General features: G+C 47.1%; 35 protein-coding genes (1 of these 35 only partly in view). 22 read left to right on the top strand and 13 right to left on the bottom strand.

The window, feature by feature from the left end:
- The 5 genes from BMW71_RS11980 to BMW71_RS11960 form a co-directional block, all read left to right on the top strand.
- Nucleotides 1-654: fibrobacter succinogenes major paralogous domain-containing protein (locus BMW71_RS11980; RefSeq protein WP_218145585.1), on the top strand; the 654-nt coding region annotated here is incomplete at its 5' end.
- A gap of 275 nt (nt 655-929) precedes the next feature.
- A complete protein-coding gene (locus tag BMW71_RS11975; protein WP_143057613.1) occupies nt 930-1,292 on the top strand; it encodes a hypothetical protein in 363 nt (120 codons plus the stop codon).
- A gap of 31 nt (nt 1,293-1,323) precedes the next feature.
- Nucleotides 1,324-1,653, top strand: a complete 330-nt coding sequence (locus tag BMW71_RS11970) for a hypothetical protein (protein WP_092174057.1) — start codon at nt 1,324-1,326, stop codon at nt 1,651-1,653.
- Between the two features lie 14 nt (nt 1,654-1,667).
- The gene (locus tag BMW71_RS11965; protein ID WP_143057612.1) at nt 1,668-1,901 is read left to right on the top strand and encodes a fibrobacter succinogenes major paralogous domain-containing protein; all 234 of its coding nucleotides are present in this window, start codon (nt 1,668-1,670) and stop codon (nt 1,899-1,901) included.
- 11 nt (nt 1,902-1,912) lie between these two features.
- Nucleotides 1,913-3,310: a peroxiredoxin family protein gene (locus tag BMW71_RS11960; RefSeq protein WP_092174052.1), complete on the top strand. Its 1,398-nt coding sequence runs from the start codon at nt 1,913-1,915 to the stop codon at nt 3,308-3,310.
- A gap of 887 nt (nt 3,311-4,197) precedes the next feature.
- Here BMW71_RS11960 and BMW71_RS11955 read toward each other — a convergent pair.
- The gene (locus tag BMW71_RS11955) at nt 4,198-5,034 is read right to left on the bottom strand and encodes a tyrosine-type recombinase/integrase (RefSeq protein WP_092174049.1); all 837 of its coding nucleotides are present in this window, start codon (nt 5,032-5,034) and stop codon (nt 4,198-4,200) included.
- A 1,494-nt stretch (nt 5,035-6,528) separates the two neighbouring features.
- Between BMW71_RS11955 and BMW71_RS11950 the strand changes: the two genes are divergently transcribed.
- From BMW71_RS11950 to BMW71_RS11940, 3 genes are all read left to right on the top strand, one after another.
- Nucleotides 6,529-7,569: a TIGR03032 family protein gene (locus BMW71_RS11950; RefSeq protein WP_218145584.1), complete on the top strand. Its 1,041-nt coding sequence runs from the start codon at nt 6,529-6,531 to the stop codon at nt 7,567-7,569.
- Between the two features lie 21 nt (nt 7,570-7,590).
- Nucleotides 7,591-10,437, top strand: coding sequence for a putative Ig domain-containing protein (locus BMW71_RS11945; RefSeq protein WP_092174047.1), 2,847 nt, complete (start codon nt 7,591-7,593; stop codon nt 10,435-10,437).
- A gap of 175 nt (nt 10,438-10,612) precedes the next feature.
- The gene (locus BMW71_RS11940) at nt 10,613-11,101 is read left to right on the top strand and encodes a hypothetical protein (protein WP_092174044.1); all 489 of its coding nucleotides are present in this window, start codon (nt 10,613-10,615) and stop codon (nt 11,099-11,101) included.
- Nucleotides 11,102-11,266: 165 nt separating this feature from the next.
- Here BMW71_RS11940 and BMW71_RS11935 read toward each other — a convergent pair whose 3' ends face one another.
- Nucleotides 11,267-13,660, bottom strand: coding sequence for an endonuclease MutS2 (locus BMW71_RS11935; protein WP_092174041.1), 2,394 nt, complete (start codon nt 13,658-13,660; stop codon nt 11,267-11,269).
- 3 nt (nt 13,661-13,663) lie between these two features.
- A complete protein-coding gene (locus BMW71_RS11930; protein ID WP_317041143.1) occupies nt 13,664-13,999 on the bottom strand; it encodes a DUF4296 domain-containing protein in 336 nt (111 codons plus the stop codon).
- 106 nt (nt 14,000-14,105) lie between these two features.
- On the opposite strand from BMW71_RS11930, the gene BMW71_RS11925 reads away from it, so the two are divergent.
- Genes BMW71_RS11925 through BMW71_RS11915 form a run of 3 tightly spaced genes read left to right on the top strand, consistent with a single transcriptional unit; the run spans nt 14,106 to nt 16,915 of the window.
- Entirely contained in the window at nt 14,106-14,984 is an 879-nt protein-coding gene (locus tag BMW71_RS11925) for a DUF58 domain-containing protein (RefSeq protein ID WP_092174036.1), read from the top strand.
- Nucleotides 14,977-15,882 carry a hypothetical protein gene (locus tag BMW71_RS11920; RefSeq protein ID WP_092174034.1) on the top strand — a complete coding sequence of 302 codons (906 nt, stop codon included), beginning with the start codon at nt 14,977-14,979 and terminating at the stop codon, nt 15,880-15,882. The genes BMW71_RS11925 and BMW71_RS11920 overlap by 8 nt, the downstream gene beginning before the upstream one ends.
- Entirely contained in the window at nt 15,875-16,915 is a 1,041-nt protein-coding gene (locus BMW71_RS11915; protein WP_092174032.1) for a vWA domain-containing protein, read from the top strand. The genes BMW71_RS11920 and BMW71_RS11915 overlap by 8 nt, the downstream gene beginning before the upstream one ends.
- 74 nt (nt 16,916-16,989) lie before the next feature.
- On the opposite strand, the gene BMW71_RS11910 is transcribed toward BMW71_RS11915, so the two are convergent.
- The 4 genes from BMW71_RS11910 to BMW71_RS11895 form a co-directional block, all read right to left on the bottom strand.
- On the bottom strand, nt 16,990-18,411 hold the full coding sequence (locus BMW71_RS11910; protein WP_092174029.1) for a Gfo/Idh/MocA family protein: 1,422 nt from the start codon (nt 18,409-18,411) through the stop codon (nt 16,990-16,992).
- A gap of 104 nt (nt 18,412-18,515) precedes the next feature.
- Nucleotides 18,516-19,442, bottom strand: coding sequence for an amidohydrolase family protein (locus BMW71_RS11905; RefSeq protein WP_092174026.1), 927 nt, complete (start codon nt 19,440-19,442; stop codon nt 18,516-18,518).
- Between the two features lie 15 nt (nt 19,443-19,457).
- A complete protein-coding gene (locus BMW71_RS11900) occupies nt 19,458-20,828 on the bottom strand; it encodes a TrpB-like pyridoxal phosphate-dependent enzyme (RefSeq protein ID WP_092174024.1) in 1,371 nt (456 codons plus the stop codon).
- 20 nt (nt 20,829-20,848) lie between these two features.
- Nucleotides 20,849-24,190, bottom strand: a complete 3,342-nt coding sequence (locus BMW71_RS11895) for a VCBS repeat-containing protein (protein WP_244891159.1) — start codon at nt 24,188-24,190, stop codon at nt 20,849-20,851.
- Nucleotides 24,191-24,405: 215 nt separating this feature from the next.
- On the opposite strand from BMW71_RS11895, the gene BMW71_RS11890 reads away from it, so the two are divergent.
- The gene (locus BMW71_RS11890) at nt 24,406-25,920 is read left to right on the top strand and encodes a hypothetical protein (protein ID WP_092174868.1); all 1,515 of its coding nucleotides are present in this window, start codon (nt 24,406-24,408) and stop codon (nt 25,918-25,920) included.
- A gap of 51 nt (nt 25,921-25,971) precedes the next feature.
- Here BMW71_RS11890 and BMW71_RS11885 read toward each other — a convergent pair whose 3' ends face one another.
- The 3 genes from BMW71_RS11885 to BMW71_RS11875 form a co-directional block, all read right to left on the bottom strand.
- Complete coding sequence (locus BMW71_RS11885; protein ID WP_092174021.1) at nt 25,972-27,576, bottom strand: SusD/RagB family nutrient-binding outer membrane lipoprotein; 1,605 nt, start codon at nt 27,574-27,576, stop codon at nt 25,972-25,974.
- A 20-nt stretch (nt 27,577-27,596) separates the two neighbouring features.
- A complete protein-coding gene (locus BMW71_RS11880) occupies nt 27,597-30,821 on the bottom strand; it encodes a SusC/RagA family TonB-linked outer membrane protein (protein ID WP_092174018.1) in 3,225 nt (1,074 codons plus the stop codon).
- Between the two features lie 501 nt (nt 30,822-31,322).
- Nucleotides 31,323-31,940, bottom strand: coding sequence for a DUF6992 family protein (locus BMW71_RS11875; RefSeq protein WP_177179626.1), 618 nt, complete (start codon nt 31,938-31,940; stop codon nt 31,323-31,325).
- A 117-nt stretch (nt 31,941-32,057) separates the two neighbouring features.
- Between BMW71_RS11875 and BMW71_RS11870 the strand changes: the two genes are divergently transcribed.
- The 5 genes from BMW71_RS11870 (at nt 32,058) to BMW71_RS11850 (ending at nt 36,283) form a co-directional block, all read left to right on the top strand.
- Nucleotides 32,058-32,741, top strand: coding sequence for a YggS family pyridoxal phosphate-dependent enzyme (locus BMW71_RS11870; RefSeq protein ID WP_092174013.1), 684 nt, complete (start codon nt 32,058-32,060; stop codon nt 32,739-32,741).
- 11 nt (nt 32,742-32,752) lie between these two features.
- Nucleotides 32,753-33,136, top strand: a complete 384-nt coding sequence (locus BMW71_RS11865) for a DUF423 domain-containing protein (protein WP_092174011.1) — start codon at nt 32,753-32,755, stop codon at nt 33,134-33,136.
- Nucleotides 33,137-33,142: 6 nt separating this feature from the next.
- The gene (locus tag BMW71_RS11860; RefSeq protein WP_092174008.1) at nt 33,143-34,432 is read left to right on the top strand and encodes a D-alanyl-D-alanine carboxypeptidase/D-alanyl-D-alanine-endopeptidase; all 1,290 of its coding nucleotides are present in this window, start codon (nt 33,143-33,145) and stop codon (nt 34,430-34,432) included.
- A gap of 8 nt (nt 34,433-34,440) precedes the next feature.
- Nucleotides 34,441-35,487, top strand: coding sequence for a S66 peptidase family protein (locus BMW71_RS11855; RefSeq protein WP_092174006.1), 1,047 nt, complete (start codon nt 34,441-34,443; stop codon nt 35,485-35,487).
- 106 nt (nt 35,488-35,593) lie between these two features.
- The gene (locus BMW71_RS11850) at nt 35,594-36,283 is read left to right on the top strand and encodes an SGNH/GDSL hydrolase family protein (RefSeq protein ID WP_177179625.1); all 690 of its coding nucleotides are present in this window, start codon (nt 35,594-35,596) and stop codon (nt 36,281-36,283) included.
- A gap of 34 nt (nt 36,284-36,317) precedes the next feature.
- Here BMW71_RS11850 and BMW71_RS11845 read toward each other — a convergent pair whose 3' ends face one another.
- Together BMW71_RS11845 and BMW71_RS11840 are read right to left on the bottom strand one after the other, a co-directional pair.
- Nucleotides 36,318-36,719, bottom strand: coding sequence for a DUF1573 domain-containing protein (locus BMW71_RS11845; protein ID WP_092174001.1), 402 nt, complete (start codon nt 36,717-36,719; stop codon nt 36,318-36,320).
- A gap of 48 nt (nt 36,720-36,767) precedes the next feature.
- Nucleotides 36,768-38,222, bottom strand: a complete 1,455-nt coding sequence (locus BMW71_RS11840; protein ID WP_092174866.1) for an ATP-dependent DNA helicase — start codon at nt 38,220-38,222, stop codon at nt 36,768-36,770.
- On the opposite strand from BMW71_RS11840, the gene BMW71_RS11835 reads away from it, so the two are divergent.
- The 4 genes from BMW71_RS11835 to coaD are packed head-to-tail and all read left to right on the top strand — an operon-like array spanning nt 38,212 to nt 40,658.
- Entirely contained in the window at nt 38,212-38,715 is a 504-nt protein-coding gene (locus tag BMW71_RS11835) for an NUDIX domain-containing protein (protein ID WP_092173998.1), read from the top strand. The two genes, BMW71_RS11840 and BMW71_RS11835, sit on opposite strands and share 11 nt — an antisense overlap.
- A 58-nt stretch (nt 38,716-38,773) precedes the next feature.
- Nucleotides 38,774-39,355, top strand: a complete 582-nt coding sequence (locus BMW71_RS11830; RefSeq protein WP_092173995.1) for a hypothetical protein — start codon at nt 38,774-38,776, stop codon at nt 39,353-39,355.
- A gap of 2 nt (nt 39,356-39,357) precedes the next feature.
- Nucleotides 39,358-40,197 (top strand): DUF3822 family protein, encoded by an 840-nt coding sequence (locus tag BMW71_RS11825; RefSeq protein ID WP_161993911.1) that lies wholly within the window; start codon nt 39,358-39,360, stop codon nt 40,195-40,197.
- 5 nt (nt 40,198-40,202) lie between these two features.
- Nucleotides 40,203-40,658, top strand: a complete 456-nt coding sequence (gene coaD / locus BMW71_RS11820) for a pantetheine-phosphate adenylyltransferase (RefSeq protein ID WP_092173990.1) — start codon at nt 40,203-40,205, stop codon at nt 40,656-40,658.
- Here coaD and BMW71_RS11815 read toward each other — a convergent pair.
- Nucleotides 40,646-41,335, bottom strand: a complete 690-nt coding sequence (locus BMW71_RS11815) for an NUDIX hydrolase (protein WP_092174863.1) — start codon at nt 41,333-41,335, stop codon at nt 40,646-40,648. The genes coaD and BMW71_RS11815 overlap by 13 nt on opposite strands.
- A gap of 83 nt (nt 41,336-41,418) precedes the next feature.
- Between BMW71_RS11815 and pyrE the strand changes: the two genes are divergently transcribed.
- Nucleotides 41,419-41,874 carry the 5' portion of an orotate phosphoribosyltransferase gene (gene pyrE / locus BMW71_RS11810; RefSeq protein ID WP_092173987.1) on the top strand. 189 nt of this gene lie beyond the right edge of the window, so only the first 456 of its 645 coding nucleotides appear in the window; it begins with the start codon at nt 41,419-41,421; its stop codon lies off the right edge, out of view.

The raw sequence follows: 41,874 nt of genomic DNA, 5'->3' as shown, positions 1-41,874 counted from the left end.
TTTACCGTTACTGCCACCAATAGTGTTGGTACAAGTGCAGCAAGTGCAGCTTCCAATTCAGTAACGCCAACCTCTACACTTGCAGCGGGCGAAGTTTATAACCCAACCACCGGCAAAATATGGATGGACCGCAACCTTGGTGCTACACAGGTAGCTACCAGCAGTACCGATGCAGCTTCTTATGGAGATTTATATCAGTGGGGCAGGGGAACAGATGGGCACCAAATCCGCACCTCAGCCACCACCACTACCCGGAGCAGCACCGACCAACCTGGAAATGGTAACTTTATATTAGCACGCTTTTTTGATTGGCGCAGCCCTCAAAACACCAATTTATGGCAGGGTGTTAGTGGGATAAACAACCCTTGCCCAAGTGGTTACCGTTTACCTACAGAAACGGAATTAGATGCTGAACGTGCAAGCTGGAGTAGTCCAAACGCTGCAGGTGCCTTTGCCTCCCCGCTAAAATTGCCCATGGCGGGCCGCCGCAGCTTCAGCCTTGGTTCGCTCGGCGATGTCGGTACCAGCGGCAAATATTGGAGCAGTACGGTTAGCGGCACCCTTTCGCGCAACCTCTCATTCACTAACAGTGCTGCCAGCATGTACACCAACTTCCGAACATACGGCTACTCTGTTCGTTGCCTTAAGGATTGATACTTTGAGTAGCGAAGCGATTTGTCACTTTTGACACGTTAACTCCCTGTCCCGCAGGGCAGGGAGTTTTTAATACTGCGTAGCGGTCGATTATTAAAAAAAGCATTCTAATGACTACTGTAGAGAAAATATCTTCGGCAATACGCAATAAATACTTCACCCTATTTAAGGAGGGGCTTTTTTATAAGTGTTATAACCAAGATGCGATGGTGTTTGTAAAAAGGGTGAAAAATTTTAAGGTAAGTTCAAAATACGTAAAAAGTGTGGGATAAGGTGTGTATAGTGTTGGTTTTCCTGTTGGTGAAGTTGAAAAAGGCAAGTTGACTTTGGATTTTATTTCAGAAAAAATTGCAGCAAAAAGTTTTGAAATAAAAGATACAGATGTAGTTTTTTTGCTCAACGATGGTAGTTTGAAAAACGATTATAAAGAATGGATTGATACCATACAAGAAGAGGAAATTATTAAAGGTGCGCAAGAGTCTTCCTCTCTGTATAAGCCACCGCTAGATACGATCACGATTATTTCAATGATAAAAAACTATGATATCGCAAACAGTACGCCTATGCAAAGTATTGGTTTTATACAGGAGTTAAAATTTAAAGTACAATGGATTGAGAAAAACAATGGAAACATTTGAATAACTTTTATATCAGTTACATTTATCTTATTTGAAAGCCCGCAAAAACAAACGCAATACGCACAATCAATTGGCATTTGAACTCAACCAAGAAACGACTTTACATCAACTGGCAAAAACTATCTTTGAGAGAAAATACACGCCTAAACCTTGTATTGCTTTTATCATTCAAAAACCTGTAGTGCGTGAGATATTTGCAGCTGATTTCACAGACAGAGTAATCCATCATTTCATTTACCGTTGCATTTATCCTATTATTGATAGCAAACTAATTCACGATACCTACAGCTGCAGAGTTGGCAAAGTATATCGTCCGCTTTTTCAAAAAGCGTGGATACAGGAGCAATCAGTTGTAAAATAATTTTTTATTTTACGATGTGTAAAAGATATGTTTTATTGCCCATGGCGGGCAACCGCAACAACAGCAATGGTTCGCTCAACAATGTCGGTACCAACGGCAACTATTGGAGCAGTACGGTTAGCAGCACCAATTCGCGCAACCTCAAATTCAATCGCAGCAATGCCAACATGAACACCAACAACCGAGCAAACGGAAACGCTGTTCGTTGCCTTAAGGATTATTGCATGTTGAAGCTACAACCTTTTTAAAATTTATTAAAATGATAAAAACAATTACAACCATACTACTAATTCTGTTTTACAATGCTTTCTTAAATGCCCAAAGTATAACAGGTAATTTATCTCAATTAATAAATCAGCCGATAAAACTAGAAGGCTTCAACGGTCTCAAAACCTATCCAATTTCAACATCAACCATCGATGAAAGAGGCAATTTTAAACTCACCTATTCTAAAGCCGATTATGGAGTCGGTTACCTAATGTCTGCTGATGAAAAACCATTGTTTGTAATTCTAAGCGGAGAGGATATTGAAGTAGTTGGAGCGTCTTTGATTACTATAGAAACACTAAAAATAACCAAAGGTCAAGAAAATAAATGGTTTGAGCAATACGCCAAAGAGCATCCCAAAAGAGAACAAGCGTTGAGTGCTTGGGTGTACCTTGAGAAAATTTATACGTTAGATTCTTTATTTTCAGTTCAAGAAACGGCCAACAAAGCCATTCAAGCCGAAAAGCAGCGCATTAAAAATGAAGACCAAAGTTTTTTAAATCAACTACCAAAAGGCAGCTACATCAGTTGGTTTTTGCCTACGCGTAAATTAGTAAGTTCTGTATCAACGGTTGCGCAATACCGCCCTGAGGAAATACCTTCCACGATTGCGGCCTTCAGAGCTTTGGATTACACGGATCAACGCTTGTACAAAAGTGGGTTTTTCAAAGACGCCATTGAAAGTCATTTTTGGTTACTTGAGAATAGTGGTCGGTCATTAGATTCTGTGTTTATTGAAATGAAAATATCTATCGACAGAATGATTGAAAACCTATTGGTAGACGAGAAAAAATTGAATGAAATTTGCGAATATTTATTTAATCAATTAGAAAAACGCAGCTTGTTCAATGCCTCCGAATATCTGGCAATACAACTGCTGAACCAAAAGAGTTGCACCATTACTAATAATTTTGCCGCCAATCTGGAAAGTTACCGGGCCATGAAAAAGGGTAACATAGCACCTGATATTGATTTCAATAAAGACATTATTGCACCCGGCTATGAAGCTACTAAACAACCCAAAAAACTTTCCAATTTAACAGGCAAAAACACCGTAGTTGTTTTTGGTGCAAGTTGGTGTCCGCAATGCCCACAAGAACTTTCAAAAATTTCTGGGCTTTACAAAAAATGGAAAGAACAAGGCGTTGAAGTTGTATTTGTATCGCTTGACGAAGATGAGAAAATATTTAAAAGCTTTGCCAGTGTGTTTCCTTTTATTAGCATCTGCGATTACCAAAAATGGGACAGCCCATTAGTAAAATCTTATCACGTATTTGCCACACCAACCATTTATCTGCTCAATGAAAAACGGGAAATTTTGCTTCGACCAAATTCGGTAGATCAATTGGACTCATGGGTGGACTGGTATTTGGTGCAAGGGAATAAATAAAATGGCACCAACGAAACGCTAATCGAGTAGCCCGACCTGAGCTAAATAGCTCAGGTTGAGGCGCTCACTATTTATCCCGAGTATCGGGACCACCGTATCCCAATACTCGGGACAGGCTGTACGGGTCTTCCCGATAAAAGATCGGGACAGGCTGCACCTCCCCTGCATCCTCGCTCTTCGCTAAAATGATCCATTGGGATCATTTCTTTACGCTCAGTCCCAGTTCGTACAGCATCGGAATATTGCTCTTTACACCAACATTCCCTTTCCGCTACTTCTAAAATAAGGCTGTGCAAAGGCTCCTTATTGAATTTTCCCTTCACCATACGTTCAGTCCCCGTCCGACTGGTCATCCGGGCGGGCTTCGCTACCCAGTGAGACCTCTGTAGCTCTTACAGCTCGTTTCCGGCAACTACTATGACCTACCGTTGGCACGGCACAGGTCGGCTGACTTCTTGGCTCATAGAAACCGAATCTATTCCAAGATCTCCCCAGAGCCTGTCCCGTGTTTACGGGATAAAGGCAGTAGTTGGTTATTTAAAAGTGAGTACATTTAATAAACATATCAGCGGTTTGACAGTAAAGTGCGTTGAAATGCCCAACGCCTCATACACCAACCGATATCGGAAATAGCTGTATGATCAAAACATATCAACAAGCACTAATAAATCCCGGTAAATTGGTACCGTTGCTCTGGTTGGTATAAGCAAAAATGTATTTGATCCCGCTACTCGGTAGACAATCCCATGATATAAATGCGACTGGATCCTAAATTCGATAAAATCATCGGTCAGGTGAGGCAAAAAGATTTTCCAGGACAGGTGCCAATCGTCGCGTTACTTCCGAAGCTTGAAACCGATCCAGGATTCGCCTCCCCGGTGAATGGCTCACAAGTGATCCAACGGGCTTTTTATGGTGCCCTTTGTTACCCTGGATAGCTGGGTGTAGCGCAGCGTGGATTTGATCGAATAGTGTCCCAAAAGTTCTTGAATAAAACGAATTTCCGTTCCACTTTCAAAAAGGTGGATCGCAAAGCTTTGGCGCAAGGTGCGTGGTGATACGACCTTTTTAACACCCGCCCGTTTCGCGGCTTCTTTCACAAGTGCCTGTACACTGCTTGATGAGTACTGGGTATTTTTTAACCCCTCGAATAGGTATTTTTCCGGCTGGCAATCTGCTAAATATTTTATTACATCTTTGGATAAGCTTCCTGAGAGCATAACGCTTCGATCTTTTCGTCCTTTCGAGTTTTGCACATGAATTAGGCTATTTTGGAAATCAATACTATCGGGCCTCAGGTGCAGCACTTCGTTTAGTCTCAGTCCCGCACCGTAAAGCAGTTTTATAATGCAGCGGTGCTTAAGGTTTTCGGTAACAGCGAGCATTTTTTTTATTTCCCGCTGACTAATATATTGAGGGACGGAAGCATTTTTACTGCTTGGATATAGAAATGATAAATCCAGTACTCGGTTGTACGTCAGGTCGTAGAATTTTACGATAGTACCAAGAAGTTGCTTCCGGTAGGAATCACTTATATTATCTGTTTTCAGCAGATGCTCGACAAAACTCCCAATATCTTTTTCGGAAATCGTTTCAAGATCAGATCCATCAAAAGCTCTTAGAAACTTAGCAAGGCAGTTTCCGTACGTTTTGATGGAGTTTGGTGAGTAGCGCTGTGCGAAAAGCTTCTGCTTGAATAATTGCGTAAGTTCGGGAAATCCCATTGTAGGCAGGGTTTGTTCAAATCTAGTACCAACTCAACCTCAATGTAAGTTACTGTTTATCAATAATTAATAAAAATAAAAAAAATTTATTTTATCTATTTTGGTATTATATTTATAAAGTAGTGTAGTCGTTAAAGCTGCTTTGTTACCGCAGCACCAGGCTTGCTACTCATTTACCAACGGAGCCAATTACCGGCTATACAATTGTTTGTTTAGCAGAACTCGTTGTGTTCGTTTCCAAAAAGATATGCAAAAAATCCGGCCATAAAGAAAATTGGAGATCGTCAGGCGATTCTAAAAAAGAGATTACCGCACGTAACATCCCCGAAGGTTGTTTTCCTCCGATCAAAAAATAATGCTACACGTAAAAGGTCGAAAAATTGATGGGTTGGAATGATTTGCCAAACGGTAATTCTTCTCCGGGAAAAAAATCAAACGCTGCCACCGGATGACGCAACGAACCTATCAGCGGATTCGATCAAATCGAGAATAAACTACTGGAGATAAGGCCGAAATATTCATCCGGCTGATTTTTTGGTTTCAAATTCCAAGTGTACCTGCATTCCAAATAGGTAGACGCAAAATCGATGGGAAATTTGAGAAAAAAAATAGTTCAGCCGCCTTCTTTCGGTTTTTGAGCGTCTACTCCGAAAGGAATCACAGGTATCTCTCTGACCGCATACCCGTCAGCAAGTGGCAGAGATGTTCCCGATAGCAGCGCCTACACACAATTTTTTGACTTGATCGGGCCTTAAAAGCGAGGCAGGCAAAGCTGTATACCCGCAGCTCTGGTTGATCGAACCCTCAGCAGCACAAATGGATAAATGTGTGAGAAATCCGCGAAAGTCTCAGCGAAACTAAAATCGGCCAACCACTGCCCGATCAGCTACATTTTTTTTCGTATCGAATCCATTCTTCTGGCTTTCAGCCAATTCACCTTTACGCAACGATTGGGCATAGTAACGAATCAATCGGCTAGCTTCACGAATTTGTGGGGGTTTAACTGGTTAGAAAAAGGCATATTGTAGTAAGATAATGGAAAGGCATTTAATGGCTTGATCCATGGAAACGAGCCAAGGTATTTGAATAAGATGAAGACGTAGTGTTCGGACTAGTTTCCTCCGATGATGGCGCGTGTTGTGGAGAACCCCAACTAACGGTACTACTTCTCCATACCACTGAAAGCACATTGGGTATATTCAACTTTTTTTTGAATTTGAACGGCATTTATTTTGCCGTTTTTCAACCGAAAAAAGGAGAAAACCATTCACTATTCAAAAAGATGGATATACCCAAGTTACTAGTGAGGAAACGTACCACAACGTATTTTAGATAACAAGAATTATCGTTTTAGGTCCTTGTAATTAATCCTATCCGGTTTCTTCTTTTAAGTGAAACGCTGAGATATAAACGATAGGAAAATCTGTTGCCAATCATTGATTACTATCAAATTGATAGAATGGCACTACAAATAAAACCTTATAATTTATTCGAGTGATTTTAAATAAAAAATACAGCCTTCAATTCTCAGCATCGAGAAGTTTTCCCCAATGGTTGATTTCCCAGAATGCTAGTATTGCGTTTACAACGTATCAAGTGGGAAAAATTTTCACATTGGGCACAGATGATACCGGAAAAATAAGTATTAGTGAACGGACTTTTAATCGCTGTATGGGTATTGGAGGAGATTCTCAAACGTTTTGGATGAGTTCAATGTACCAATTATGGCGATTTGAAAACACGTTACTACCTGGTCAGTCTTTCCAGGGGTATGACAGAGTATATATACCGCGGATGGCGTACACCACAGGTGATTTAGATATACATGATGTAGCAATAGATGAAAATGGAAAGCCAATTTTTGTAAACACTTTATTTAATTGCTTAGCTACAGTAAGCGATAGTCACAGTTTCAAACCTGTTTGGAAACCGTGGTTCATATCTGAACTAGTACCGGAGGACCGATGCCATCTTAATGGGCTGGCAATGAAGAACGGCAAAGCCGGCTATGTAACAGCGGTTAGTATAAGCGACGTTCCCGGAGGTTGGAGGGATACACGTTCCAACGGAGGGATACTCGTGGATGTGCAGTCCAACGATGTCGTCTGCGAACGACTTTCTATGCCCCACTCTCCACGACTATACCAGAATAAGCTCTGGCTTCTTGAGGCTGGTTCTGGCTACTTCGGCTATGTGGACATGAAAAGTGGAGCGTTTGTTCGGGTTAGCTTTTGTCCTGGCTTTTTACGAGGCTTAGCATTTATAGGGAAATACGCGTTGATTGGCATTTCCAACGCAAGAAAAAACAACACCTTTCAAGGCTTGGAATTTCAGAAAAACCTTGAGAAAAAAAAAGAGGAAGCTTGGTGTGGAATTTGGGTCATTAATCTTCACACTGGAAATACCGAGCATTGGGTCAAAATAGACGGCATGATCGAGGAACTGTATGATGTCCTCGTCTTGAAAGCGACTAGACGCCCTTTGTTGATCGGAACAAAAAAGGAAGACATAAAGAAAATGGTATCTATAGAATAAGGCTAAAAAAACGCAGGAATCATGAGGATAAAACGGACAAAATTTCAAATCTGGCAGAAAACGCAACGTAAATACCGCAACTTACAGTACCGCCTATCAGCTTCCACCGCGGCCGTTGCGAATAAACGACTTAACAGAAAACTGATACATCTGGGAAATCGATTGAATAACTTGAACCGCAAATGGAAGTTAGGTATTGCTACATCTTTAATCACCTGTTGGTTAGCTTTTAACCCATTGAAATCCTCCCTTGCCCAGAACCTTCCAGCGGAGCTGGATTTATCAACTTTTGTGAATGGAACCAACGGCATTGTAATCAAAAGTGATGAACCCAAAGACGGTTTTGGATTTTCAATTAGCTCCAAAGGAGACTTTAATGGGGATGGATTTAATGATTTGGTGGTGAGTGCTCCTTTAACCCAAGAAATCGTTACCGTAGATTCTCAATATGATTACAGGGGGAAGGTTTCTGTGATTTTTGGCAAAGATTCTTTCTCTGGTCGAGAATTAGAACTTAGTTCATTGGACGAGTCAGATGGCTTTAGTGTCGATGGAATAAATTCATTTTCAGTCCTAGGGAGGAGGGTAGATTTTATTGGGGATATCAACAGCGATGGATTTGATGACATCATTATGTCGTCCTATGACAATAGGGAGGAAAATAATTCACTGAATTCATGGGACGAGGGCGAGGCTTATGTCATTTTTGGAACAGATCAAATGATGCCGAGTAATTTTGATTTAAGCACGCTTGACGGCTCAAATGGATTTCGAATAGTAAGGAGAGAAAATACACAGGACTTTGCACTCCATCTCACAGGATTGGGGGATGTAAATGGTGACGGTATCGACGATTTCGCAGTAACTGCGAGGAAAGAGACCAACAACATCGATACTTCTGAAACTTACGTGGTTTTTGGTTCCAATTCAGGATTTCCTGAGGCGTTTGAGATCAGCTCCTTGGATGGTTTAAACGGTTATATTATCGTAGAAAGCGCTGTTAACGATTCGGGCAGTAATATGGTCGAAGGTGTGGGAGATTTTAATGGTGATGGAATAAACGATATACTTATTGGTGGTTATAATTTTTCTATGCATCATAGTTTTGTCGTGTTTGGACGGTCGGGGTACAACGAAAATATTGATCTTTTACAATTGAGTAGCGAGAAAGGATACCTTGTTACTACATTGACAGAAGGTGAAATCGCTCAGGCGTTACAAATAGCTTTCGCTGGAGATGTAAACGGAGATGGAATGGATGATATCGTAGCTTCTAATTACGATCATGATGATATCACGGAATGGTATATGATTTTTGGAAGAGAAGAAGCAGTATCAAATAACGTAATCGATCTTTCTAATTTTACTAATGCTGATGGATTTTTGATCGAGGCGGAAACTGACTGGGACTGGACTCAAACCCAGTCAAGGTCAGTAGCCGGTAACTTTGACTTTAATCGTGATGGTTTTTCAGACTTTCTTATTGGTGCAAGTGAAAATCATACCTCTTTAAATGGAACGTCATATATGGTATTTGGAAGTCCTGAACGGATACCTTCACCATTTAGCCTATCTAATCTGAATGGGGAAAATGGATTTAAAATGACAAGTTCTGTCGATGACAGTGTTTTAGGTTTTTCCCTAGCTGGATTTGGCGATTTTAACGGAGATGGTTTCGACGATGTTGCCGTTAGTTTGGCAGCACCTTATGGCGAAAGTTCAGTATTTATTTTGTTCGGGCGGGAAAGTTCGTCATCACTAAATAGAGCCCCCGTTGTTTTCAGTGGTGTTCCAGACCAAACAGCAAACGTAGAGGTATCGTTTAATTTAACAATCCCCTCAACCGCTTTCGAAGATGCCGACGGTGACGACCTCAGCTATACCGCGACGCTGGAAGACGGAACAGCCCTCCCCTCATGGCTGACCTTTGAGGGCGCAACACGTACCTTTAGCGGGACACCGGCGGGCAGTGACGTAGGCAGCATCAGTATCAAAGTGACCGCGGATGACGGTAACGGCGGCACCGCGGAGGATATCTTTGTATTGACTATAGAGGAAACTCCGAATGCTGCACCGGTTTTGGCCAATGCCATCCCCGACCTGGCCGCCACCGAGGGAGAACCATTCACCTTCACCTTACCGGAGAATACCTTTACCGATGCGGATAGCGACGCGCTTACCTACACAATCACCCTGGAAGACGGTTCCGCACTTCCCGCATGGCTCAAATTCGATACGGGCAGCCTTACGTTCAGCGGTACACCAGAAACGAGCGATTTGGGCTCGATCGGTATCACGATTACTGTAGACGACGGTAAGGGAGCCACAGCGGAAGATAGTTTCGAAATTACCGTAAGGGTACCGATGCCCTTATTGAGTGATTTCTCTCCCAAACGGGGTTGGGTGGGCGACAAGCTTACCCTGACCGGCGAAAAGCTGGATTTAGTAACGGAGATCTCCCTAAATGGCACGGCAGCAGATTTTACCCTGGTTGATGCAAACACCCTAGAGGTCGTGGTACCCGATGGTACAACCACAGGGAGCATTATCTTGACCTATGCCGGAGGGCAGGTCGAAAGTGCTACCAACTTTACCATGGATATCGTGACTTCGCTGCGCGAAAATCGGGAACGAAGTTTCTCCGTGTACCCCAATCCAGGTCCCGGCATCTTTATCGTAGAAACGAACTACCACGAGAGTCAGGACATCAGCTACCAGGTGTACGACCTGTCCGGGAAGACCGTAGCCAAAGGGCTTGTTACGGGTGATATCACTGAAATTGATCTTCGAAACTACCCGAATGGAACCTACATTATCGTCATTCTAAGCGATCAGGGAAGGTCCGTTACCAGAGTCATCAAACAGTAGCGGTAGCGTCCATGAAGTAGCCTGTACTTCTGAACCGGAATCGGAAGTACAGGCTCTGGTAAGCGCCTATAAACAGGCGCCAAAAAAACCGGGAAACAGCCACTTCCTGCAAGTTACCGGGATTTTATAAAAAATATATAGTTGATCTTAAAACTTTCTAAAATAAATCAGACGTATGGTTGCTATAACACGAATACTACTTGTGCTATTCCTCGCTGTCAATTTGGTTAGATGTGGAGACGAAGAACCTCAGCCCACCCCCCCTGAACCAAGCGATGAGGAAGTGGCTATAGAAAAGCTTACAGGAACATCCGGAAACGAAACCTGGGTGCTGCGCAACGGCGGGTCGGTAACGAAGGACGGCACGAATGAGACCGATGACTACATCGATTTTGAAATCACATTTATTTCCAGTGGAAGCAGCAAGACCTACACCACACAGGGTAGCAACCTGCTCTTCGATACCAACGGAAATTGGTCCTTCGCAGGAGGGAACTTTGATAAAATTGAACTGACCGGGGTTCAGCCGGCCGCGAATAAGGAAATATCCTTTACGCAAGAAGATAATGATCTCCAGCTGCAATGGACCGTTCCGGCACCTTCAAACGCACGGGTATCGGCCCTGGCGGGTTCGTATGTATTTGCGCTGGTTCGGCTTGAGTAGCATTCCGGTAATCCGAGTCTCAAACACCGATTTTATTCCATCCGCTGTGGGTTTCCGCTAATCCCGGGGACCTGCAGCGGTGGAAAAAGCGGTTTTGACCGTATGAAATGGCAAAGGCAATTATTGCCGGTGATTGGACGAGCAGACGTACAAGCAGTGAGGCTGCTACGATTTGAGTTGAACCAGGGTAATCCCCGCACCTCCCCGGTCGGCATGTTCGTCTGAAAAGCCGGCCACAGATGGCATTTTGCTGATGAAGTTTCGGGTGAGCCCCCGCAAGATGCCGTCACCTTTTCCGTGAATGATCTTGAGCTCGTTCATGCCCAGCATGTATCCCTCGTCGATGAAGTTCTGTATCAGGGGAAGGACTTCTTCGCCTCTTTTTCCGCGGATATCCAGATTGGGGGAGAAATTCGCCATTTTGGACTGGGTATCGTAGCTAATTCGTCGCGCTATCGCCTTTTTCTCCTTTTTTAGGGAGGTATTGGAGATTTTCTCCAGCCGGCTTAGTTTCACGTTTGACTTGAGATCTCCTATCAGAATGCTCACTTGCTTTCCTTTGATTTCAAGCACTTCTGCCAGGGCCCCGTTGTCTTTCACCCGCACCTGATCACCTGGATTGATTTCACCCTCCACCACCCGAATGGTTTTGGGCGGTGCGCTTTGTTGCTTCTCGGGTTTTATGGTCGTTTTGTGCGCATCCAGTTCTTTTCTCGCGCGCTGCGTGGCAAGTTTATCCGCCTGCGTTTCCTTGATGGAACGGATGGTGTGCTCGATTTTTTTGTTGGCCTCTTCCAGGAGAACGTTGGCCTGGGCTTTGGCTTCGTTTAGGATGGCCTTGCGCTGTTCGTCCAGGGTGGTCTTTAGCGAATTGTATTCCTGCAGGCGCTGATTCAGCAAGCGGTCTTTTCGCTCAATTTCAGAAAGCAGGCTTTCGTACTTGTTTTTTTCACTTTCCACTTTCAGCAGCAGCTTGTCGTATTTGACGCGGGTCTCCCCCACCTGTGCTTTTGCATGAAGGATAATTTCCTGGTCGATCCCGATTTTTCCAGCGATCTCAAAGGCGAAGGAACTTCCGGGCTTTCCGATTTCCAGTTCGTACAAGGGCTCCAACTCATCCACATCGTAGCGCATGGCTCCATTGACCATCCCCTGGCTTTTGGAGGCCAGTTGCTTCAGGTTTCCGTAATGGGTGGTGACAATTCCGTAGGCTCCAGACTTATTTAGTGCCGTCAAAATGGCTTCCGCAATCGCACCGCCAAATTGGGGTTCGGTACCGGTACCAAATTCGTCGATGAAAAAAAGTGTTTTCTTGTTGGCATGCAGCGTGAAATGCTTCATGTTCATCAAGTGGGAACTGTAGGTACTCAGGTCGTTTTCGATATTCTGTTCGTCGCCTATATCGATAAAAAATTGATCAAACACCGCGCAGGAGGAATTCGGTTCCATGGGAACCAACAGGCCACATTGGTACATGTACTGGACAAGGGCTACGGTTTTCAAGGTAACGGATTTTCCCCCGGCATTGGGTCCCGAAATCACCAGTAGCCGGTGGTTGGGGTCCAGGGAAAGGCTGACCGGGACGATTGCTTTCCGTTGCTGACGAAGCGCCATTTCCAGTAGCGGGTGTCGGGCTTTCAGCCAGGACATCTCCCGCACCCGGGCCATTTCGGGATTTACCGCATTGATTTTAAGCGCAAATTTTGCTTTGGCACGGATAAAATCCACCATCCCCAAAAAATAAAAAGCCCGCCTTAGGGCTGGAATATATCCGCGAAGTTCGTCTGTAAGCTTGGTCAGGATCTTCTGCACTTCCCGGCGTTCCATGTACTCCAGATCTTTTATCTCATTGTTGATGTCCAGGACTTCCGCAGGTTCCAGGTAAACGGTTTGCCCGGTGGCCGATTCATCGTGGATAAAACCTTTGATTCGCTTTTTGTATTCGGCCAAAACCGGAATCACCATTCTACCCGCACGAATGGTGACCGACGCATCTTCAGGGGTAAACCCTTGGGCTTTGACCGAACGGTAGATTTGTTCCAGTACTTTGCGGATGCGGCTCTCTTCGTAAGCCAGTTGCGTACGGATTAAATTTAACTCCTGGGATGCGTTGTTTTTTACCTTGCCCTTGTCATCGAGCACCCGCCCAATACTTTTTTCCAAAGGTATGTCTTCCTCCACCATGCCTAGCAACTGATGCAGTTGCGGGTATTCTTCCTGAAACCGGTGGAAGAAGGCCACGCAGCCCTCCAGGGTCTTTAATCCCAGCCGGATTTCATGAAATTCGTCCTCAAACAGAAACGTACCCGCTATTTTTGCCTTGTCCAAATAGGGGTAAATATTGATAAAATTCGAGGAGGGGAAGAGTTCGCCGGAAACAAGAATTTTGCGGAATTCATCCGTCTGCGCCAGCAATTTGGTAAGCAGGACCCGATCCCTGGAAAACGAGACTTTTTTAACGAAATCCGCGCCCAGCGTACTGGTACACTCCTCTTTGATCAATTCTTTGATTTTGTCAAAATCGATTTTCTCTTCCAGATTCGTTGGATACAATTTCATTGATTATCGGGTGATTTTTTCTTTCAACGTCAACGAATCTATCGTCCGTTCGTAGAGGTATTCCATTTTGGCAGCATCCAGAAGGTAATATTCCAGACTCTGGATGTAAACGCTGTCGGCAACACCATGTTTTTCAAAAATTTGTCTTTCTAGTATGGGGTAGAGTACTTTGGAGGAATCATAAGGTATGGAAAGGGACTGAACAAATCCCTCGGCGAGGTGAATATCCACGAGGATTTCTACCATGGTATCCTCTGACAAAAGCTCTTCTGGCTTCTCATCGGGACCGCAGGAAACCATCACCAAAAAGAGTGCAACTACTCGACGTATACTATTCACACCACAAAATTACCCAATTCCTTTTACAATTGGCAATAAGTAACCGCGAAGTCGTTTTATTATTCACGGGAGACTGCTAAATTAGGCTTTTCATTGTAACTGAAAAATGAACCAACTGATAAAAAAACTAAGAAGGTATGAAATCATCCTGAGAAAGGTGGCGAATAGTCACCTGCAGGGTGACCACCATTCCATCTTTAAGGGTGCCGGTCTGGAGTTTGACGACCTGCGTCCCTACCAGTATGGGGACGATATCCGAACCATTGAGTGGAAAGTATCCGCCAAAGGGCACGGAACCTTTGTAAAAACCTTTAAGGAAGACAAGGATCAATCGGTCTATTTTTTACTTGACGTAAGTGGCTCGCAGGATATCGGGAGTAAGGATCGGAAGAAAATTGACCTGGGACGAGAAATTGCAGGCGTGCTCACATTGGCAGCCATTCACGAGGGCTCGCAAACGGGTCTGATCAGTTATTCGGATACAAAAGAAAAGATTATTCTGCCCGGAAAAGGGAGCCGGCAAGCAGTGAAAATCATAAAAGGCATTTTTGCTGAGGAAAAGAAGTCCCAGCAAACCGACCTGAACGGCATGTTCACCTTTTGCCTCAACTTGATTAAGAAAAGAAGCATTCTCATCGTCATCTCCGATTTCATTGACACCGGTTACGAACGACCGCTGAAAGCACTGGCGACCAAGCACGATCTGGTGGTCTTACAGCTAACGGACCCAATCGAGTCCGCGCTTCCTTCCCTGGGCATCATTCCCGTTTACGACAAGGAAGCGGGGAAAACTACCTGGGTGAATACGGCTTTTGGCGGTTTTTCCAGAAAGATTTCTTCTTCGTTCGGCAGTGAACGGCAGCATCTCAAAGAGTTTTGCAAAAAAAATCAGATCAATTACCTACAAATAGACACCCGGCAGGATATTGTACTCCCGCTAATGGAATTATTTAAGTTGAGAAATAAAACCATGAAACGTGGATAAAATCGGGAAGTTAGTGGTAGGTGTATGGATGGTACTGGTACTGCAACCAAGCCTTTCTCAAGGGCAGGACGTGGCGGTAGAAGGGTACTTTTTGCAGGACTCGGCCCGATTGGGTGAGCGGGTGGGCTACGTACTAAAGGCACGCTATCCGAGCGAGATGCCTGTTTTGTTTCCAGACTCTACCTATCGGTTTGGCGATTTCGAATACCTGGGCAAGCAAACCTTTACCTCCGCCACGGCGGATGGCGTCACCCTGGACAGCGCCGTTTACTGGCTATCAAACTTTTCGCTGGATTCGGTGCAAAATTACCGCATTCCTGTTTTTGAAATCGTTCGGTACGATAGCATACACCACGTACCTGAGCCCGCACCGCTGCACCTGGTGCTGACCATCGATGAAATACCGGAGGAGCTTTCCTTTCGCCAAAACGACAGCTACCAATACATTCCTCCTTCCTTCAACTACCCCTACCTGATCGTGGGCATCCTGTTGGTTGTGGTTCTTTTGATCGCAGGTTTTTACTTTTTTGGAGAGGGCTTGAAAAAACGCTGGCAGGTGTACCGGGAAAAAAGGAAATTCAAACGCTTCGTGGAGGACTGGGAGCTATCGATGAAACAATTGGTAAACAATCCTCAAATCCAGGAGGCCGACGAGCTGCTGGGTCTTTGGAAAAGTTACCTGGAAAACTTAACCGGGCTTCCGTTTAGAGAATGGACCGCCACCGAAACGGCTGCGTTCCTTCAGCAGCCGGAAGTAGTAACTGATTTCAGGAAAATCGAATTAATAATTTACGCCAACCGGGTGGACAACAATATCCGGGAGGCTTGCGAAAACCTGCTGCAAATCTCAAGAAATCAATTGGAAGAAAAAATTGAAAAAATTCACCATCATGAATGATACCTCTTCCTATATTTCCTGGAGCTGGTTTGCACCCGAAACCTTCCGATCGTTTGAATGGGAGAATTTTTTCCTACTTCATTTAATTTGGGTTATCCCCCTTTTCTTGCTCGTCAGAAAGTTTATCAAATTTCTGAAAAAACCGGTCTTGGAGCTTTCGCTGCCCAAGATGGCTGCCAGAAAAAATCCCTGGACCTATTTGCGCCTGATCCCATCGCTTTTCTTTCTAATGGCCATGTGGATGGTGGTTATTGCCCTGGCAAGGCCACAGCGAACCAATGAGAAAGTCGAACAATACACCGAAGGCATAGACATCATGCTGGTAATGGATATTTCAGAATCCATGGACCTGCAGGACTTTACTCCCAACCGGCTGGAAGCCGCCAAGGAAACAGCCATTGATTTTATCAATGGCCGAATAGCCGACCGGATTGGCATGGTGATTTTTTCGGGCGAAGCGTTTTCGCTTGCTCCGCTTACCACGGATTACGAACTCCTGACTGACCTGGTAGGTAGCATTACCTTCAACATGATGGATGCCAAGGGAACGGCCATTGGCAGTGCTGTTTCTACCGCTACCAATCGGATGCGCGAATCGGAAGCCAAATCGAAGGTAATGGTGTTGCTCAGCGATGGAGACAATAACGCCGGCAATGTGGACCCGGTATTTGCCGCACAGCTGGCCGAAGCCATGGACATAAAAATCTATACCATTGCTGTGGGAAAAGATGGAATGGTACCCTACGGGACCGACTTCTTCGGCAGGCCGCAAATGATCGAAAGTTACCTCAACGAGGAAACTCTCCGCAACATTGCCAGCATTACCGAGGGGGAATTTTTCCGGGCATCCGATGACGGAGCCCTCGAAAACATCTTTACGCGAATTGACGAATTGGAAAAAGCCGAAATTATCGAATCCAGGTACAAGGAGACTATGGACTACTACCGGCCGTACCTGTTTTGGGGAATTTTGTTCTTCTTCGCCTGGATGGTTTTAAAGAGCACCTTTTTCAATAATTTCTTGCTGGATTAATCCCGATTCTGAATAGTAAAAAACCCTGATCTTTTTGGGATCGGGGCCATCTTTTTCTATTAATTTGAGCCTTTTTAGCTCATTTCCCATCCCGGCCTGACCGGTTCCTTGATGTAGGCATCTGCTGCATCCAGGCCTTTTGCCTTAAGGTTTTGTGAATCCCAATGAATTTTCTGTCCCCGCATCCGCAGGGAAAGGACACCAAGAAGGGTGATTTCAGTAAGGTGTGCCCCGTATTCGAAATTTGCACTGGCAGCAGGACCGCCTTTTATCGCATCGACCCAATCCCTGAAATGGCCCTTTGAACGTGGAATGACTTCTTTCGGCTGCTTCATGCTTGTAGCCAGGCTTTCCGGAAACACGTGCGGTACGCGATCGCCCCCATTCACGATGATCCCTTTGTCACCGACAAACAAGGTGCCCCTGGAGGGCCACTGATAGCCTTGTGGCAGGGAAGGGTGAAGCGGCGGTTTAACCCCTCCGGAATACCAGGTCAGGTCGATCGGCTTGCCGGTATTATTCTCGGGAAAACGGTAGTATCCGATTTCGCCGTAAGGAGCGATGTGTTCGTTGCTAAATCCTGCAGGGAATACTTCAATGGTTTCGGGATAGCCCAATTCGAAGGCCCAGGTAGCCGCATCCATATCGTGACAACCAAAGTCCCCAAGCGCGCCACAACCAAAATCCCAAAAATCCCGCCAGGTAACCGGCGAATACCATTCGTGATACGGTCTGTTTGCGGAGGGGCCCAGCCAAAGGTCCCAATCAAGGCCGTGCGGTTTGGTCGTACCTGTTGTCGGCAGGCCCCGGAGTTCGGGAATCCAACGGGAAGCGGGTACCCAGGAATGGGTTTCCCTTACCTCACCGATTGCACCCGCACGCAAATACTCCACGGTCTGCCGGATACCGTCGGTACTGTGGCCCACATTGCCCATTTGCGTGGCCAGCCCGGTTTCCTTCGTCAATTGTTTGATCATTCGGGCCTCCCAAATATTGTGCGTCAGCGGCTTTTCGCAGTAGACATGTTTGCCGGATTTCATGGACGCGTAAGTAACAAAGGCATGGGTATTGTCCGGGGTAGAACAACAAATGGCATCCAGGCCTTTTTCTTTCTCCAGCATTTCCCGGAAATCCAGGTATTCATTCAGTGTAAAATTCTCTGTTTTGTCCTCGTAGTGTCCTTCTATCAGGCGCTTTACCGGCCCTCTGCCGGCTATGGATCGGTAATAAAAATTGGCCAAATCCCAGTACTCTCCCGGATCGGCGATGGCTGTAATTTGTACATCATCCAGCTTCATCAGGTCCAGGGCATTTTGACGCCCTTTTCCTCCTACTCCCACCATGCCCACATTCACCTTATCACTTGGAGCCACATAGCCTTGCCCTCCGAGCACAAATCGGGGCACGATAAAAAACCCCGCCGCAGTCAGGGAAGCTGCTTTCACGAATTGCCTTCTGGAATCATTCGTTTCTTTTTTATTCGGTTGTTCACGCATGGGTACCTCTTTTTTTCTCGATTAAAGTTAAAAAAACAATTCTTATTCTCCCTACCTACGCGGAGATTCCACACAGAAATTTAAAATCCACTGGGCTATGTGTATTAAATGCGGTAAAGCCTTTCGGCATTCGTGTGGTACAATTTCTTTTTCTCCGTTGTCGATAATGCCTTCGAGAGCGAAAAAAAAGCCGTCATCCATTCGTTTAGAGTCCCCGTCCGCAGCACCACGGGCCAGTCCCCTCCGTAAATCACCCGATCCGGACCGAAAATATCCAGTACGGTACTGAAATACGGCTCCAAATTGGCCACTTCCCAATCCTGCGACGCACGGGTGATCATGCCGGACAGCTTGCAATAAACCTGTTCCATGGATGCAAAAGGCGCAAGTGCCCCGGCCCAGGTCTTCCAATCCTGGTTGCCGATATCCGGATTGGCCAGGTGATCCAGCACAAAAAGCTGCTCCGGAAACGTACTCACCAAATCAATGACCGCTGCAAGTTGTCCGGGACCTACGTTCAGTTCGCATACCCATTGAAACCGACGCATCAAGCCAATTCCTTGCGCGTATCCGGCATGCCCGGGCATGAAGTTTTTGCGAATTCCCCGAACAATTTCCCGCTCTGCCATTTCTTCCATGGCTTCTTGCCCGTCGACACCCATTTCCAGGGGAAAATAGGCAACCATACCGGCTATACCGGATTCCGAATCGGCTTGCTCCTGCACCCAGTCCACCTCTTGCAAGTACTGCTCTGGCCTTCGGGCACATTCCACAAAAACCATTTTTGAGACGGGATGCCTTTCCGTGGCTTTTTGGTAGTCGTGCAGGGTATAACTCCTTTCCAACGGCAGCCCTTTTCCCTTCAGCCAGGGGTAATCCATCACATTCAGGTCCCAAAGGTGTAGGTGGGTATCGACCAGGGGAATGTCCGAAAAAGACAACTCCTTTCCATCAAGCGAAAAAAGGGGCTGCGTCCCGAACGCCCAAGCGCCGGAAGCCACCCCTTTTTTTAAAAACGATCGCCTATTCATCGACAAAAAACACCATTAAACAGGAATGGTGGGCGTACCTAACCTTGCGATAGAGGTATCGATTTCTTCCTGGCTCAATTCGTGTTGCTTTATTTTCCCGGAGAAATAATCGTCATAGGCCTTCATGTCAAAATTCCCATGTCCGCATAAGTTGAATAAGATGGTCTTTGATTCACCCGTTTCTTTACACAGGTTGGCCTCTCGGATCGCAGTAGCAATCCCGTGGTTGGCTTCCGGCGCCGGAATGATACCTTCGGAGCGCGCAAACAGTACTCCTGCTTCGAAGATTTCCAGGTTGTCATGAGCCTGTGCCTCAATGAGTTGATCCTTTAGCAATTGACTGACGATGACCCCCGCACCGTGGTACCGAAGCCCGCCGGCATGAATTGGGGCGGGTATAAAATCATGACCCAGGGTGTACATGGGCAACAGCGGAGTCATTCCGGCCGTATCCCCAAAATCGTATCGGAATACTCCCCGGGTCAATTTGGGGCAGGATGAAGGCTCACTGGCAATGCACCGAATGTGCTTTCCTTCTTCCATATTCAATCGTAGGAAAGGAAAGGACAATCCGGCAAAGTTTGACCCGCCGCCAAAAGGGGCGATCACGATATCGGGCAGGTCGCTACCGGCTTTTTCCAGCTGCTTAATGGCCTCCAAACCGATGATGGTTTGGTGCAGCTTCACGTGATTGAGTACACTTCCCAACGCATATTTGGTGTCATCCCGGGTAGCGGCCATTTCTACGGCCTCGGAGATGGCAATACCCAGGCTTCCCGGCGAATCCGGATGTTCTGCAAGGATTTTTCGACCCGCCTCGGTTCGTTCGGAAGGGGAGGGATAAACATTTGCTCCCCAGGTATTCATCATCATTTTTCGGTAAGGCTTGTCGTTATACGATAGCTTTACCATGTACACATCGCATTCAATCCCGAAATGCTGACAAGCAAAACTCAAGGCACTTCCCCACTGCCCTGCGCCGGTTTCGGTGGTTATTCGTTTGATTCCCTCTTGTTTGTTGTAATAGGCCTGCGGGATCGCAGTATTGGGTTTGTGGGAACCGGAGGGACTTACTCCCTCGTATTTGTAATAGATCTTCGCTGGCGTATCCAGCGCCTTTTCAAGGCCATACGCCCGGTACAAGGGAGTAGGTCGCCAAATGGAATACATGTTTCGTACTTCATCTGGAATGGGAACCCATTTATCCGTAGTCACTTCCTGCTTGATGAGTGCCTCGGGAAATAAAGGGGCCAGGGAGTCGGGGCCAATGGGCTCCAGGGTGCCGGGGTGAAGCGGCGGCAACGGCTTATTGGGCATGTCGGCAATGATATTGTACCAATTTTCCGGAATCTCCCGCTCTTCTAGGTTAATTTTTCTGATTTTCATTAATTGTCTGTATGTGTTAGTTATTTATTTTGGTTCGATAGACTTTTTACCGGCTTGTTGTCCAGTGATCGATTGAGGAGGTAGCCCTCTACCCCCTGATTGTTAATTCCCACCAGCAATACCTTCAGGTAACTGAGGTTGACTAGCTGCATGGACTTTACGTCTCCGGTAAACCTGAGGCCCGAATCCGGTGTTGCCTGGAAGGCAAAACCACCCGTACCATCGCCCTCGTAGAGTTGGCCGAAATTGGCATCCATCACCCCCAACCGCAAGCGGGCTGTGTTTTGATTGCCTCCCAAAATGAAATCCAGCTTGCCGTCTTCGTTGTAATCAAGTACCTGAATGGCATAAACAGGCGCGTATTGCGCCTGCAGCGGAAGTGGGTGCACCGCAAATGAGTCGTTTTTGTTTTCCAGGTAAACGGACCTCATCTCGTTGATTTCCAGCGTACCCGCGGTGCGTAGTTGCTCTTCGGTAAAGATGTCCTCCAATTTGGCGTCCGCAAACGAGGCATAGTCGGTAAACTTACTGCGCATGCCGTACAGCTGGTCCAACAGCTCGTCCCTACTCATAAACGGATAGGCCTCCCCTTTCACATGGGAAATCAAAATAGGGTCTACCGATCCATTGCCATCAAAATCGGAATAAACCAGCCGCAAGGGCTCCGCCTCGCTCGCTTTCAACTGGCTGTTGAGCCCAAAGTTCCCTACCACTAGATCCAAATCACCATCACCATCAAAATCCCCCTCCTCTACGGTCGACCACATGCCGGTAAGTGGCTGATCAAAATAATCGGCGGTTTTGTTTGCAAATCCAGTTCCCTGCTGATTGATGTAAACCTGTATGGGCATCCAATCCCCGACCAGCACCAGGTCGTCCCACCCATCTCCATCGACATCCAGAACAGAAGCGTCCGTTACCATTCCAAAATTTTTAAATTCCGGAACCAGGGTTGCCGTCTGGTCCTCAAAATTCCCCTGACCGTCGTTAACGAGAAGGAAGGAGTCGGCTGCCTTGGGATATTGACCGGGAACCACCCTCCCACCAACGAAAAGGTCTAAGTCACCGTCTTTGTCAACGTCAATTGCTTTTACTACCGATCCACTGGGCGCAAATTTTGGCAGTGCGGTTTCCGATTTTTCAAAATTCCCCCCTCCCTGATTCATGTACAACCTGTCTTGTAATTCGGGGGAGTCCCGCTCAAAATCGTGGTATCCACCGCTCACCAGATACAGGTCCAGCCAGCCGTCTCCGTTGGCATCAAAAAACAGGGCATCCGCATCTGCATTCCCGGTATCCTCCGATACGTCGAGCCCCTGAGATTCCAGAAATTTACCTGTAGAAACCTGGAAATACAGTTTGCCCGGATTCCCTTCTGATCCACCTACAAAAACATCCGTAAACCCGTTGTTATTTACATCACCCAGTGCCAGCACAGGACCGGTAGGTGAAATCATGTGGCTCAGCAAGGGCTGTCGTTTAAAATCATTATACCCTGGCTCCTCGTGCTCGTAGGGAATGGGGGATACAATGGCGCTAAACACCGGATCCACCGCCTGTGGAGCTGTTTCCCGTACGTTTGACGCATTTTTTTCTTCCAAAACAAGGCGTTGGTTTGCGGCGATATTCCGAAGCGACTGCACGGCACCTCCGGGCCAAACAATCCGAAGCGAATCAATGGTCTCCGCTGAACCCAGCCCAAAATGAAGGCGGTGGCTGACGGAGGATTGAAACCCACGGGTGGGCTGTTGCTCCAGAAACTGGCGCCCCCGATCCGTATAAAGGGTTACTTTTGCCCCGATACCCGAAGTATTGAGTCGCTCGCCTCGCAGCTCTACCTGCAGAAAGTTTACCCCTTCCGCGGAATCTTCCAATTTGTTTCTAAAAACTCCAGCCGTCTCGTTGAGGTGATTAACCACCAAATCCAGCTTGCCGTCATTGTCCAGGTCGGCATAGGCGGCCCCGTTTGAAAACACCGGTTTTTCAAATCCCCATTCGGTTGAGACATTCAGAAATCCCGAACCATTCTGGTTTTTATAGATGTAATCGTGAATCGGGGTAGAACTCATGCTGGTAACGAGGTGAAGCGTATCCGCTTCTTCCTTTGCACGGGCTTTACTAAAGTAATAATCGCCCTTGTATTTGAGGAAATCCCTGTTGGTATAGTCTCTGAAATAGCCGTTACTAACAAAAAGATCCTTCCAGCCGTCGTTGTCAAAATCGGCGAAAAACGCCGCCCAACTCCAGTCGGTATTGGAAATTCCGGCAAGCTGTCCGATTTCACTGAAAAGTCCCGCGCCCTGGTTCAGGTGCAACATGTTCCGCATGTTTTGGTGATAAAAGCCTTCCATGACCATCAAAGCATATTGCTCGTAATTCTCTGGCCCGTACAGCAGCTTTTGCCGTTTGTTGTCCTCCGGTAGCATGTCCAGCGTAAATAGGTCGGGTAATCCGTCGTTATTCACATCGCTGATATCCGAACCCATGGAGAAATAAGAGATGTGCTGCAAAAAGTCGGTAAGTCTTTCCGAAAAAGTGCCGTCCCCGTTGTTGATATACAAATAGTCCGGTTCGATGTAATCGTTGGAAATATAGAGATCCGGGTATCCATTTCCGGTAATGTCAGAAACAGCTACTCCCAGACCAAACCCCATGGAATTGCCCAAGATCCCTGCTTGCTCGCTGACATCGGTAAAGATTCCGCCATCGTTTCGGAACAGTTTATCCCCGGAATTGGGGTTCCGATCCTTTCGCTTGGCAGCGAAATCAATTTCATTGATCACCTGGGTATTGTGATTCAGCAGGTACATGTCCAGGTCTCCATCCAGATCGAAATCAAAAAACAAGGCCTGAATACTATTTGCCGGGTCTGCAAGCCCATATTTCTCGGCCTGTTCCAAAAAGGTGCCGTCTCCCTGGTTAATGAAGAGCTGATTTTTTCGGGATTCGGTGGACCCTTTTCCTGAATAGCAAACGTAAATATCCAGGTACCCGTCGCCATTGATATCTACCATACTCGTGCCGGTGGTCCAGGCATCCCGGCCGGCAACTCCCGCAGATTTGGTAATGTCTTTAAATTTGAATTCCCCCTCGTTGAGGTAAAGGCGATTGGAGGTCATATTACCCGTAAAAAACAGGTCTTCCAAACCGTCGTTGTTGATATCACCGACAGCCACCCCTCCTCCATTGTAAAAATATTCATACGTAAGAATATTGGAGGATGGGTCTTCATTGAGCCTGTTTTCAAACTTTACCCCGGTTTTTCGTGCCGGCAATTTCTCGAAACCCTGTGCAAGAAGCCCGAATCCGGGAAACAAGGTAAGAAGCAGCATCCATACTATATGGTGAAAATAGTTTTCCATTTTTTGTCCATCCATCCCTTCGGCTACGCTATGGTTTTTAATCCATGGTTATGGCAGTTAAATTACATTTTTTCGGTCGATATCCCAACGAAATACAAACATTCCCTGTCATTGAAACGGGGATACCTACTCCCATTTGATTTGCCTTTCGGATTACTAATTTTTTCCCAATAATAAGTATATTGGACGAAATTGAAAGCACAACTGAGAATTTGATGCAAAGAATCCGTCTATTTTACAGGAAGCGCCGCTGGCTTACCTGGGGCCTGGCGCTACTCTTGCTTGCCTGCCAGAAAAAAGAAAAAAGCGAACTGGTTTGGGATGCAAACTTTCCCGTGATCGGGTCCCAATCTTCACCGCGGGCGGTGGATTTGAACAAAGACGGTACCCTGGATTTGGTCATGGGGGCAGGTAAAAACGAGTTTGAAGACAGTGCTTACGGTGTATTGGCGATTGATGGAGTAACTGGGGAGCTTATCTGGAACCATCCCGCCATGGATCAGGTGTATGGGTCCGCATCGTTTCAAGACATAAATGGGGACGGTTTCCCGGACGTATTCATCGGAGGCCGTGGCCCCTACTTCAAAGGAATCGATGGCCAATCGGGAGAGCTGTTGTGGGAATACGACACGCTCGGATACACCAATCATCCCGTTTTGCGGCATGCCCGTTTCAATTTCAACAATAGCGTCTGGATACCCGATCAAAACAATGACGGACTAAAGGATCTGCTGGTCAGTAATGGTGGAAATGCCAAAGCCGCCCCTTACGAAACGACGGATCGTTTTCCGGGTGTTTTGATGGTACTGGATCCGGTAAATGGAGAGGTATTGGCAGCTGATACGATGCCTGACGGAAACGAGACCTACCTTTCTCCGATTTTGCTCCCGGCCGAGGGCAAGATGGGAGACCGGGTGGTTTTTGGGAGCGGAGGAGAAACCATCTCGGGAAGCCTCTTCCTGGCTGAACTAACAGACCTAATGAATAACGACCTGTCCTCCGCCATACGGCTGGTTACGGAAAACGGCCACGGATTTATCGCTTCTCCGGTAGCGGCCGACCTGGATCAGGACGGTACCCTTGACCTGGTCGTCATTTCCCATGGCAGTTCGGTGTTTGCCATTTCCGGAAAAACACTGGAAATACTTTGGCAACAGACCATTCCAGGTACAGAATGTAGCAATAGTTTTGCGGTAGGAAACTTCACAGACGACGACATACCCGATTTTTTTACCTTTGTTAGTAAAGGCGTTTGGCCGGAAAATACCGGATCCGTGCAGATTTTGCTGGACGGGAAAAGTGGAGAGATCGCTCACCAACGGGAACTGGGATGTACGGGCTTTTCTTCTCCCATTGCCTACGACCTAAACAAAGATGGCTTCGACGAGGTAATCTTTAGTATCAACAGTTACGACTGCCAGCGGGCTATTGACGACGAATCCGCATTTTTGATCGAGAACAAGTTGCTGCTGATGGACTTTGCTTCCGGAGAAATACACAACCTGGACCAATCGAAAGGATTTAAAAACATTTTTTCCACCCCCTGGATGGGAGACTTGGATGGGGATGGTTTTCTGGACCTGGTACATTGCCAGTATTTTAGCCATTCGGATATCTTATCCTTTTTGGGAATGCGTGTCAAGCGCATAGATCTACCCATTAAAATGCGGAACGAACCACTTTGGGGAAGCATCATGGGCTCGCAAGGGAACGGTATCTACCAAAAATAAGAGACTGCCAGGGCAGCCTCTTATTACTTTTTCCAAAAACCAAACTAGCAATCAATCCGCAGTATCCCACCATACGCGGGTAGTGAAGATATCCGGTAGGGTAGCCCCTGCCTGGAAATTTTCATTGGTGGCTACTTCCGCAGCAGGATACCGTAATTTTCTCATGATTTGTCCCTGCGTAACATTTCCGGGGTAATTGGTGGGAGTCAATACGGGGTAACCCGTTCTTCTCCAGTCAGACCAGGCTTCCCACCAGTTGAAAAACTTGCTCACCCACATTTGTTCCCCGATCATTTCCAGGGCAGGCTTCTCTACGCCGTACGGATGTCTATCCAGGTAAGCGGTTACTTCCGCATCGGATACCTCCAGCGACGCATCAAAGAAGGTATACATCTGCATGGCTTCTTTTACTCCCTGGCTGTAATGCTCCTCGGCTGTACCGGGTATGCCGGATCCAATGCCTCGCTCCAGGGCTTCCGCCTGCAAAAACGCCGACTCTGCGTAATTCATCAACATGTACGGGCTATCCCGCTGAAGCAAAAGGTAATTGATTCGGGAGTAGGTAGATACCTGATCGATCGGACCACCTTCCAGTTCCTCCAAACCGGCTGCATCAAATCCGTTGGGCATTCCTTTCTGTTCTAAAGGATTGGTGTTAAATGGCGTCCAACCTACTGCGGACCAATCTGCTATCCCACCACTCAAAATCATCAATCGAGGATCTACCTCATCGGCCGCTGTAGCACCACCTTTCAGCCAATTGATCAGGGTCTCACTCATGTACGAAGGCTGTCCTCCGTCTCCAGGGAAAAAGGCCCTGGAAATACCATTCTGATTGATCCACAGACTGGGGCCTTCCGACATGGGAACAAATGCATTGTCATCGTTACTTTGCATCACCCCACCCGCAATGGCTTTGGTCACGTACTCGTTTGCCAACTGAGGTGCCACTTCGGACACACGCATCGCCAACCGCAGCATCAGCGAATACCCAAAACGCTTCCATTTGGTAACATCGCCGTCATAAATGATATCTGCCCGGGCAAATCCGTCGTCGGGATTTGACGCACTTATCGCAGCCGTGGCCTCTTCCAACTCCTGCAACAAATGTGGATAAATCTCCGATTGGGGATCGTATTCAGGAAAGAATACCCCATCCATGCCTTGAAGCGCATCGAAGTAAGGGATGTTTCCATAAAAATCCGTTAATCGATGAAAATTCAATACGCGCATGATTCTCGCTGCATTCCGCGTATTGATCTTGTTTCCTTCATCGTATCCTCCCGGACCTGTCTGCCGGATTACCTCGGAAATATTCTTCAAGGCATCTCCATAGAAAAACTCAAAAGGAGCATTGTTTGACTCGAAATTCTCCGTGTATTTATCTCCGGGCGCGATGCCTCCGCCCGCATTTGCCAGGTGCTGAATCAGGTATGCGGACATGCCAATATTCGTCCGCCAATCGATGTATCGATTATCTCCGGAAGACCCTCCGGAAGCCGAACCGAGCTGGGCGGCGGTAAACATAAAGTTTAGGTCTATTTCATCCACTGCCTGCGGATTGACATTCAGATCGTGTAAGTCCTCCGTATCACAAGAAAAGAAGGAAAGACTACCCGCAAGTACCGCCGTTAGAAATTTGTTCCGTATGTTCATAGTATTCATTTCTTTAGTCATTAAAACGTTGCCCTTACATTGAATCCAAACGTCCGGGTCTGCGGCATGCCAAAGTAATCCAGGCCTTGCCCATTTCCGGAAGAATAACCGGATTCAGGATCGATGTTTTCCACATTTTTCCATAAAATGGACAGGTTTCTACCCACAAAAGACAGGTTCAAATTGGTAAATGGAGTTTTGTCCAGGATACTTCTAGGAAAATTGTAACCCAGGGTAACCTGTCGCAACTTGGCGAAAGACCCATCATAAATGAAGAAGTCCTGAACCCTGTTTCCCATCTGATTCCAGTAGTTATTGGCCTCTCCGGGAGAAAGGGTCTTCGAAAAGGATTCGTAAATCGGACTTCCATCGGTAGCCGTTCCGGATTGGATTACGCCGGATACGGTAAGCGGCTCCTCTCCTGCCCTACCCTGTAAGGTCTGCTTATGCAATCCCCACTGCGTAAGACGTACGTTGGTACCAGAGTATAAATCGCCTCCAATTCGGAAATCAACCAGTGCTGAGAGATTAAACCCTTTGAAGGTAATGCTGTTATTGATACCTCCGGTCCAGTCGGGTATTCCGTTTCCAATGACTTCCATCTGATCGGACTGTACGGGTGCGCCATTTTCTTCAAATACGGGCTGTCCGTCAGGCGATCGCTTCTGCACCCAACCTGCCAATACACCAAACGGAAAGCCCGTTCGGTGCTGCACGAATACGGTTCGGGTACGTGGCTCTTCCACATTCAAAATATCACTGCCTTCAATCAGGGAGATAACTTCGTTTCTGTTTCGAGCGATGTTAAACGATACATCCCAATTGAAATCTGAGGTGCGTATCGGTGTACCGGTAAGTAAGATCTCTATACCTCGGTTTTCCATCTCACCCAGATTCACCAGGGTAGACCCAAACCCAGAGGATAGGGAAATCTGGGCATTTAGCTGGTCATCCGTACTTCGCTGCCGGTAATAGGTGAAATCTAATCCCAGTCTGTTTTGGAAAAACCGAACGTCAAACCCGGCTTCAATCTCTGTAGACAACAGCGGTTTCAGAAACCGGTTGGGGATGGTTCCACTTCTACCGCCCGCGGTCGCAAAAGAGGCCATGGCCACCTGATTCCCTCCGTGATCAACCGCAGGAGCGGGTCTCAGTGAATAAACGTTTTGAATTTGATAGGGGCCCACGGTAGAGTTGCCCACACGAGCCCAAGACCCCCTTACTTTACCGAAACTCAACCAGCTGGGAAGCTCATTCATGGCATCAGAGAACACGAAACTACCTCCCACAGAGGGATAGGTAATGTCATTAAATTGTGGGTCCAGAACCGAAAACCAGTCCGTCCGACCGGTAGCTGTCAGGAATAGAAAATTTTTGTAGCTCACCTCAGCCGATCCAAAGACGGAATTGATACCCCATCCCGAATACCCGTAGCCAAAGTTCCGGATCACGGAATTATTAATGGCGTGGAAAAAGGGAACATTGAATCCCTGACCATTCGCCGAAATGTTTTCATCCTCCCTGCGCATGCGGTTGGCACCGACAAAGGCGTTGACGCCGAAGTCGCCAAATTCCCGGTTGTAACCAAGCATGGCTTCCAGGTTGATCTCGTTTACTCGTCGCTCGCTTTCGCTCATGCTACCATTTCGCTGGTACCCCGTACCCTGAGGAGTCAGGGTAGTTCCCCTTCGCGTAAACCAGTCCATACCGGCTCGCCCGGAAAGATACAAATGATCCGTAATGTCGTATCTCAGCGACCCGGAGGTGATGATTCGGTCTCGCGTATCGTTGATGGACAATTGATGCGTGGAAAAATACGGATTTTGCCCCCAGGGGTTATTGGTCATCAGGTATTCTTCCTGCTCAGCAAAACCCCAGGTGCTGAGCAATGCAGGATCCGTTCCTATCGGGATGGTTCCCAGTCGATTGGGATCGCCTTTACCCCATTCCACGTTTACATTGGGAGGAAGGGCAAAAATGGATTGGAATGCGTTGCCCGGCGAGTCGGACAGCCGAGGTCGGTTTTGGGTACGCTCGTTGGAATAAAGCACCTTCGCATCAAAGGTCAGTTTCTTTCCAAATTTTCCGCTGGTAGCAATGGACATGTTTAATCGGTCAAACCCTGCATTAGGAACCACGGATGAACTTCTCATGTCCGTAACATTGAATCGGAAGGTTTGGGTATCGCTGCCGCCAGCCAGGGAAATACTGTTCGTGAAAGCCGTACCGGTCTCGTAAAACCGGTTCCAGTTATCCCCCGCATAGACATAGGGACGCTCTACCCCGTCAAAGTGCATGGCGGTACCCGAACCCAGTCTTTCTCCCCAGGCTTGTGTACCCCAGTCGTAGCCTTGACGAACCGTAGTGGGTCTTACTGCGCTTCCCGTAATCAAATCTCCCTGGTACCGCCCGGAACCAAATTCGGTTTGCAGGTCGGTTTGGTTGTTGATGCGCTCAAATACCACGTTAGAGTTGATCTCTACACCGATCCCTCTCCTGGAGGTACCCCTTTTCGTGGTGATCAGGATCACGCCGTTGGCGGCACGGGAACCGTAAAGAGCGGCAGCACTTGCCCCCTTCAATACGGACATGGTCTCAATGTCATCCGGGTTCACACTGGTCATCCCGTCACCCTGGTCGGCACCTCCCCATACACCCGCCTGTCCAAAATTGGTGTTGTCCATCGGGATACCATCGATCACATACAATGGCTGGTTGCCACCCTGCAAGGAAGTATTACCCCGAATAATCACACGGGAAGAACCTGCAGGTCCGGAAGCCACATTGCTGACATTCACACCGGCAACACGCCCGGCCAATTGATTGGCGATGTTGTTTTCCCGTGCCTGGGTGAATTCCTCTCCCCCCACTTCTGTGATGGAGTACTGAAGCGCACGAACATCTCGTTCGATACCCAGCGCCGTTACGACTACTTCGGACAATTCCGCTGCGTCCTCAGCCAGTGCAATGTTGATTGTACTGCGGTTTCCAACGGTTTCCTCTACCGTCTCAAACCCCAAAAACGAAAAGACGAGAACCGTCTGTTCACCCGGCACATTTAAATTAAAATTGCCATCCACATCCGTTGCTGTTCCGGTGGATGTTCCTTTGATCAGTACCGAAACTCCAGGCAAGGGCATGCCATCTGACTGGTCAGTCACCTTCCCCGAAACGGTTTGTGCCTGAACACTGCTTCCCATTGCAGTTAGCATTGCCAGACATAAAATAAGTAATAGGTTTTTCATAAAAGGATTGTTTTGGATTTACATTCGTTTTATTCGTTTCAAACTTCAGTCGCCCGCCTGTCAATTTTACGCCAGTGGAAATGCACCTATATAAAGCATTCGTTCTTTCTATAACTACATAACTCCTTCGAATCCGCTACCAATCGAAATTTACGAGGTAAATAGACGGATAGGTGAACAGAAAGTGTGAAAACAGCGGGAAATGTAGAATTTTCTAAAGAGAAAAACAACGTAATTGAAGCGTTTTTTTTTTACCAGCTTCCCATCGATTTTTTATATGAACGGTAAATCACTAAAGCAGAAAGGGATTTTCGGGATTCATCTGAGCCGAATCAGGCATCATCCGTGCGAACTGGAACCAACCGATTCTTAGCGAATGTTCCCGCACGGGTTCGCTAAAGAGCCATGGCTGAAATCGAAAAAAAAATACAATCACCTTTCCCTGCAACTTTGAAAAAATGGCCAGGAAAAAATAAGGCAGTTCATCTCGCCTTACTGATCTTAAAAAGGTATCCTCACACCCAACCCGGTTGCTCCTGCGTCAATATTTTCCACCCAGGGCCGGAATTTTTTTCCGTTGTTATTTTGTAGGGTGTACAGGATTCCGTCAAACACCAACAAAAAGGCTCCCTGCAAAACCAGGGAATTTCCGAAACCTGACAAACGGGGATCCTGCAGGCGCTTCCCTCTTTCCTTGAGGTAAAACCCACCGGTCATGTATCCCAGATCCAATGCGGCGTTCACCAACAAAATCTTTTCTGATCGCTGTTGTGCCCTCATGCTTTGCCATAGCCCGGATTCGGTTCGTTTTCTGGTTGCAGAAAGGTAGCCCAAACCGGCAATGGCCAGGTTTACGGAATTCCAATACAGATTCATCTGATGAAAGCTTTTTTCCTTCCCTTCACTTCGGGCAGCGCCGATGCCTCCCCAAAGCATGTTTCCTACCGCCCAACTCCCCAGCACGAGCATACCCCGGCTCTCCAGTTTCTTTCTGTTTTCGTTTATTTCGTTTACCGGAACCCGTTCCTGGCCTTTGCAGACCAAGGCGGATACCATGCCTCCCAGAAGAAGGACGATTTTCCACTTTATGTATCCCAATTTGTTCGTTAGTATAGCCATCTGTCCGAAGTCAATCAGTACTAATTTTCTGTATCCGTGCAGCCGGATCGGTAAAATGTGTGTTTTTACCAATATACCCATATCTTTGTTGCGAAACAAAAACTGTTTGCTTCGCCAATGGAAAATGCCAACATCGCCACTAATTTAACTACCATCACCCGGTCCTTTGCTAACCCCGACTGCTTATTGGTCGCGGTCAGCAAAACCAAGCCAATTTCTGCCATACAGGAGGCCTACGCCGCCGGAATTCGCGATTTTGGTGAGAACAAAGTACAAGAGATGACCGAAAAGGAGGCCCTATTGCCAAAAGATATCCGCTGGCACATGATTGGCCACCTGCAGCGGAATAAAGTAAAATACATCGCCTCCTTTGTCCACCTGATACACAGCGTCGATTCCCTTCGCCTGCTCAAACAAATCAATAAAGAAGGGCAGAAAGTAAACCGGGCGATCCCCTGTCTGCTCCAGGTGCACATCGCTAGCGAAGAGAGTAAATTTGGCTGGGACGAGGCCGAATTGACGGCATTTCTATTTGGTACCGAAATCGAGGAATTGCAGCACATTCAAATCCTTGGATTGATGGGCATGGCTACCAACACGCCGGATACGGAAAAAATACGTGCCGAATTTCGGGGGCTGAAAGCACTCTTTGAACAAATCAAACGGGCGGAGCTACCGACACAGGTTCAGATGAAGGAGCTATCCATGGGCATGAGTGGCGATTACCGAATCGCCCAGGAGGAAGGCAGTACCATGGTACGCATCGGAAGTGCCGTATTTGGAGCCCGTACCTATACCTAAATTACTCCACCATGACGACAAAATCAATGCTGCAAGTTGCCGCCATTTCCGGAGCCCTGGCAGTTATTTTCGGAGCCTTCGGCGCACATGCCCTGGAACCCCTGCTGACTGAAACGGGCCGGCTGGACACCTACCAAACGGCAGTCAGCTATCACTTTTACCATAGCCTTGCGCTCTTGCTCGTGGGAATCTTGTATCAGAACAATCCCCAGATGGCGCGACTTAAGTTGAGTGCCTGGTTCTTTTTGGTAGGTATCCTTGTTTTTTCTGGCAGCCTGTACCTGCTCTGCTTAAGCCAACTTACCTGGCTGGGCGCCATCACGCCACTAGGAGGAGTGGGGTTTATCGCTGGTTGGGTATTCCTATTCCTTAGTTTTTTAAAAGGGAATCAATAGCTGATCATGCAGAAAACCGCACTTCTTGGATTTGTTTTCGTCTGTTTTTTTTGGTTTAGCACTTCTGCTCAGGACGCAAAATCCGCCTATTTAGGATTGGACGAGCTACTTGGGGAAGGTTCGTTTTTTGACAATCACCTCACCGGCTTCATGCTCTACGACCTGGACAGCCAACTGGTCCGGTACGACAAAAACAGCCACCTGTACTTCATTCCTGCCTCCACCACCAAATTGTTTACCTTTTTCGGTTCACTTATGGTGCTGGGCGACAGCACCACCTTCCTACGTTTTATTCTGAAAGACGATAAACCCATCGTTTGGGGTACCGGAGATCCCTCCTGGAAATACCCGCCGCTTCCTTCTCCAAAACTTAAGGCCTTTCTGGCAAGCTACGACACCCTGTATTTCTCGGACAGTAACTGGAAAGACGAGCCATTCGGATATGGCTGGCAATGGGATGATTACAACCAATCCTACTCAGCGGAGCGCTCGCCCTTGCCTTTGTTTGGCAATTTGGCCAAAGGCAGCAACGTGAATAACCGGCCTGTCATCAGTCCGCCGGGATTTAGCATTGCTACTTCGCAAAAGCCGCTAAGAAATTTACAACGGGATTGGCACAGCAACCTTTTTTACTACAATCCACGAACCTATAATGGCCGGGATGTTCGGGTCCCGTTTATCACCTCGCCGGAAACCTTCGCTGATCTGGCTACCAACGACTGGGGCGTGCAGGTACTTCTATCCGATGAAAAACTTCCCCCGGACCATTTCGTTTTAAAAGGCATTCCCACGCAGGCGTTGTACAAAGAGATGCTGCTGGAAAGTGACAACTTCATTGCCGAACAGCTGCTGCTTCAGATTTCAGACGAGGTGTTTCGGGAGTTATCCAGTGAAAAAGCCATCGAGTATATCAAAGAAACCTACCTGTACGATTTGCCGGACGATCCACAATGGGTGGACGGTTCGGGATTGTCCCGGCACAATCTCTTTACCCCCCGGACCATGGTCTCCCTGTTGGAAAAAATCTATCGGTTGTTTCCCGACGAAGAACTGTTTCGCTTATTGCCTACGGGGGGCAGAACCGGCACACTGAAATACAACTACAGTGCATCGGTACCCTATGTCATGGCCAAAACCGGAACGATCAGCAACAACCACAGCCTCGTGGGCTTTCTTAAAACCCGCGGCGGAAAAGTCTACGCATTTGCCTTTATGAACAACAATTACCCGGACAAATCGTCGGCTGTTCGCAATGAAATAGAAAAAGTTTTGCTTTATATACGGGATAATTTCTAAATTCTGCCATGAAAAAAAGAACCTTTATCAAGACCCTGAGCCTGGGATTGGGAATGGGGACCGTAGCGGGATTTCCCGCAAGCGCCGCCCGCCTTGCGCCCCCAAAGAAACTACTTCCCAAACGGCTGCAGCCCGGTGATCGGGTGGGTTTGATCAGTCCTTCCGCCGCTACTGCGGATCGGATGGAATTCACCTATGCCAGGGAGGCCATGGAAGCGCTTGGGCTTTCTGTAAAAGAGGGAAAATACCTGTCCAGTCGACGGGGGCATCTGGCGGGCAGCGATGCGGAAAGGGCCGAAGATCTCAATGAAATGTTTGGTGATAAACGCATCAAAGCCGTGGTCTGTATTCGGGGGGGGTCTGGAGCCGCCCGAATCTTGCCCCTGATCGACTACGAACTGATCCGGAAAAACCCCAAACCCATCCTTGGCTACAGCGATATCACGGCACTGCACAATGCAATTCACGCACAGACGGGTCTGGTCACATTTCATGGCCCGAATGGATCCGGCAGCTGGAATCCATTCAACGCAAATCAATTTCGGTCGGTTTTTTTCGGAAAAGAAAACCGCCTCACCTATAGAAACGAGGTCGAGGAGACGGAGGATCTGGTGGTGAAAAAAAATCGCATCCGAACCATTTACCCGGGAAAAGCGAGCGGAGATCTGGTAGGCGGAAACCTGACGGTCCTTACAGCCCTTGCCGGCTCGCCCTACTTGCCCGATTTTAAAAATAAACTACTGTTTTTGGAAGATATCGGGGAGGAACCCTACCGAATCGACCGAATGATGAGTACACTGATGCTAATGGGTGTATTGAAGGAAATAAAGGGATTTGTTTTTGGGCAATGCACCGATTGTGACCCTAGCGGTGGCTATGGCAATCTCACGATAGACCAGATACTCGACGATTACTTGCTGCCCCTCAGAATCCCCGCCTACCGGGGAGCCATGATCGGCCATGTACCCAAACAATTTCTCTTGCCGTTTGGGGCAAAGGTGACGCTGGATGCGGATGCCGGCACCTTGGAAACAGATGAAGCGATTTTCCAATAAAAATAGCCGATTTGGGATAGTTCCGGCCTTTTTCCTGCGACGTTTTCTCGTAGTTGCCGGCGGGTGCGGTTTGTTTGCCTCCTGCCTGAATCAAGATCCAATGCCAATGAATGCACATCAACCTGGTCCTTCCAATGTTCCCAGTAATCAAAAAATCCGCTACCTGGCTCTGGGAGACAGTTATACGATCGGTGAGGGAGAAAAACGGGCACATACCTACCCGGAACAAGTTGTCCAGATATTAACCGGAGAAGGATGGCTTTTTGCACCACCCAGAATACTGGCCAAAACAGGCTGGACCACAGGGGAATTGCTTCAGGCTACGAACGAACAACGCATGATAGAGGAGCGTTTTGATGCAATCAGTTTGCTGATTGGTGTAAACAATCAATACCGGGGCCAACCTTTTCATCAATTTGAGGAAGAGTTCAACGCCTTGATCGACCTGTGTCTGGTAATGGTCAACGGTGCCGGTCAGCGGCTGATTCTCCTGTCGATTCCTGACTGGGGCGTCACCCCTTTTGGGCAAAACGGGCCCCAGAGCGTCGACCAAATCGCTTTGGAAATCGATTCCTACAATGCGTTTATACAGGAAACTGCTTCCAGGCGGGGACTTCCATTTGTAGAAATTACGACTAATTATCGGAGCATCGGCGGCCTTCCGGAAAACCTGGTGGCGGACGGCTTGCACCCCAGTCGCTACATTTACTCGGACTGGGCCAGGGCGCTGAGCCGCATCATGAAAACCGGACTACAGCAGCATCTGCCAAAAACGACAAAACCTGACGAAAACTAATCGCCAGGTTTCGTTCCAATGCAAAACGCTGCGTCTACCTGGTTCCCTTAGGCAGCACGTTTGAGATCATCGACACTTTTTCTATGGGCGCACTCGCATTGGAATAAATCCGTACCACGCTGTTTTGCTTTCCCATTTTTCCGGCCGAATTGAAGGAAACCTTGATTTCCCCTTTTTTCCCAGGGGCAATTGGTTCTTTTGGCCAGCTTGGAACGGTGCAGCCACAGGTCGCGGCTACGTTGGATATGATCAACGGGGCATTACCCGTGTTTTCAAACGTGAATACGTTTTCTACCTTATCTCCCTGCGTGATGTCTCCAAAATCTTTGGAAGATTCTTCGAAGGTAATCACCGGACCATCTGCTGTTTTTTCCTGCGCCCATGCAAGGCCTGCACTAAATACGATCGTCAATACAAGTGTTGCCAGTCTTTTCATAGCTGTTTATGTTTGTTTACTTAGTCAATTCAATTTCACTGTGTGTAGTTAACGGAAAAATTGGACGTGAAAGTTCACCAGATACAATTCTTTCCGCGCCCGGGTAATAGCCGTGTATAGCCACCTTAGGTAATTCTTATCAACCTGCTCTTCTTTCAAAAAGCCCTGGTCGACAAAGACCGCGTCCCATTGTCCCCCTTGCGATTTGTGACAGGTCAGCGTATAGGCAAACTTCACCTGTAGCGCATTTAGGTAGGGATCCTTTTTTATTGCTTCCCTTACCTGGGACTTGCTGGGTAAATCCATGTAATCCTCTGTTACCAACTGGTACAACTTTTTCCAAGCTTCGTACCCCAGGGCCGGTACTTCCGTATGCAGGGTGTCCAACATCACCTTTGCCTCAAAGGGCACCTCGTCCGGATAATCGATCAGCCGCAATTCGAGTGTAGCAAACCTCAGGCCATACATTTCTTCAAAAGAACGAATTTTCAGGATTTCCACAAAATCACCGTTTGCAAGAAAACTCACCTTATCCGAAGCTTCCATATAGGTATAATTATTTTTCACGATCATCAGCCGGTCCCCTGCACTTAATTCGTCTTCGAAATAGAAAATGGAGTTTCGAATGTAACGGTTGTATTGAACGGCCGCCTTGTTGGATCGAGTGATGATCATGGTATGATCCAGTCCAAACTTGTCGTAGGCATACCGTAGCCCGTCTTCCAGCCGCTCTCCAGTCATCCGGAATATATCCTTAAAACCCCGGGTGTGAAAAGAAATCGTTGGAACCTTGGCTGCCACTTGTTCGCGCAAGGCCGTGGCATTTTGTAAGATGCCGGAATGCAACTCCTGTCGGGTCACCTCTGCCAAACCGGCTTCCTGCACGTGCAGGTTATGCCGCCGTATAAGGTACTCTTTGTCCAGCGCGGGACTGTCTTCGCTCCCCACCGGGGGAAGCTGTGCCAGGTCTCCAATCAGCATTAGTCGGTTTTCTGAATTTTGAAAAACGAAGTGGATCAAATCGGCAAGCAGCGAATTGCCGGTGGACCGGTCGTCCGAAAGCATGGAAGCCTCATCCACGATAAAAACAGACCGTTGGAAATAGTTTTTCTGAATATCAAACCCATACAAGCCATCTCCGGATTTTTCCTTGGGCCGGTAAATGATCTTATGGATGGTATACCCTGTTTTTTCGGCATAGGCACTCATCACTTTGGCTGCTCTGCCGGTGGGAGCCAACATCACGGGCCTGAGCCCCAGGCCTGGTAATGCCCGAACCAGCGCCGCCAGTACCGAGGTTTTTCCCGTTCCTGCAAAACCTTTGAGAACAAAAGTCGTCCCAGCTGAGTCCTTGGAAAGAAACCCATTCATCGCTTCAAAAAAAATCTGCTGATCAGCCGTAGGCTCATGCGGGAAAAATTTTCGTATGGCTTCGGAGGGCTTTGGTACCACTTGGCTATCTTTACGGATGGAAGACGAAACTAAAGGATAAATGCCTAACATAAAAAAAGATATCGCGGATAATTTTGGGAATCGGCTTCGAACCCGGGTAAACGGGCTTTTGATCCAAGAAGACAAACTTCTGATGATCAAACACCGGATGGGTGAAAACAGCCACTTTTGGAATGTGCCCGGCGGAGGCATGAATTACGGACAGAATGCCCGGGACAATCTTCGGCGGGAATTTCTGGAAGAAACCGGACTGCACATCGAAGTAGGACCTTATTTGTTCGTTCACGAATTGCTGGCACCACCCCTTCATGCGGTCGAGCTTTTTTTCGAAGTGCAGCAGGTAGGCGGGCAACTACTCCTGGGAAAAGATCCGGAGCTTGGGGACGAACAGCAGTTGATCGAGGAAATCCGTTTTTTGAACCTGGATGAAATCAAAACGATACCCGCTTCCGAGAAACATGCGGTATTTCGAGGAATTAATTCCCTCAATGATGTAAGAATATGGAAAGGATATTTTAATTTTGAAAATAATTCCATAAAATAGCATTCTAAAACAAACCATCAATCCTTTATAAATTTAATTACGCTTTAAAAATATTGACATGACATTGAGCAAGATTTTATCGATTGTATTTCTACTTGGGGCCCTTGGCCTCGGATACAGACTGTACCTGGGTGTGGACGAAGTAGTAGAAGAAGAGAAAATGCTCCAGCGGACAGAGGCCCGGATCATTGAAAAACTTGAAATGTTAAGAGATGCTCAAATTGCCTATATCGGTACTAACGGAGAGTATGCATCCAGTTGGGATGAACTGAAAGAGTTTATTGAAGATGGACAAATATACATTGTCCAGCGAACGGAGACAACCGAACTATTGGAGTACGGAAAGGAAGAAACCACCGTCACCATCGATACACTTGGCTCGGTAGGCGTACAGGATTCCCTTTTTAACGAAACCAAGTATCCGGATTTTAACCTGGATTTACTGAACGTCGTTCCAGGATCTGGCGGAAAAACCTTTGAGTTTTTTGCGGATAAAATTGAGCGGAGCAACCGCGAACTCGCCGTCTTTGAAATTCGAGACCCGGCACCAATCAATCCGGAACGAAGAAGAAATAACAACGAGAAAGCGTTGAGGGTAGGTTCCAGAACGGATTCCTCTACCTCGGGTAACTGGGAATAATCTTGGGTACGGAAGCGCATCATATCCAACGAAAGTTTAGAAGCGATAAATTTGATAGCGACGACATATCAAGTTTATCGCTTTTCTTATACGAAAGCCTTCTGGTCGTTATTTCCCACAACAAAGCGGATGAGGCTATATCTGCTGTAAACCTGTACACCTTACAGGAGGAGGCTGATCTCGAGGAACTAATTGGCACAGACGATTTGATCAATGCGCCAAACACCAGCGGTAAGTTATACAACCACCACCAGGGGTTTACCTTAGTTCCGGGATTGGTGTTTAACCCAGCCCACAGTCAGACGTACCTGAGTTTCGCAACGGAAGTGGATCCTCTACAACAGGAAATCACCTATACCGGAGTAGGAAACAATACCATCCAGGTGCTGGGAACCGTAGCGCGTACGCTGCTTGATTCGCTGGACAGCAAGCTTCCTGAATTGGAAATAGCCCATGGGGCAGCGCATGTGTTGGATTTTTTTCTAAGCCATGCCAAAGATCTGCTGCATCAGGAAATCTTTATCCATACTGCCCCGAACAGCATGTATATCGCTGGGTTTAAAGGAGGGGAATTGATGGTATTTAACCGCTTCCTTATCCAGGACGAAACGGCCTTGTTGCGCTATATATTCACCGTATTGCAGGAATTGGCTTTTGACCAGGCACATTGCCGGATAAGTTTTTACGGAAACCTGGACTGGGTGCACTCTTCCCTGGAAAACCTCCAGAAATTTTTCAAAAATATCCATACCCCCGCGCCTACACAAAAAATCACCTATCAAAAAGGGGCGGAAGCCTTTAAAAACACCTTGCTTCTAGAAGCTTACTGGCGACAACACTAAATCTAATGAAAAAAACAGCCCTCTTTCCAGGCTCTTTTGACCCCTATACCAAGGGGCACCATGACATCGTCATGCGAGGATTAAACCTATTTGATGAAATCATCATTGCTATTGGACACAACACGACAAAAAAAAGCCGTTACTTTGATATCGATCTGATGGTGAAAAAGATTGAAGGCGTCTACCTGGATATCCCGGCGGTCCGGGTGGTGGTATACAACGAACTTACCTCCTCGCTTGCGAAAGCTCAATGTGCCCAATACCTATTACGGGGACTTCGAAATACCACGGATTTTGAATACGAAAATACCATCAGCCAGATGAACCGATACCTAAACGAGGAATTGGAAACAGTCTTTTTGATCACTTCACCTGAATATGCATCCATAAGCTCTACCATTATCCGGGAAGTACACCGGTACGGTGGAAATGTGGATAAATTTCTTCCCTACGAAGTTTGATAGATACCCGGGTGCAGGCGTAAAAACTGCTTGTACAAATACCGCATGGAGGGATAAGAATTCACCAGCGCAACCTTGGCTTCCTGGTGGTTCATCCACTTGATGTCCACGATCCCCTCTTCTACTTGAGGCTTCATCCTGGAATCATCCAAACAGGCCATGCTGTACCAGTATGTCTTTTTTAGTATACTCTTCTGATTTTGAGTATAGGTATGCCAGGTTTTACATATGGGCCCGCTCAGTTTAACGCGAATGTTGCATTCTTCTGCTACTTCCCGGAGGGCACAGGCCTCCGGGGATTCCTTCTTTTCGAATTTTCCTTTCGGTAGATCCCATTTCCCCAAGCGGTGAATAAAAAGCACTTTGTCTTCTGAGGTCACCACACCACCAGCAGCCTTGATGATCAAAAAACGGCTTTTAATAAACTTCTTCAATGCTTTTTTTTCGTTGGTTACCAAGGTGACGCTATCCAGGTGCTTTAATTTCCGGGTGCGCATGAGAAACAATAGCTGTACAATGATGTCTGTGGAAGGATCCTTTATTAACACATCGTCGTGAAAGTCCGCGGTAGCTGGCAATTCCGAGGGATTAACGTACACGCATTCGAACGTCTTCTTCGGTAAAAATTCCGAAGCGGCGACCAAATCCAAGGGTTTATCATTAATAAAAATCTTCATAATCCAGGCTAGTTTTTCCAAAAATGCATTTTTTTTCCAGCCCTCACAACCCTGTATACGCATTATTTGGTTAATTTTAACGCATGGAAATCTATGACACGAGTACCGCTTCCCTTATTGCCAAAAAGCTTCTGGAAATAAAAGCCATCAAACTTTCTCCCAAACAACCGTTTACCTGGGCATCCGGATGGAAATCCCCCATCTATTGTGATAACCGACTATCCCTTTCCTACCCCTCCGTCCGACAACTTATTCTTGAAAAGCTCATCAAAGCTATTCAAACACATTTCCTGAACATCGAGGCTGTAGCCGGGGTGGCCACCGCAGGTATTCCTCAAGGTGTATTGATTGCCGACAAACTGGATATCCCCTTCCTTTACGTTCGGTCAAAAGCCAAAGGACACGGCATGGAAAATCGGATCGAAGGAAAAATAAGCCCGGGACAGAAAGTGGTCGTGGTGGAAGATTTGATTTCCACCGGAGGCAGTTCACTCAAAGCGGTAAGTGACCTACGCGACGCCGGATTTGATGTGCTGGGA

Source organism: Cyclobacterium xiamenense (genome assembly GCF_900109255.1).
Classification (GTDB): Bacteria; Bacteroidota; Bacteroidia; order Cytophagales; family Cyclobacteriaceae; genus Cyclobacterium; species Cyclobacterium xiamenense.
Note: the sequence above shows the minus strand (reverse complement) of the source record. Positions and strands in the feature narration are given on the sequence as shown.

Excerpts from the sequence above, each read along its gene's own strand:
- BMW71_RS11965 (WP_143057612.1), top strand. The coding sequence starts at position 1,668 with ATGTGTAAAAGATATGTTTTATTGCCCATGGCGGGCAACCGCAACAAC.
- BMW71_RS11960 (WP_092174052.1), top strand. The coding sequence starts at position 1,913 with ATGATAAAAACAATTACAACCATACTACTAATTCTGTTTTACAATGCT.
- BMW71_RS11955 (WP_092174049.1), bottom strand. The coding sequence starts at position 5,034 with ATGGGATTTCCCGAACTTACGCAATTATTCAAGCAGAAGCTTTTCGCA.
- BMW71_RS11945 (WP_092174047.1), top strand. The coding sequence starts at position 7,591 with ATGAGGATAAAACGGACAAAATTTCAAATCTGGCAGAAAACGCAACGT.
- BMW71_RS11940 (WP_092174044.1), top strand. The coding sequence starts at position 10,613 with ATGGTTGCTATAACACGAATACTACTTGTGCTATTCCTCGCTGTCAAT.
- BMW71_RS11935 (WP_092174041.1), bottom strand. The coding sequence starts at position 13,660 with ATGAAATTGTATCCAACGAATCTGGAAGAGAAAATCGATTTTGACAAA.
- BMW71_RS11925 (WP_092174036.1), top strand. The coding sequence starts at position 14,106 with ATGAACCAACTGATAAAAAAACTAAGAAGGTATGAAATCATCCTGAGA.
- BMW71_RS11915 (WP_092174032.1), top strand. The coding sequence starts at position 15,875 with ATGAATGATACCTCTTCCTATATTTCCTGGAGCTGGTTTGCACCCGAA.
- BMW71_RS11910 (WP_092174029.1), bottom strand. The coding sequence starts at position 18,411 with ATGCGTGAACAACCGAATAAAAAAGAAACGAATGATTCCAGAAGGCAA.
- BMW71_RS11905 (WP_092174026.1), bottom strand. The coding sequence starts at position 19,442 with ATGAATAGGCGATCGTTTTTAAAAAAAGGGGTGGCTTCCGGCGCTTGG.
- BMW71_RS11900 (WP_092174024.1), bottom strand. The coding sequence starts at position 20,828 with ATGAAAATCAGAAAAATTAACCTAGAAGAGCGGGAGATTCCGGAAAAT.
- BMW71_RS11895 (WP_244891159.1), bottom strand. The coding sequence starts at position 24,190 with ATGGAAAACTATTTTCACCATATAGTATGGATGCTGCTTCTTACCTTG.
- BMW71_RS11890 (WP_092174868.1), top strand. The coding sequence starts at position 24,406 with ATGCAAAGAATCCGTCTATTTTACAGGAAGCGCCGCTGGCTTACCTGG.
- BMW71_RS11885 (WP_092174021.1), bottom strand. The coding sequence starts at position 27,576 with ATGAACATACGGAACAAATTTCTAACGGCGGTACTTGCGGGTAGTCTT.
- BMW71_RS11880 (WP_092174018.1), bottom strand. The coding sequence starts at position 30,821 with ATGAAAAACCTATTACTTATTTTATGTCTGGCAATGCTAACTGCAATG.
- BMW71_RS11875 (WP_177179626.1), bottom strand. The coding sequence starts at position 31,940 with ATGGCTATACTAACGAACAAATTGGGATACATAAAGTGGAAAATCGTC.
- BMW71_RS11870 (WP_092174013.1), top strand. The coding sequence starts at position 32,058 with ATGGAAAATGCCAACATCGCCACTAATTTAACTACCATCACCCGGTCC.
- BMW71_RS11865 (WP_092174011.1), top strand. The coding sequence starts at position 32,753 with ATGACGACAAAATCAATGCTGCAAGTTGCCGCCATTTCCGGAGCCCTG.
- BMW71_RS11860 (WP_092174008.1), top strand. The coding sequence starts at position 33,143 with ATGCAGAAAACCGCACTTCTTGGATTTGTTTTCGTCTGTTTTTTTTGG.
- BMW71_RS11855 (WP_092174006.1), top strand. The coding sequence starts at position 34,441 with ATGAAAAAAAGAACCTTTATCAAGACCCTGAGCCTGGGATTGGGAATG.
- BMW71_RS11850 (WP_177179625.1), top strand. The coding sequence starts at position 35,594 with ATGAATGCACATCAACCTGGTCCTTCCAATGTTCCCAGTAATCAAAAA.
- BMW71_RS11845 (WP_092174001.1), bottom strand. The coding sequence starts at position 36,719 with ATGAAAAGACTGGCAACACTTGTATTGACGATCGTATTTAGTGCAGGC.
- BMW71_RS11835 (WP_092173998.1), top strand. The coding sequence starts at position 38,212 with ATGCCTAACATAAAAAAAGATATCGCGGATAATTTTGGGAATCGGCTT.
- BMW71_RS11840 (WP_092174866.1), bottom strand. The coding sequence starts at position 38,222 with ATGTTAGGCATTTATCCTTTAGTTTCGTCTTCCATCCGTAAAGATAGC.
- BMW71_RS11830 (WP_092173995.1), top strand. The coding sequence starts at position 38,774 with ATGACATTGAGCAAGATTTTATCGATTGTATTTCTACTTGGGGCCCTT.
- coaD (WP_092173990.1), top strand. The coding sequence starts at position 40,203 with ATGAAAAAAACAGCCCTCTTTCCAGGCTCTTTTGACCCCTATACCAAG.
- BMW71_RS11815 (WP_092174863.1), bottom strand. The coding sequence starts at position 41,335 with ATGAAGATTTTTATTAATGATAAACCCTTGGATTTGGTCGCCGCTTCG.